The sequence below is a fragment of the Vogesella lacus genome, assembly GCF_979366295.1.
In genome coordinates this window covers 166817-218355 of the sequence record NZ_CEETQT010000010.1, presented here as the reverse complement: position 1 = coordinate 218355, position 51539 = coordinate 166817, and the positions used below count along the sequence as shown (strand labels likewise).

Annotated in this window: 49 protein-coding genes and 1 riboswitch (1 of these 50 cut by a window edge); of the genes, 16 read left to right on the top strand and 33 right to left on the bottom strand. The window is 59.0% G+C overall.

Going from position 1 to position 51539, the window contains the following annotated elements:
* Positions 1 to 305 precede the first annotated feature (305 nt).
* On the bottom strand, positions 306 to 1259 hold the full coding sequence (locus ACZ9W6_RS14395) for a GGDEF domain-containing protein (protein WP_465191859.1): 954 nt from the start codon (positions 1257 to 1259) through the stop codon (positions 306 to 308).
* 102 nt (positions 1260 to 1361) lie between these two features.
* Between ACZ9W6_RS14395 and ACZ9W6_RS14390 the strand changes: the two genes are divergently transcribed.
* A complete protein-coding gene (locus ACZ9W6_RS14390) occupies positions 1362 to 2609 on the top strand; it encodes an Hsp70 family protein (RefSeq protein ID WP_465191858.1) in 1248 nt (415 codons plus the stop codon).
* 35 nt (positions 2610 to 2644) lie between these two features.
* Here the strand turns inward: ACZ9W6_RS14390 and ACZ9W6_RS14385 are convergent, their stop codons facing one another.
* On the bottom strand, positions 2645 to 2791 hold the full coding sequence (locus ACZ9W6_RS14385) for a hypothetical protein (RefSeq protein ID WP_465191857.1): 147 nt from the start codon (positions 2789 to 2791) through the stop codon (positions 2645 to 2647).
* A gap of 11 nt (positions 2792 to 2802) precedes the next feature.
* Entirely contained in the window at positions 2803 to 3384 is a 582-nt protein-coding gene (locus ACZ9W6_RS14380; RefSeq protein WP_465191856.1) for a LexA family protein, read from the bottom strand.
* Positions 3385 to 3539: 155 nt separating this feature from the next.
* Here ACZ9W6_RS14380 and ACZ9W6_RS14375 point away from each other — a divergent pair, with 155 nt between their 5' ends.
* On the top strand, positions 3540 to 3893 hold the full coding sequence (locus ACZ9W6_RS14375) for a cupin domain-containing protein (RefSeq protein WP_465191855.1): 354 nt from the start codon (positions 3540 to 3542) through the stop codon (positions 3891 to 3893).
* 240 nt (positions 3894 to 4133) lie between these two features.
* Here the strand turns inward: ACZ9W6_RS14375 and ACZ9W6_RS14370 are convergent, their stop codons facing one another.
* The 3 genes from ACZ9W6_RS14370 to ACZ9W6_RS14360 all read right to left on the bottom strand — a co-directional run bounded on the left by ACZ9W6_RS14370 (position 4134) and on the right by ACZ9W6_RS14360 (position 7491).
* Positions 4134 to 5801, bottom strand: a complete 1668-nt coding sequence (locus ACZ9W6_RS14370; protein WP_465191854.1) for a methyl-accepting chemotaxis protein — start codon at positions 5799 to 5801, stop codon at positions 4134 to 4136.
* 161 nt (positions 5802 to 5962) lie between these two features.
* The gene (locus tag ACZ9W6_RS14365; RefSeq protein ID WP_465191853.1) at positions 5963 to 6571 is read right to left on the bottom strand and encodes a class I SAM-dependent methyltransferase; all 609 of its coding nucleotides are present in this window, start codon (positions 6569 to 6571) and stop codon (positions 5963 to 5965) included.
* Entirely contained in the window at positions 6568 to 7491 is a 924-nt protein-coding gene (locus ACZ9W6_RS14360; protein ID WP_465191852.1) for a LysR family transcriptional regulator, read from the bottom strand. Before ACZ9W6_RS14360 ends, ACZ9W6_RS14365 begins: the two co-directional genes overlap by 4 nt.
* A gap of 128 nt (positions 7492 to 7619) precedes the next feature.
* Here ACZ9W6_RS14360 and ACZ9W6_RS14355 point away from each other — a divergent pair, with 128 nt between their 5' ends.
* The 5 genes from ACZ9W6_RS14355 to ACZ9W6_RS14335 all read left to right on the top strand — a co-directional run bounded on the left by ACZ9W6_RS14355 (position 7620) and on the right by ACZ9W6_RS14335 (position 12308).
* Entirely contained in the window at positions 7620 to 8483 is an 864-nt protein-coding gene (locus ACZ9W6_RS14355) for an MBL fold metallo-hydrolase (protein WP_465191851.1), read from the top strand.
* Positions 8477 to 9172, top strand: a complete 696-nt coding sequence (locus tag ACZ9W6_RS14350) for a DsbA family protein (protein WP_465191850.1) — start codon at positions 8477 to 8479, stop codon at positions 9170 to 9172. The genes ACZ9W6_RS14355 and ACZ9W6_RS14350 overlap by 7 nt, the downstream gene beginning before the upstream one ends.
* A gap of 153 nt (positions 9173 to 9325) precedes the next feature.
* On the top strand, positions 9326 to 9904 hold the full coding sequence (locus tag ACZ9W6_RS14345; RefSeq protein ID WP_465191849.1) for a flavin reductase family protein: 579 nt from the start codon (positions 9326 to 9328) through the stop codon (positions 9902 to 9904).
* Between the two features lie 62 nt (positions 9905 to 9966).
* Positions 9967 to 11061, top strand: a complete 1095-nt coding sequence (locus ACZ9W6_RS14340) for an ABC transporter substrate-binding protein (RefSeq protein ID WP_465191848.1) — start codon at positions 9967 to 9969, stop codon at positions 11059 to 11061.
* On the top strand, positions 11058 to 12308 hold the full coding sequence (locus ACZ9W6_RS14335; RefSeq protein WP_465191847.1) for a GGDEF domain-containing protein: 1251 nt from the start codon (positions 11058 to 11060) through the stop codon (positions 12306 to 12308). Before ACZ9W6_RS14340 ends, ACZ9W6_RS14335 begins: the two co-directional genes overlap by 4 nt.
* A gap of 76 nt (positions 12309 to 12384) precedes the next feature.
* Here ACZ9W6_RS14335 and ACZ9W6_RS14330 read toward each other — a convergent pair whose 3' ends face one another.
* The 3 genes from ACZ9W6_RS14330 to ACZ9W6_RS14320 form a co-directional block, all read right to left on the bottom strand.
* Positions 12385 to 13335 carry a porin gene (locus ACZ9W6_RS14330; RefSeq protein ID WP_465191846.1) on the bottom strand — a complete coding sequence of 317 codons (951 nt, stop codon included), beginning with the start codon at positions 13333 to 13335 and terminating at the stop codon, positions 12385 to 12387.
* Between the two features lie 505 nt (positions 13336 to 13840).
* Positions 13841 to 14842, bottom strand: a complete 1002-nt coding sequence (locus tag ACZ9W6_RS14325; protein WP_465191845.1) for a BMP family lipoprotein — start codon at positions 14840 to 14842, stop codon at positions 13841 to 13843.
* A gap of 313 nt (positions 14843 to 15155) precedes the next feature.
* A complete protein-coding gene (locus ACZ9W6_RS14320; RefSeq protein WP_465191844.1) occupies positions 15156 to 15626 on the bottom strand; it encodes a DUF1203 domain-containing protein in 471 nt (156 codons plus the stop codon).
* A 298-nt stretch (positions 15627 to 15924) separates the two neighbouring features.
* Here ACZ9W6_RS14320 and ACZ9W6_RS14315 point away from each other — a divergent pair, with 298 nt between their 5' ends.
* The 3 genes from ACZ9W6_RS14315 (at position 15925) to ACZ9W6_RS14305 (ending at position 20588) form a co-directional block, all read left to right on the top strand.
* Complete coding sequence (locus tag ACZ9W6_RS14315; RefSeq protein WP_465191843.1) at positions 15925 to 18444, top strand: McrB family protein; 2520 nt, start codon at positions 15925 to 15927, stop codon at positions 18442 to 18444.
* Positions 18441 to 19745 carry an McrC family protein gene (locus tag ACZ9W6_RS14310; RefSeq protein WP_465191842.1) on the top strand — a complete coding sequence of 435 codons (1305 nt, stop codon included), beginning with the start codon at positions 18441 to 18443 and terminating at the stop codon, positions 19743 to 19745. The genes ACZ9W6_RS14315 and ACZ9W6_RS14310 overlap by 4 nt, the downstream gene beginning before the upstream one ends.
* An 81-nt stretch (positions 19746 to 19826) precedes the next feature.
* Complete coding sequence (locus ACZ9W6_RS14305) at positions 19827 to 20588, top strand: substrate-binding periplasmic protein (protein WP_465191841.1); 762 nt, start codon at positions 19827 to 19829, stop codon at positions 20586 to 20588.
* Positions 20589 to 20693: 105 nt separating this feature from the next.
* Here ACZ9W6_RS14305 and ACZ9W6_RS14300 read toward each other — a convergent pair whose 3' ends face one another.
* Entirely contained in the window at positions 20694 to 22064 is a 1371-nt protein-coding gene (locus tag ACZ9W6_RS14300; RefSeq protein ID WP_465191840.1) for a peptide MFS transporter, read from the bottom strand.
* 399 nt (positions 22065 to 22463) lie between these two features.
* Between ACZ9W6_RS14300 and ACZ9W6_RS14295 the strand changes: the two genes are divergently transcribed.
* Positions 22464 to 23069 carry a class I SAM-dependent methyltransferase gene (locus tag ACZ9W6_RS14295; protein WP_465191839.1) on the top strand — a complete coding sequence of 202 codons (606 nt, stop codon included), beginning with the start codon at positions 22464 to 22466 and terminating at the stop codon, positions 23067 to 23069.
* A 62-nt stretch (positions 23070 to 23131) separates the two neighbouring features.
* On the opposite strand, the gene ACZ9W6_RS14290 is transcribed toward ACZ9W6_RS14295, so the two are convergent.
* From ACZ9W6_RS14290 to ACZ9W6_RS14200, 19 genes are all read right to left on the bottom strand, one after another.
* Entirely contained in the window at positions 23132 to 23485 is a 354-nt protein-coding gene (locus tag ACZ9W6_RS14290; protein ID WP_465191838.1) for a DUF1304 domain-containing protein, read from the bottom strand.
* Between the two features lie 75 nt (positions 23486 to 23560).
* On the bottom strand, positions 23561 to 24004 hold the full coding sequence (locus ACZ9W6_RS14285) for an N-acetyltransferase family protein (protein ID WP_465191837.1): 444 nt from the start codon (positions 24002 to 24004) through the stop codon (positions 23561 to 23563).
* A gap of 192 nt (positions 24005 to 24196) precedes the next feature.
* Positions 24197 to 24649, bottom strand: a complete 453-nt coding sequence (locus ACZ9W6_RS14280) for an acyl-CoA thioesterase (protein WP_465191836.1) — start codon at positions 24647 to 24649, stop codon at positions 24197 to 24199.
* A 186-nt stretch (positions 24650 to 24835) separates the two neighbouring features.
* Positions 24836 to 25780, bottom strand: coding sequence for a phosphatidate cytidylyltransferase (locus ACZ9W6_RS14275; RefSeq protein WP_465191835.1), 945 nt, complete (start codon positions 25778 to 25780; stop codon positions 24836 to 24838).
* Positions 25777 to 26376, bottom strand: coding sequence for a lysophospholipid acyltransferase family protein (locus ACZ9W6_RS14270; protein WP_465191834.1), 600 nt, complete (start codon positions 26374 to 26376; stop codon positions 25777 to 25779). The genes ACZ9W6_RS14275 and ACZ9W6_RS14270 overlap by 4 nt, the downstream gene beginning before the upstream one ends.
* Positions 26373 to 27005, bottom strand: coding sequence for a CDP-alcohol phosphatidyltransferase family protein (locus ACZ9W6_RS14265; RefSeq protein ID WP_465191833.1), 633 nt, complete (start codon positions 27003 to 27005; stop codon positions 26373 to 26375). The genes ACZ9W6_RS14270 and ACZ9W6_RS14265 overlap by 4 nt, the downstream gene beginning before the upstream one ends.
* A gap of 189 nt (positions 27006 to 27194) precedes the next feature.
* On the bottom strand, positions 27195 to 28382 hold the full coding sequence (locus tag ACZ9W6_RS14260; RefSeq protein ID WP_465191832.1) for a lytic polysaccharide monooxygenase: 1188 nt from the start codon (positions 28380 to 28382) through the stop codon (positions 27195 to 27197).
* Between the two features lie 802 nt (positions 28383 to 29184).
* Positions 29185 to 30243, bottom strand: a complete 1059-nt coding sequence (locus ACZ9W6_RS14255; protein WP_465191831.1) for a hypothetical protein — start codon at positions 30241 to 30243, stop codon at positions 29185 to 29187.
* Positions 30240 to 31391, bottom strand: a complete 1152-nt coding sequence (locus tag ACZ9W6_RS14250; protein WP_465191830.1) for a hypothetical protein — start codon at positions 31389 to 31391, stop codon at positions 30240 to 30242. Before ACZ9W6_RS14250 ends, ACZ9W6_RS14255 begins: the two co-directional genes overlap by 4 nt.
* A 272-nt stretch (positions 31392 to 31663) precedes the next feature.
* Positions 31664 to 33106, bottom strand: a complete 1443-nt coding sequence (locus ACZ9W6_RS14245) for a cobyric acid synthase (protein WP_465191829.1) — start codon at positions 33104 to 33106, stop codon at positions 31664 to 31666.
* Complete coding sequence (locus tag ACZ9W6_RS14240; protein WP_465191828.1) at positions 33103 to 33930, bottom strand: ABC transporter substrate-binding protein; 828 nt, start codon at positions 33928 to 33930, stop codon at positions 33103 to 33105. Before ACZ9W6_RS14240 ends, ACZ9W6_RS14245 begins: the two co-directional genes overlap by 4 nt.
* A 3-nt stretch (positions 33931 to 33933) precedes the next feature.
* Positions 33934 to 34815, bottom strand: coding sequence for a cobalamin-binding protein (locus tag ACZ9W6_RS14235; RefSeq protein WP_465191827.1), 882 nt, complete (start codon positions 34813 to 34815; stop codon positions 33934 to 33936).
* Positions 34812 to 35822 carry a threonine-phosphate decarboxylase CobD gene (cobD, locus tag ACZ9W6_RS14230; RefSeq protein ID WP_465191826.1) on the bottom strand — a complete coding sequence of 337 codons (1011 nt, stop codon included), beginning with the start codon at positions 35820 to 35822 and terminating at the stop codon, positions 34812 to 34814. The genes ACZ9W6_RS14235 and cobD overlap by 4 nt, the downstream gene beginning before the upstream one ends.
* Positions 35819 to 36001, bottom strand: coding sequence for a hypothetical protein (locus ACZ9W6_RS14225; RefSeq protein WP_465191825.1), 183 nt, complete (start codon positions 35999 to 36001; stop codon positions 35819 to 35821). The genes cobD and ACZ9W6_RS14225 overlap by 4 nt, the downstream gene beginning before the upstream one ends.
* A gap of 46 nt (positions 36002 to 36047) precedes the next feature.
* Positions 36048 to 36947 (bottom strand): adenosylcobinamide-phosphate synthase CbiB, encoded by a 900-nt coding sequence (gene cbiB / locus ACZ9W6_RS14220; protein ID WP_465191824.1) that lies wholly within the window; start codon positions 36945 to 36947, stop codon positions 36048 to 36050.
* Positions 36941 to 38236, bottom strand: a complete 1296-nt coding sequence (locus ACZ9W6_RS14215) for a cobyrinate a,c-diamide synthase (protein WP_465191823.1) — start codon at positions 38234 to 38236, stop codon at positions 36941 to 36943. Before ACZ9W6_RS14215 ends, cbiB begins: the two co-directional genes overlap by 7 nt.
* Before the next feature lie 2 nt (positions 38237 to 38238).
* A complete protein-coding gene (gene cobO, locus ACZ9W6_RS14210) occupies positions 38239 to 38859 on the bottom strand; it encodes a cob(I)yrinic acid a,c-diamide adenosyltransferase (protein WP_465191822.1) in 621 nt (206 codons plus the stop codon).
* Positions 38856 to 39608, bottom strand: a complete 753-nt coding sequence (locus ACZ9W6_RS14205) for an ABC transporter ATP-binding protein (protein WP_465191821.1) — start codon at positions 39606 to 39608, stop codon at positions 38856 to 38858. Before ACZ9W6_RS14205 ends, cobO begins: the two co-directional genes overlap by 4 nt.
* Positions 39605 to 40621: a FecCD family ABC transporter permease gene (locus ACZ9W6_RS14200; protein WP_465191820.1), complete on the bottom strand. Its 1017-nt coding sequence runs from the start codon at positions 40619 to 40621 to the stop codon at positions 39605 to 39607. The genes ACZ9W6_RS14205 and ACZ9W6_RS14200 overlap by 4 nt, the downstream gene beginning before the upstream one ends.
* Positions 40622 to 40739: 118 nt before the next feature.
* Positions 40740 to 40949, bottom strand: a riboswitch (cobalamin riboswitch).
* A 123-nt stretch (positions 40950 to 41072) separates the two neighbouring features.
* On the opposite strand from ACZ9W6_RS14200, the gene ACZ9W6_RS14195 reads away from it, so the two are divergent.
* The 4 genes from ACZ9W6_RS14195 (at position 41073) to ACZ9W6_RS14180 (ending at position 46676) form a co-directional block, all read left to right on the top strand.
* Positions 41073 to 41645 carry an RBBP9/YdeN family alpha/beta hydrolase gene (locus ACZ9W6_RS14195; RefSeq protein WP_465191819.1) on the top strand — a complete coding sequence of 191 codons (573 nt, stop codon included), beginning with the start codon at positions 41073 to 41075 and terminating at the stop codon, positions 41643 to 41645.
* 63 nt (positions 41646 to 41708) lie between these two features.
* On the top strand, positions 41709 to 42821 hold the full coding sequence (locus ACZ9W6_RS14190) for a Card1-like endonuclease domain-containing protein (protein WP_465191818.1): 1113 nt from the start codon (positions 41709 to 41711) through the stop codon (positions 42819 to 42821).
* A gap of 79 nt (positions 42822 to 42900) precedes the next feature.
* Positions 42901 to 43869 carry an ABC transporter substrate-binding protein gene (locus ACZ9W6_RS14185; RefSeq protein ID WP_465191817.1) on the top strand — a complete coding sequence of 323 codons (969 nt, stop codon included), beginning with the start codon at positions 42901 to 42903 and terminating at the stop codon, positions 43867 to 43869.
* Positions 43866 to 46676 (top strand): bifunctional diguanylate cyclase/phosphodiesterase, encoded by a 2811-nt coding sequence (locus tag ACZ9W6_RS14180; protein WP_465191816.1) that lies wholly within the window; start codon positions 43866 to 43868, stop codon positions 46674 to 46676. Before ACZ9W6_RS14185 ends, ACZ9W6_RS14180 begins: the two co-directional genes overlap by 4 nt.
* Positions 46677 to 46743: 67 nt before the next feature.
* Here the strand turns inward: ACZ9W6_RS14180 and trpE are convergent, their stop codons facing one another.
* Both trpE and ACZ9W6_RS14170 read right to left on the bottom strand, forming a co-directional pair.
* On the bottom strand, positions 46744 to 48210 hold the full coding sequence (gene trpE / locus ACZ9W6_RS14175) for an anthranilate synthase component I (protein WP_465191815.1): 1467 nt from the start codon (positions 48208 to 48210) through the stop codon (positions 46744 to 46746).
* Positions 48211 to 48384: 174 nt separating this feature from the next.
* The gene (locus ACZ9W6_RS14170; protein ID WP_465191814.1) at positions 48385 to 49080 is read right to left on the bottom strand and encodes a phosphoglycolate phosphatase; all 696 of its coding nucleotides are present in this window, start codon (positions 49078 to 49080) and stop codon (positions 48385 to 48387) included.
* 149 nt (positions 49081 to 49229) lie between these two features.
* On the opposite strand from ACZ9W6_RS14170, the gene ACZ9W6_RS14165 reads away from it, so the two are divergent.
* Positions 49230 to 50291: a hypothetical protein gene (locus ACZ9W6_RS14165; RefSeq protein ID WP_465191813.1), complete on the top strand. Its 1062-nt coding sequence runs from the start codon at positions 49230 to 49232 to the stop codon at positions 50289 to 50291.
* An 89-nt stretch (positions 50292 to 50380) separates the two neighbouring features.
* On the opposite strand, the gene ACZ9W6_RS14160 is transcribed toward ACZ9W6_RS14165, so the two are convergent.
* Together ACZ9W6_RS14160 and rpe are read right to left on the bottom strand one after the other, a co-directional pair.
* Complete coding sequence (locus tag ACZ9W6_RS14160) at positions 50381 to 51118, bottom strand: SDR family NAD(P)-dependent oxidoreductase (protein WP_465191812.1); 738 nt, start codon at positions 51116 to 51118, stop codon at positions 50381 to 50383.
* On the bottom strand, positions 51115 to 51539 hold the 3' portion of the coding sequence (rpe, locus tag ACZ9W6_RS14155; protein WP_465191811.1) for a ribulose-phosphate 3-epimerase. It continues 262 nt past the right edge of the window; 425 of the gene's 687 nt are visible here — the last part of the coding sequence; the start codon falls outside the window, past its right edge — the gene reads right to left on this strand; the stop codon is at positions 51115 to 51117. Before rpe ends, ACZ9W6_RS14160 begins: the two co-directional genes overlap by 4 nt.

The following is a 51539-nucleotide window of genomic DNA, read 5'->3' as shown; positions in this document are numbered from 1 at the left end:
CCATTCCGAACAGGACCGTGAAACGCCTTAGCGCCGATGATAGTGCAGATTGCCTGTGTGAAAGTAGGACACCGCCAGACTCCCCCACGGAAGCCCGACTCTATGAGTCGGGCTTTGTGCTTTGTGCCGGGTGAAGCAAGGCAATCTCCCCGCCAAAACGATGCCGACCGGCATCTGTCCCACAAATCCACTCTACACTAGACCTGACACCGCGCCTTGCGGCCAACGTTGGCCGCAAGAGCAGATACAAGCCTTGATCTTATTCCTGAGTGAGATCCTGGTTTGCTGTACTGATGTGATTTCTTTTAGAACAGCTCAATGTCGCCGGATGGTAGTGTCATAATTCTTGTGTCCATGTTGGCGAGCATGCCGAAATCGGTGACTGTGTTCCTGCCCGAGTCTTTGGCATGATAGAGGGCTCGGTCAGCCTGCTCAATAATATTGATTGGCAGCATCTGATCAATAACCATGGTAAAGCCGATGCTGATGGTGACTTGTTTTGGTGGCGGAAAGCTTGCAACGGCAATCTGTTGGCGAAACTTGTCCAGTATTTCCAGGCAGTCTGGCTGGTTTGCTCGAAGAATAATGGCAAATTCTTCGCCGCCATAACGGTAACAGGTTCCAAGGCCTTGGAAGAACTGCTCCATTTGCTGCGATAGGCGAAGTAGAGTTTCATCACCGATGATGTGACCCCAGTGATCGTTGATATGCTTGAAGTGATCAATGTCGATTAGTGCGAGAGCAACCGGATGCTGTCGCTGCTCGATGACTGTAAAAAGCTTCTCGTCAAATGTGCGCCGATTGCGCAGGCCGGTGAGGGTATCTCGTTCTGCCTCGTCCAACAGGCGGATGAAATTTTCCTGGATTTTCAAAAGCCCCTCGATGAGTAACCACTCATGGGGCTCTGGTGCTGCGGCATCAAGGTAGACCATATTGATCAGCCGCTTGCGACGATAAATTGGCAGCCAGATGCCATCTTCCAGAGTGAGCGACTTATGATCTGCATGATTGCAAAAGAGTTCGAGCGGGGGGGGTAATGGAACCCATTCTGCTGAAGAGGTGGCGCCTTGCAGGTTGGCCGATTCTTTCATCAGCCAATGCGTACCATCATGTTTGATGCTGAAGAGCGAGGCGGCTGCTGTGTTCAGGAAGTTGTTGTATAGCGCCAGCATGGATAGTGCCAGCTCGTACTCGTCTCTTCGTGATGTCAGCGTCGCCATTTGCTGGGCGAGTGCCGCGATGTTGGTGCCTTCGCTCATCTATGCAGGCCTTGGGAGTGTTGTCATATTGCGGATAGAGTGATTATTGCATGCGTGCAATGATTGTTCTGCTAGAATTGCCGCTTTTTTTGGGAGGTGGCGATGGCTATCTGTGGCGTTGACTTTGGTACCTCCAATTCGACAATCGCAACAATCACAGGGGATAGCAGCAGGCTGCTTGCACTTGAGGGTGATAACTCAACCCTGCCTTCGGTTGTCTTTTTCAATGCAGAAGAAAACTCGGTTTGTTATGGCCGGGCCGCCGTGGCGGAGTACCTGGATGGCTATGAAGGCCGTCTGATGCGCTCCCTGAAGAGTTTGCTGGGTACCAGTTTGCTGGCAGGCCAGACCGAGGTGAATGGCCGAGCAATCAAGTATACGGACCTCTTGTCCAGCTTTATTGGCGAAATGCACAAGCGCGGCTCCGCACAATTGGGTTCGACGCTGGATCATGCCGTATTTGGCCGCCCGGTATTCTTTATCGATGAAAATGCCGAGGCTGATCGCCAGGCTGAATTGGCACTGGAGTCGATTGCCAAGCAAGCCGGTTTCAAGGAAATCCTGTTTCAGTACGAGCCTATTGCCGCGGCGATGGACTACGAGAGCACGATTACTGGTGAGCAGCTGGTGCTGGTAGTCGATATCGGCGGTGGTACCTCTGACTTCACCGTGATTCGCCTCTCGCCCGAGGCTCGTCAGCGTATCGATCGCAGGCAAGATATTCTGGCCAATGATGGTGTGCATATTGGCGGAACAGACTTCGACAAGCACTTGAGCCTGGCTACTGTGATGCCGGAATTCGGCTATCGCAGCCGCTTGAAGAATAATGCGGAAGTACCTTCGTCCAGTTTTTTTAATCTGGCGACTTGGCACACCATCAATCTGGCGTATACCCGCAAGAACCTGTCTGATTTGCAGGGCATCTATACTGATGCGCTGGACAAGCCAAAGCTGGATCGGCTGTTTAGCGTCATCAGTCAGCGACTGGGGCATTGGGTAGCGATGCAGGTTGAAGCCTGCAAAATCGAGCTGTCTACTGCACCGCTTGCCGAGCTACAGCTGGATGAAATCGAAAGCGCATTTGTGCTGCCGGTCGCGCGTGAGTTGTTTCAGGATTCGATCAGTGCGCTGGTTGGCAAGATCAGTAATACGGTTACCAAGGTGCTCGGCGATGCCGGTATCGAAGCGGCACAGATTGACACGGTGTTCTTCACTGGTGGTGCCAGTGCAGTGCCATTCTTGCGAGAAGAGGTTGGCCGCATCGTGCCGCTAGCCAGCAAAGTCCAGGGCGACTTGCATGGCAGTATCGGTAAGGGTTTGGCGTGGGATGCCATGCGACGTTTTGCCTGATGGTTGAAAAAAAAGCAGCGTGAGCTGCCTTTTTTTCAACCGACGAACTCGACCGGCACGAAATAGCTTTTGCCGGTTCGCGTCAGCAAAACCTGAGGTTGGCCGCTGATCACCGCGCGGAAGGCTCTGGGCAGTCGTTTCCAGTCATTGAACGGCATTTTGACATGATGGTTCTGCATCATATTGCTCCTCGTTAATCTACGGCGTGAATGACATTGGTGACGACTCCCCAGATAAAGAAGCTGGCTTCTTCGGGGACTTCGATTGGTTTGAAATCAGGGTTTTCCGGTAGCAGGCGAATCTTGCCGGCAGAGCGCTCCAGTCGTTTTACTGTGAGCTCATCGTTGATGACAGCCACGACAATCTTGCCGTTACGCGGCTCCAGCGAGCGATCGACGATCAGCATGTCGCCATCGTGAATGCCGGCATTAAGCATGGAGTCACCTTTGACCTTGACGAAAAATGTCGCGGTCGGCTTTCTGACCAGATGTTCATTCAGGTCGATATCCGCCTCTTTCAGATCATCGGCGGCCACCGGCGAGCCGGCAGGGACGCGGCTGGCAAAGAGCGGTAGCGAGAAGCTCTTGAGGCTGTCGCCCAGCATGGTGATGTCGGAAACTTCAGACTCACGGATATTGCGCAGGCTGCGGTACTCTTCGAGCCAGTTCTCCAGTACATCTTTCAGTGGTTCCGGTACGCGCATGGCGACCGTCTTGTCGCCACCATAGCGTGACTTTCTGCCGGCACCTTCTCTTTTGCCACCTTGTTGAGACATGATATGAACTCTCCTTTATTTGATTGTGTACGAATTCAAATGCAAAGGCAAGGATGGGCTGGGTTGGCGTCAGCGATGGTGTGGCTTGGTTGCGACGCTAACGTGAGTGTTTGAATCAAGCTATTGTTTTTAAAAAGATATCGACTGAGGTGTTGATGAAGATCATTCGTGTGGAAGAGGGCGAGATAAAGCCCGGTATCGATTTTCCGGCAGTAGAGCGACTATTGTCGGGCAATCCGCAGCGCTTGACTTGGCCGGTATACGAGAGCTCCGATGGTTTGGTCTCGGTCGGTTTGTGGTCGTGCGAAGTCGGCGTGTGGCGTATTGCATTTGCTGCAGGCAAGGAAGAGTACTTCTGCGTGATTCGCGGCAAGGTTTGTCTGCATGATGAGAATGGCGAGGCGCAGGTGTTTTCTGCCGGCGAGGCGGCAGTGATTCCGGCCGGTTTTCGCGGCGTCTTTGAGGTGCTGGAGCCGGTGCAGAAATACTATGTGATTGTCAGTCGCTGAGCGCGCCGTGACTGCATGATCTCATCAACAGACGCACCAGTTGTTGAATGTTGTGTTGCGGGTAGTGAGGGGGTGGACAGGTCGTCTTGTTGAGGGAAGTCGGACGGCGCCATGTTGCTGCGGCCAACATAGCGCAGTCCGTCCCTCAGATTCGGGTTGTTGCTGCACGATAGCGATCCGCATGGCCGTGCCGCATATGGCCCTGCTGTCAGCAAGTTGCAGCCTGAGATTTGTTATGACTCAGGCGACGCGGAATCTGGCTACCATCAGTTGCAACTGGCAGGCATTGTCAGCCAGCGTGGCTGCTGCAGTGGCAGTCTGCTGAATGGCGACATTGCTTTGCTCAGACATTTGCGCAATATGCTCGACATGCTTGGCAATGTCGGTGCTGGCCTGGCTTTGTTCTTTCAGTGCGGCCGATACATCTCGCATGGCATAGATCATCTTGCCGCTGCAGTGCTGCATCACTTGCAATGAGGCACCCACCGAGTTGGCGGTCTGGTTTTCGGCATCAACCTGCGCAACCTCCTGAGCCATCTGTTCGACAGCCTGCTGCGTAATGCTCTGGATGCTGCCGACAAGGCCGGTGATTTCTTGGGTGGCGTTGGATGAGTGCTCGGCCAGCTTGCGTACTTCGTCGGCGACGACGGCAAAGCCTCGTCCGGATTCGCCGGCTCTCGCCGCTTCGATGGCGGCATTCAGTGCCAGCAGATTGGTTTGTTCGGCAATGCGGGCAATGGTTGAGACAATGCCCTGAATCTCGCGAGAGCGGGAGTCGAGCTGGGAAATGGTCGTGGCAGAGGAGCGGACGGTGCTGGCAATGTGATCGATATTGGCGAGCAGGCTACCAATTTCGCTGCTGCCTTTTTGTGAGGCCTCATTGCTTTCATCGGCACGATTTTGCCCTTCGCGTGCGCTATCGGCAATCTGGCTGATGCTGACAGTCATTTCCTCTACGGCGGCCGACATGGAGGAGGCAGACTCGCTCTGCTGTTGCGAGCTGCGGGCGACTTCTTCCGCGGCTGCGGCCAACTGTTCGGAGGTGGCTGCCAGTGCTTCGGCGGTGATGCCGATGTGGCCGATAACCTGATTGAAATCTGTCATCAGCGCATTGAATGCCTGTCCGGTTTTGCCGACCTCGTCCTCGCGTTCGATAGCAACGCGCAGGGTCAGATCCTTGTGTTGGGCGGCTTGCTGCATGGTGTGTTGCAGGGCAGAGAGTGGCAGGGCGATGGCGCGGCCGATGCGCCAGGCCAGCAGTGCGCCAAACAGGGTGCCGATAATGAAGGCTCCCAGCAGCAAGCGTATGCCTTGCTGTTCGGATTGTTCCGCCTCCTGGCTGGAGGTCTCTGTAAACTTCTCAATGGACTGGTGTGCACTGGCTAGCGACTGCTCAATGGCTTTGGCTTGTTTTTCAATTTGTGGTGCCTGCTTTTCGGCCTCCTCATGCTTGCCGCTATTGATGAGGCTGATCAGACCATCCAACTGGCTACGGTAGCTTTTCAGATTCGCGGAGACGGCTTGCAGCTGCGACAGCATCAGGCTGGCTTCTTGCGTGCTGCTGGCATCATGACCGCTGTCCTGCATGCTGGTCGCAATGCTCTGGGCTTTGGCCAGCAAGGCTTCGGTCTGCTGGTTGCTTTGCGCCAGACTGTTTTCAAGCGCATGCAGATTCTCTTCGGCATTGCTGATCTTGGCTGTGCGCAGCATCCGCTCCAATATCAGCTCTTGCTGAGACTGGCCGTTTTCCAGATCTGCCAGGATATTGCTTAGTGGAATGTCATTGCTGGCGATGTCATGCAGTTGGCCGCCGATCTGACGCATCGACCATGCGCCGGTCAGGGCGACAAGGGCAAGCAGGGCAATGAGCGTGGCTGATAGCAGCTTGATCCGGTTGCTGATCGACATGGGAATCCTCGGTTAGGCGGTTGGAAAGCCATATCAGTATAGAAATTGAAACGGGAATCTCCCAGCTTAAAGCGCTACTATCAAATATTCGGGTGATGCCGGGCGGCGACACTGCTCATCGCACCGCCGCTGGCCGGTATCTGATCAGGACAGGCGATGTGCTAGTTCTTGCGGCCAACTACCTGCAACACGCTGGCTTGTCCGGTGTGATAGCTGCCTTCACTGACATCACGGACTTTTTCTTCGAAATGCAGCAGCGACAGGCCATCCAGCTCCTCGCGGATGATGACCGGCTCCAGCAGCATATCGGTGTCTTTCGGCCCGCCGGTGCCATAGGCCAGCTGGCGCGGCGTGTAGCCTTCCATCAATAGCAGGCCGCCGGGCTTGAGTGCGGCGATTGTCTTGCGCATCACTTCGCGGCGCAGCGGCGAGGGCAGGTGGCAGAAGATGGATACCACCGCATCAAACTGGTTTTCCGCCGGCTGATAGCGTGTGAGGTCGGCCAGTACGGCGGTGATGTCGACGTTGGCCGCAGCAGCGCGGGCGAGCAGCTTGGCCAGGCCGGCATGCGAGGCATCGACGGCGGTCAGCTGATGGCCTTGTCTGGCCAGAAACAGCGCATTGCGGCCTTCGCCTTCACCGAGGCTCAGCACGCGGCTGGCTGGCGGCAGTCTGCCAGCCTGTTCGCGCAGGAAGTCATTTTCCTTGTCGCCATAGATGAATTCGCTGACGGCGAAGCGGCTATTCCAGAAATCGGCGGTATCACTCATGAGTTTTCCTTGTGTATCGAAAGTGGATATTGCCAGGCCGGCTCGGCAAAACGTGCCAGCAGAAAATCCAGCAAGGCACGCACCGCGGCAGATTGATGGCGGCGCGAGGTGTAAAGCGCATAAATCGTCATTTGCGGCACTTGCCAGTCTGGCAGCACCGTCAGCAACTGGCCACTCGCCAGATACGGTGCCGCCAGATAGCTGGGCTGCAGGGCGATGCCGCCATTGGCCAGCGCAGCATGCAGTAACACGGTGGCCTCGTTGGCGGTAAAGCGGGTGGCGACATTGACTGTCAGCTGTTGGTCGTGGCGGCTGAAGTGCCAGCTGCTGCGGCCAAAGTTGGCATAGCCGAGACAGTCGTGTGTGCGCAGCTCGTCGGGATGTTGCGGCCAACCTTTGCGTTGCAGATAGCCGGGACTGGCCACCAGTACCGAATCACACGCCGCCAGTGGCCGCGCAATCAAGCTCGGGTCGGGCTCGTTGCTGATGCGGATGGCCAGATCGATACGTGCCTCGACCAGATTCAGCGCGGCATCGCCGGCATTCAGATCAATCTTCAGTTGCGGATGCAAGGCAAGGAAGTCGCTGATGGCGGCGGCGAGATGGGCGTGGCCGAACGACATGCTGCAGGTCAGCCGCAGTTGGCCGCGCAGAATGCCGTCAGGCGGGGCGATTTCGTTTTCGGTGTCCTCCATCAGCTGCAGCATTTGCTGGCAGCGGCGCAGCGCCTGCTCGCCGGCATCGGTCAGTGTCACGCTGCGGGTGGTGCGCTGCAACAACCGCGCGCCCAGCCATTGCTCCAGCTCGGCAATATGCCGCGTCACCATGGCGCGAGACATGTCCAGCCGCTCGGCGCTGGCGGTAAAGCTGCCGCTGGCGGCGATATCGACAAACACGCGCATGGCAGTCAGTCTGTCCATGATTTGCTCGAATAAAGAAACTAATATGCGCATATTAGGTGATTTATCTGCGCGATAAGAGAAATTATAGTCTGGTCCATCCCTGATTCGCCGCCACGTTGGCCGCGACAGCACCAAGGACATTCATCATGTTGCGCCACACCCTGCTTGCCACCTCTCTTGCCCTGACTGCCGGTTTTGCCACTGCCGCCGGCCCGCTGACCCTGAACGTTTATAATGCTGATGCCAACAGTTTTCACGCCAATGCGGTGGTGATTAGCGGCAGCAGCGAAGCGATGGTCATCGATAGCGGTTTTACCCGTGCCGATGCCTATCGCATTGCGGCCAAGGTGCTGGATAGCGGCAAAACCCTCAAGACGATTCTGATCAGCAATGCCGACCCGGATTACTACTTTGGCGCCGAAGTGCTGAAGGGGATCTTCCCGCAGGCCGAGGTGGTTGCCACCCCTGTTGTCGCCGAGAAGATTCGCACCAAGCTGCCGGGTAAGCTGGCGTTCTGGTCACCCAAGATGGGCTTGAACGCACCGCAAAGCCCGGTGTTGCCACAGGCACTCAAGACCGAGGTGTTGATGGTCGACGGCGAAAAAGTCGAGATTCGTGGCAATGGCGGCGTGCTTGCGCATCGTCCCTATGTCTGGGTGCCATCCATCCGCGCGATCGCCGGTAATGTGGCGGTGTTTGGCAAGCTGCATGTCTGGACGGCGGATACCCAGCAGGCTGCCGAGCGCAAAGCCTGGCTGAAGCAGCTGGATGAGATGCAGGCGCTGCAGCCAGCGATGGTGGTGCCGGGGCATATGCAAGCCGGTACGGCGCTGGATGCCGGCAATATCGAATACACACGTAACTATTTGCTGCGCTTTGATCGTGAAGCTGCCAGCGCCAAGAATGGTGCCGAGCTGATTGCCGCGATGCAGCGTGCTTATCCGGAAGCTGGCCTGGGCATCGCGCTCGATATCGGTGCCAAAGTGAATAAAGGTGAAATGAAATGGTAAACACGACGCTGCATTACTACTTTGATCCGCTGTGTGGCTGGTGTTACGCCGCCGCGCCCTTGTTGGCCGCAGCCGCCGCTCTGCCGGGTTTGCAGCTGCAACTGCACGGCGGCGGCATGATGAGCGGGGCGGCCAGCCAGCCGGTAACACCGGCGCTGCGCAATTATGTGATGCCGCATGATGCGCGGATTCATGCCCTGACCGGCCAGCCATTTGGCGATGCCTATTTCAATGGTCTGCTGTGTGACGAGCAGGCGGTATTCGACAGTACGCCGCCGACGCTGGCGATTCTGGCGGCCGAGGAGATGGGCCTGGGTGGTTTGACCATGCTGCATGCGATCCAGCATGCGCATTACGCTGAGGGTCGCAAGATTGCCGAGTTGGTTACCTTGCAGTCACTGGCGGTCGGTTTGGGCGCGGATGCTGCCGGGTTTGCCGCGGCGATGCAGGCGCAGGCGGCCGGTTTTGAAGACTACCTGGCGGATACCCGTCGCCAGATGGCGCAGTTTGGTTTGCGCGGCTTTCCGTCCTTGCTGTTGCAGACCGGGGGCGAGTATCACCGTCTGGATCTGTCGCCCTGGTTGGGCAAGCCGCAAGCCTTTGCCGAGTGGCTGCAGCAATCCCTACCGGCAGTGGACGCTGATGCGCAGCCGGCCGCCACTTTCTGCACGCCAGAGGGTTGTTCTTAAGTCTTGAAGCCAGACTCTCGGGCTCAAGGGCCTGAAAATTCGATAAGCCGCCACGCCAGCTTGACCTCGCGTGGCGGCTTTTTGTCTTGTGGCTTCATTTGCCAAGCGGCGATTACTGCGGCATCCTTTACTGTTGTCTGACAGTGGGTTGCTATGTCAATCGAATTCATTCAGCCGGTTCCGCTTGAAAAATCCTATCGTCTGCTCAATCACGGCCCGACTGTCCTGGTGTCGGCCTGTCATGAGGGCATGGCTAATGTCATGGCGGCAGCGTGGGTGTGTGCGCTGGATTTTTCACCGCCCAAACTGACGCTGGTGCTCGACAAACAGACGCGTACCCGCGTGCTGGTCGAGCAGAGCGGCATGCTGGCGGTGCAGATACCGACAGTGCAGCAGGCCGGGATGGTGCATTACCTTGGCAATCATGGTCGTGACGAGCATCCGGACAAACTGCAAGCGGCAGGCACCGAGTTGTTTACCTTGCCGGGGGCTGCGGTGCCGCTGGTAGCCGGTTGTTCGGCATGGTTGCAATGCCGGCTAATGCCGGAGCCGCACAATCAGCAGCAGTACGATCTGTTCATTGCCGAAATCGTGGCGGCCTGGGCCGACAGTCGGGCGTTTCGTGATGGCCATTGGCAGTTCGAGCAGGGTGGCGAGGCGTGGCGCAGCCTGCACTATGTGGCTGGCGGGCAGTTTTATGCGACGGGTGAGCCAGTGCAGGTGACCGGCTAAAGACTCGAGGCTCGATATAATGAAGGCAATGGCGGCTGGCCAGGCCATGCGCGGAGGGTGATATGAAAAAACTGCTTTACGGCCTGTGCTTGTGCCTGTTGATGGTGCCGGCCTGGGCGATGTCTGTGGCTTTCATCAACCCCGGCAAGAAGGATGAAGTTTACTGGCTGACCTCGGCCAATGCCATGCAGGCAGCGGCGGATGATCTGGGTATCAAACTGGAAATGCTGTATGCCGAGCGTAACCATCTGAATGCACTCGATATTGCCCGCAAGATTACCCAGCGCCCGGCCGGGCAGCGGCCTGATTATGTGATTTTCAGCAATGACTATGGCACGGCACCCGAAATGCTCAAGCTGCTGAATGGTGCCGGTATCAAGACTTTCATGGCCTTCAGCGGTCGCAGCAGTGATGGCAAGGGCGAGCTGATCGGGCCGCCGCGTGGCAATTATCCTTTGTGGCTGGGCTCGCTGGAGCCGATGGCGGAGGAGGCTGGCTACCAGACGGCCAAGGCACTGATTGCCGAGGCGCGTCGCAAGGGCACGCCGCATGTAGGCGGCAAGATGCAGCTGATCGCGATCGGCGGTGACCGTTCGACGCCCTCATCGGTGGCGCGCAGTGACGGCATGCGCCGGGCCGTGGCCGAGGCCCGCGATGTGCAGTTGACGCAGGAAATCTTTGCCAACTGGAGTCGCGAGCGGGCGGCGACCCAGTCCGAATGGCTGGTGCAGCGCTATCCCAAAGCTGCCATGGTCTGGGCTGGCAACGATCTGATGGCGTTTGGAGCGATGGATACCTGGCAGAAGGTTGGCCGCATGCCGGGCAGGGATGTGTTCTTCAGTGGCATCAACACCTCGGATGAGGCGATGAAAGCGCTGCAAGACGGCCGGCTGGCAGCCCTGTCTGGTGGGCATTTCATCTGCGGCGCCTGGGCGCTGGTGATGCTTTACGACTATCAACACGGCGTCGATTTTGCGACCGAAGGGCTGGAGTTGCAGCGCCCGATGTTTGCCCTGTTTGACAAGCAAAGCGCTGCCGTTTTCATGACACGTTTCGGCAAGCTGGATTTTTCGGCGGTGGACTTCCGCAAATACAGCAAGGTTGAAAATCGCAAACTGCGGCAGTACCGCTTCGGATTCCGTCAATTATTGCAATGAGTAATGCCCGACAGCGGATGCAATACCAGCCGCTAGCCCATACCCTTATCCGGCGAATTGCCTGGCTGGCAAGCGCCTGTGTCCTGTTGTTCTGTATGGCGCAAGGTGCGCTGACCTATGTGCAGGAAAAAAACCTGGTCAAACAGTCGCTGACCGAGCTGGTGGATATCTCCGGTCCGATGCTGGCACTGGCTGTCTGGGATATCGAACCGGAAGCCGTGCAAAAACAGCTGGATACACTGGCAGCCAACCAGCTGGTCGCCTATGTGCGGCTGGATGTGGTGACGGGTCATCATTTTCAGTCTGGTGACATTGAAGAGCTGGAGGCTAGCGAAATTCAGCGCTATACCCTGCAGTCACCGCGCGGCAACGAGACGATTGCCCACCTGCAGCTGGTGCCGGACCGGCGTTATCTGCTGCGTCAGGTTGCGCAGTCGGTAGCAGTGCTGCTGCTGGGTGCCAGCTTGCTGACCTTGCTGGTGTGTCTGCTGGTGGCGTATGTGCTGCGCAATAATCTTGAATTGCCGATGCGCAAGCTGGCCGGCTTTGCGGCCAACCTCAAGCGTGACAGTCTGCTCAGTGATTTGCCACGGCGTGAACACCGACTTTCCGCGCGGGATGAAATTGATCTGCTTGCCGAGGGCTTTGCCACCTTGCAGCAGGGCTTGGCCATGCATATCGATACGCTGGACGAACAGGTCGAGCAAAGAACCCGCGAGCTGGCCACCGCGCTTGAGGATATTCGCCGGCTGCTTGAGCGTGATGTGCTGACGGGCTGTTACAGCAAAGCCTATCTGGGCAAGCACTTGCCACTGTTAATGCAGCAATCCGAAGCGAGTGGGCAGCCACTCTGCCTGCTGTTTTGTGACCTTGACCATTTCAAGCCGGTGAATGACGAGCTGGGTCATATTGCCGGTGACGAGGTTTTGCGTGTCGCCGGTGCCCGCATCATGAGTCAGCTTGATGGCGAGCCGGGCTGGGCCGTGCGTTTTGGCGGTGAGGAATTTGTGGTGGTGTTGCCAGAGGCAGGGCTGGATGCTGCCTGCGAGATGGCCGAGCGCATGCGCCAGGCACTCGAAACCACCATCCAGCTCGATTCGGCGCAGCAGTTGCGTATCAGCGGCAGCTTTGGTGTTGCGCAGGCCAGATCGGGCGAGAGTCTTGCCAGCCTGATCAAGCGTGCCGACCAGTGCATGTATGAAGCCAAGGCGCAGGGGCGCAATCGGGTGGTGTGCGAACGGGGTTAACGACCGTTTTGCTCTGGCGAGATGGGTCAATAAAAAAGGCTGCCGAGGCAGCCTTTTTTCGAGCAGTCAGTTCTGATTAGAACTTGTGACCCAGGTAGAACGCGAATACACGGGTACCGTTGTCGGTAGCGCCCATGTCGCTGGTGCGCTGGAACTCAAAACCGGTCCAGGTGCGCTTGGACAGGTCGTAGTTCACGCCAACGGTGAATACGGAGAAGTCATCATTCTGCTTGGTGCCGGTAGCATCCCTGCTGTCAGCTTCTTTCCAGTAACCAACCTTAGGCGTTACTTTGCCCATGGCGTAAGTTGCGCTCAGGCCGTAACCGTGGGTCTTGGCAGCGCCTTTCTTGGTGGATGCGTAGCCGAAGTTCACGCCCAGCGCGTCAAACTTGGAAGCTACGGAGAACTGCTGCTGGTTCTGGCTCACACCTACGTTCTTGTCGGTGGAGTTCGCGTATTCGAACTTGGCGATGCCGGCATCGTACTTGATACCGAAGGAATTATTGTAAGCCGCGGACGTCGCGCTTTCCTTCAGCTGGTGCGACAGGGCAACAGTCACGCCGTTGAATACCGGGGCATCGTAGCGGATGGAGTGTTTCAGGCGCTTCTCGCCAGCCAGCTGCGAACCGGCAGCAGCAGCGTTGCCGTCCAGATCAACAACCGAGAAGATTTCGGCAGCGGAGCCGAAGCCGGAGTTGGTCGGGTTGGAAACGTTACCGAACTTGACGGTACCGAAGGCGCCAGCCAGACCGATGAAGGTGTCACGGCCGTTCCAGTTGTTGGCAGTTTCATCGCCAGTCGGGTCGATGCGGTTGGCAACTTGCCAGATAGCCTTCAGGCCATTGCCCAGATCTTCGTTGCCGGAGAATACGATCTCGCCAGCATTGCGGAACATGTCGTTCTTGGAAGCCTTGCTGTCAGCCTTCAGGTTGGTCACAGCAACGTCGATCTTGCCGGAAACGGTCACGTCTGCCATGGCAACGGCTGGCAGGGCGGCCAGAGTGGCCAGTACGATCAGCTTTTTCATGTTTATTCCTTGAGTCAGAGAGTGTGCGCACGCCAGTTGTGCCGGCGTGTCGCTTATTGGCCAGAGCGTCGCCCTGGCTGTTGCGGCGCAATATAAGCGGCTTGTTGCAAAAAAACAAATACATGAAAATATGTTTCATTTTTACTACATTTAATAAACTTGGCAGATCGGCGCAAGTCATTGAATCAAAAGATATTTAATAAAAACTAAATGATGCAAAAAAACAACAATTACTGTATGTGTCGGTTTTTTAAGGAATAAATTTATCTGGTGATTGCTGCAGCAGTAGGGTGGCGGGCAGCTGGTATGCCCCTGTTGTTGACGCGAAAGGAGACTGATGCCGAGCATCAAGAAGGAGTATTCGGGAGGGAAGGGTTGTGGTTTGACTGATTTCAGCTCGGGGTGGTCAATTGTTATTGACATATTATGTTTTTGTTAAAAACGGGGTTGGCCGCATGCGGCCAACCCCGTTTGACTTCATGCAGGCACGAATGCCTGCTGCAGTTTACGACTTCACCGGGCAGCTCATGGCCGCGCGGTAGTCCACTACTTTTACCTTGCCGCTGATGATGTCTTTCTTGGCCTGCGTCACACGGCCTTCCATGTCCTTGCTGATCAGCTTGCGGTTGTTGGCATCAATTGCCCAGTCCAGACCGCCTTCTTTCAGGCCCATGGACACCACGCCCGGTTGCCACTTGTTGGTGCGGGCATCGTCCATCAGCTTGTAAACAGCGTTGTCCACGCGCTTGATCATCGAGGTCAGCACAAAGCCCGGGAACAGGTGGTTCTGGTTGGAGTCCACGCCGATGCCCAGCTTGTTCTTGTCCTTGGCAGCCTGCAGTACGCCCATGCCGGTACCGCCGGCAGCGTGGAAGACCACGTCAACGCCACGGTCAAACTGGCTGCGGGCCAGCTCGCCACCACGTGCCGGGTCGTTGAAAGCCTGCGGGGTGGTGCCGGTCATATTGGCAATGATTTCGGTTTTGCCGTCAGCTGCCTTGGCACCCTGGGCGTAGCCGCACTGGAAGGCGCGGATCAGCGGTACATCCATGCCGCCGATGAAGCCGACTTTCTTGCTCTTGCTGGCCAGCGAGGCAGCCATGCCGACGAGGTAAGCGCCTTCCTGTTCGCGGAACACCACGGACTGGATATTTGCGCCTTTGGCAACGTCATCGACGATGGCGAATTTCACCTTCGGGAACTCGGTCGCCACGGTCTGGATGGCCTGGGTGAAGGAGAAGCCGATGGCAATCACCAGATCCACATTGCGGCGGGCCAGGTTGCGCAGTACCTGCTCTTTCTGGGCATCGTTGGCCACCTGTGCTTCGCGATAGGCAATGCCGGTATTTTTCTTGAAACGTTCCGCGCCGGTATAGGCAGCCTCGTTAAAGCTCTTGTCAAACTTGCCGGACGGGTCATAAACCACGGCAGGGGTGAAGGCATGGCTGTAAGCGGCACCAAGCAGCAGGGAAACAGCCAGGGCTGCGCGTTTCATAGGGCTAAACATGGGTAATTCCTGAAGTTGCATCGTTATTTTCCGGCGACGCCGGACTCGACCCCCGACCCGTTTGCCAGCCCACGATATCGGCATGAATGCCGGGAGTGGGCAAGGCAAGGGCGAGGAAGGGGCGGGATTATACGCACAGCGCTAAGTGATTGAAAGTAGAAAGATAAAAGATGCCATTGGGTAGTTTTATCGAACTGACATGCCCTTGCCGTCGCGTAGGCTTGCAAGCCGTTCGGCGTATTGGCATGGGCATATGTCAATGTCAGCAAATGCCGGTTTGCGGGTACTGCCGAGTCACTTACTTTGCCGGGGATCAGGCGCGGCGAGCTTCGCCGGCAAAACAGCCCGGACGGGCATTGTGCAGCTGCACATAGTCGATGTCCGGGTCGGCAAACAGGCTAGCCAGCAAGGCCGCCAGCTCGTTACCCATGCAGACCTCGGCCTTGCGCATCATGTGCTGGCTATCGTAAGCCCGCGCCGAGATCATCCGCGCTTGCAGTACCGGCGGAATCTCGCCGGCTTCCAGCTTGGCAGGCCTTGCCCCGGCGCGAATGAAGATCGAGCCGGATGCCCGATAAGGCGAGGGTGTGGACAAATGACGATAAGGCCGCAGATAAACCGTCTCGCTGATGGCAGCATCCTGCAAGCTGACGCGGCAGGGATAACCGGGTTGGCTATCGGCCGTCATGCGGCGGATATGGCGGCTGGCGAGAGCGTCGGCATCCAGCTGCTCCAGCCCGGCAATGAGGTCGGCTGGCAGGCCGTGAATCACAAAGTTGCTCATGATGATGTCCCTGTCAAAAAGGCCATCATCAGTGTTTTGTGGTATGTCGACTCGCCGCAATCGGACATGGAGTTCTGTCGCCAGCAAGGCCTTGCGGCCAACATCGGCAGGGCCGTACTGATAATGAGCTCCTCGGGTCGCGGATGGCCTGTTGATGCTTGTTTTTTACAATTTCGCGCTCTGAGCAAGCTGTGGCACAGTGCACGCCATTTGCCGCGCAGCGATTGATGAAGTGCTGCCGGATAATCCCTTTCCGTTGTCGCCGTGGTGCTCACGGCAAATTACTGAAGTCCGCCAGATGCAGATAAGTGTAGAAAACAAAGCAGAATCGAAAAAGGCACCCCGTTACTGGCTGCTGTCGTGGAACCCGAAGCATGCAAACGAGGGAGGGGACGCCGGTATCGAAGCGGGGGTGGAAACCCATTGGTCTTGCCATTCGCGGCAGCCACAGGCTGGCGATTTTTTTTATCTGATCCGTCTGGGTGAAGGTGCGCGCGGCATGGTGGCTCGTGGCACGGTCACGCAAGCTTCGTTTCAGGGGGCGCACTGGCGTGATGCCGACAAAATGCGTGCTTACATCGGCATTACGGCGGAAGAGGTCAGACCGGATTGTGCCTCGGGCATCTTGCCCATGCTGTTACTGCAAAAGCTTGCTGCCGAGCGCCCATTCAAGTGGAGCGGGCAAAGTTCGGGTGTCGAGATACCTGCAGGGCTGGCGGAGCAGCTGGATCAGCAATGGCATATCGGCCGCGGCCAGCATAGCCTGCAGCAATATCTTGACTGGAGCATGCAAGACTCAGCGGAGAGTCGGCCTGAGTGGCTGCCCAATTACCGACAACGTCTGGCTGAGGCTGAAGCAATCCGACAGGGCCGTGCCGAGCTGGATGAGACGGCACTGATCTGGCTGTGGCGTGATGGGGCGAATGGTGTTTGCAAAGTCAGCCCGGGCTTTTTGCCGCGTGAAGTTTTCGAGCGCAACAAGCCATTCTTGCATGAGCTGACAGTGCAGATCATGCAAGAGCCTACGGCCGACTGCTATCAGCGGGTGTTGCAGCAATGGGCGCAAGCCAAGGCCGCCGGGCAGTTCAGCCGTATTTATAGCGCGGTGATTCATCGTGTTTTTGCTGCCTTTGCGCCGACCCGCTTCACCACCATCGTCAATAAGCAGGATTGCGAAAAATTGCTGCGCTGCCTTGCCCGCGATTTTGAACTGCCCGTGAATCCGGCTGGTGATTGGCCCGCATTGAATGCCGAGCTGCGGCAGTGTGTAGACAAGTTTGGCTCTTATATCGCTATGGAGGCCGAAAGCAATATTGCCTTGTGGCAGCTGTTCAAGGCCAAAGAGCGGCGAAATACGGTGCAGGACGATGAAGCAATATCCACTGCCGATGATGACTTCCAGGATGACCGACTAATGACAAATGCCGTGGCATTGAATCAGATTCTCTATGGCCCGCCGGGCACCGGCAAAACCTACGAAACGATTTACGCGGCCTTGCAGATTCTCGACCCGGCTGCTGCGGATGCTTATCAGCAGGTAGATTGTGACGACGAGTCAACTGTGGGCGAAAGGCTGGCCGCACGTGCTGAGTTGAAGGCTCGTTTTGACGAATTGAGCGCGGAACAGCGCGTGCGCTTTGTCACCTTCCACCAGAGCTTCAGCTACGAGGATTTTGTCGAGGGGCTGCGAGCGGAGACGGTAAACGGACAGGTGCAATACCGTGTGGCGGACGGTGTGTTCAAGCAGGTTTGTACCGATGCCATGCATGCTGATCTGGATCAGCAAGATGTCTTCGGTCAGTCGATTCAAATTTTGCAGTCGCATTTCGAGCAGCAGGATGTGTTGACGCTGCAAACGCCCAGAGGCAAACCATTTACGGTGCTAAGTCTCAGCGATACCTCGTTTACTGCCCAGCCGGCCAGCAGTGTGGACAAGGGCTATACCTACCCGACACCGTTCGAGAGTGTGCGCAAGATTTATCATGGCCGTAAAGATCAGGTGAACTCTCACCACTCTTACGCGGAGGGCATGCTCAATTATCTCAAGGCAAAGTGCGGCTTGCCTGATGCACCGCCTCCCGTATCCGCTTCGCAGCACAGGCCGCGTTTTGTCCTCATCATCGACGAAATCAACCGTGGCAATATCTCGCGAATTTTCGGCGAGCTGATCACGCTGATCGAGCCGTCCAAACGCGCTGGTGCCGAGGAGGCGCTGTCGGTGACGCTGCCGTATTCCAAGGACAGCTTCAGCGTGCCGGACAATGTCTACATCATCGGCACCATGAACACCGCCGACCGTTCTCTGGCGGGGCTGGATCTGGCACTGCGCCGCCGCTTCAGCTTTACCGAAATGCCGCCGCGCCCCGATTTGCTGGATGGTGTGATGGTGGAGGGCGTGAATATTGGCCAGATGTTGCGGGTGATGAATGAGCGCATCACCGTGCTGCTGGACCGCGACCACACCATCGGCCACGCCTATTTCATGCCTTTGCAGACTGCGCCGACGCTGGCCGGGCTGGCCGACATCTTCCGCCAGAAAATCCTGCCCCTGCTGCAGGAGTATTTCTTTGAAGACTGGGAGCGCATCCGCTGGGTGCTGAACGATCAGACCAAGCCGCAGGATTCTGCCTTCATCATCGAAGACAAGTCGCTGGATGTGTCTAGCTTGTTCTCAGGCGTGGCGGACAAGCTGCGCCAGTCGCCGCAATGGCGCTTGAACGATGGTGCGTTTACTAAGCCTGACGCCTATCTTGGCATTGCGGCCAACCTTGGGCAGCGTGTGCCAGATCAGCCAGTCACTGACGGGGCGAATACTTGAAGTTTCAGCGTATCGTGGTGCGCGAATACGCGCGGCTAACCACCAGCCACGTGGCGCAGCCCTCGCTGGATGAGGCGCAAATCAGCCAGGTGGCGTTCGACTGGCTGTGCCAGTTGGCCGCCGGCTTTCGCCGTAGCGGCGCACAGCTATTGCAGCTGGATGGCCGGCAGTGGCTGCGGCTGGATAGCCATGTGGGTGTGCTGGAAAGCCCGTGCGGGCAGGTGATCGAAATCCTGCCCAAGCATCACGACGAGGGCGATTGCGAGGTATCGGCTCGCGCCTTGTTGTGCAAGCTGATTAGCAGCCAGCTGGATATTGCTAGCCGGGAAACGACCGAGGCCGGGCTGCAGCTGTATCGCGCGCCTTTGGCGGAATGGGTAATGCGGCAGTTCTTGCAGGCGCTGGAACATCTGCTCAAGCGCGGCCTGCGTTTTGATTACCAGCGCATCGAGGAGGAGCAGCGTTTCTTGCGCGGCCAACTCGATGTGGTGAAGCAGATGCGCCAGCCGCCGGGGCGGCAGCACTTTTTCCAGATCCGCCATGATGTGTTTTTGCCGGATCGACCGGAAAACCGCCTGCTGCAAAGCGCATTGATGCTGGTATGCAAAGCGGCGCAAGACGCCGATAACTGGCGCCTCGCACACGAGCTTGCCGGCATGCTGCAAGACTTGCCCGCTAGCCGTGATATCGACGCCGATTTTCGCGCCTGGCGCAACGATAGGCTGATGGCGCATTACCAGCCTGTGAAGCCGTGGTGCGAGCTGATCCTGCACCAGCAGATGCCCAAGGCGGTGGCCGGCGAGTATCGCGGTATCAGTTTGCTGTTCCCGATGGAGCGCCTGTTCGAAAACCATGTGGCGCGCTGGCTGCGGGGCAGCTTGTTAACGGGTGCCAGCCTGACGACGCAGGCCAGCCGCCATGCCTTGTGCCGCCATGACGGGCAAAACATGTTCCAGCTCAAGCCGGATTTGCTGATCACGCAAGGAACACGGCAGTGGGTGCTGGATACCAAGTGGAAACGGCTGGACGAAAGCGACCGCCAGAACAAATACGGTCTGAGCCAGGCAGATTTTTACCAGCTGTTTGCCTATGGCCAGCGTTATCTGGGCGGCGAAGGTGACATGGCGCTGATTTACCCGGCCTGGCGCGGTTTTACCAAGCCATTGCCGGTGTTCGAATTTGATGAGTGCTTGAGGCTGCACGTGCTGCCGTTTGATCTGGAAGACGATGAATTGTTGTTGCCGGAGGCGGGTGTCTTGCCCTTGGTGGAGCCGCCGGCATGCCGGCCATCTGCCGCGTGACAAATGCGTGAAAACGCGCCGCATCTGCATGTTTTCTGACCAATAATGGACAGGTGATGGTGATGCGTTTGGAGCTGGCCGGTGAAGACCTTGCAGATGGCTTTGTGTGTGGCATGTGCCCATGTGTTTGCTGCTACGCCGCTGGTGGTAGGGCTGGGTGATCAGGCGACGCCGCCTTACAAACGTGGTGACGAGAGTCTGCCCGACAGCCGGCCGGGGTTGGTGGTCGAACTATTGCAGCTGGCTGCGGCCAACTGTGATGTCAGGCTGCAGTTCAAGCTCTTGCCTGGTGTGCGCATGCTGAAAGAGGTGGAAAGCAGCGAGCTGGATAGTGCGGCGCTGCTGTCGTATACCGCCGAGCGCGCGGCCTATGCGCTGTATCCGATGCAGAATGGCAAACCGGCCGAGGCGCAGCGCGTCGCCATGCTTAGTTATGTGTTTTATGTGCGGCCGGATCATCATCTGCAATGGGATGGCCACACCCTGCAAGGGCTGATGCGCAAGGTGGGGACGAATCTGGGCTGGTCTATCAATAATGATCTCGACAAGCTGGGCATCCCGGCAGAGCCTGCCAAGACTGTCGAGCAAAACTTCATGAAGCTGCAGGCGGGCCGTATCGATGCCTATGCGACCCACGAATTGCTGGGGGACAGTTACCTGTCGATTCATAACGATATGAACCTGACCAAGCTGCAACCGCCGGTCGTGTCGAAAGCCTACTATCTGATTTTCTCGCGCCAGTTTGCCGGCCGTTATCCGGCAGTCAGCCAGTGCATGTGGCAGAAGATCGGCAATCTGCGTGAACGGCTGTATCAGCAGCGCATGGCTGATTATCTGGATTGAGCCGTGCCGAGCAACAAGGTTGGCCGCGTTTGCGGCCAACCTTGCTGGTATGAAAAACGCCGCAGACCTTGAGGCTTGCGGCGTTTTTTGAGTGCAGGCGGCAGATCAGCCCAGACCGTGCATCATCTTTTTCAGTTTGCCCGACAGCAGGAACAGCACCAGTGCGGCGCCACCGGCCATCATCACAAACAGCATGAAGAAGTCGTGCAGATTGGTCACGGTATAGCCGAGGAAGACCGGCAGCGGCTTGCCGGCTTCCGGATACAACCCGGACAGCACGCCGGCAAACTTGTTGGCCAGCGAGTTGGACAGGAACCACACCCCCATCATCATCGACACCAGACGGGCCGGCGACAGTTTTACCACCAGCGACAGGCCGATAGGCGACAGGCACAGCTCGCCGAAGGTGTGGATGCTGTACAGACTGATCAGCCACAGCATGCTGACTTTCACGCCAGGCTCCAGGCCATTGACGCCCAGCGCAATCACCAGATAACCGATAGCCAGCAGTAGCAGGCCGATGGCCATTTTCATCGGTGAGTTCGGCTCAAGGCCCTTGCTGCCCAGCTTCAGCCACAGCCAGGCAAACATCGGCGCGCAAACGACGATCACCACAGGGTTGATCGACTGGAAAAACGAGGCCGGGATGGTCCAGCCCAGCAGCTCGCGATTGGTCTGTTCTTCGGCAAAGAAAGTCAGCGAGGCACCGGCCTGCTCGAATGCCGACCAGAAGAAAATCACGAAGGCCGACAGCAGCATGATCACAGCCAGACGGTCTTTCTCTTCCCGAGTCAGCGGCGCGTGCTTGATGCGCTCGCCAGACTCGTGATGGCGCTGGGGTGGCAGTCCGATTGCCGCGCCTTCCGGCGTCACCAGATAACGGCTGCGGAAGGCCAGGAACAGTGCTAGCGAAACCAGCATGCCGATACCGGCAGCCAGAAAGCCCCATTTGAAATCGGCCGGATTGCCGGTGTCACCCAGTGCGCCGCAAACCAGTGGTGCCAGCAGCGCGCCGGCATTGATGCCCATGTAAAACAGGGTGAAGGCGGAGTCCACGCGCTTGTCACCCACCGGGTACAACTGGCCAACCATGGACGAAATATTCGGCTTGAACAGACCGTTGCCGGCAATCAGCAAAGCCAGGCCGCCGAACATCAGCGGGGTGGCGGTAGCCGGCTGCTGGTATAGCGCGGCCGCAAAAAACATGGCGAACTGACCGGCGGCCATCAGCAGGGCTCCGGCAATGATGGCACGACGATTACCCCAATAGCGATCGGCGATATAGCCGCCCAGCAGCGGGGCGAAATACACGAGGCCGGTGTAGCTGCCGTAGATTTCGGATGCATAAGCCTTGTCGAACATCAGGGCTTTCACCATAAACAGCACAAAAATGGCGCGCATGCCGTAGTAGCTGAAGCGCTCCCACATTTCGGTCACGAACAGCAAGTACAAGCCGCGTGGGTGTTGTTGATACATCGGTGGGTCTTTCTCTCGTGCGTGCAAGGCACGCTGGTTGAAGTGGTGAGTTGAATTACGAGTCCTTTTTTATCTGGCTGGACTTTCTTTTCGGGCGGCGATTGTGCTGACACTTTCACTTTTTCGCAACAATAAAATGTGTGAATTCGAAAATTTAAGGCGCAAAAGTGTAATAAATGTTCAGAATTTATCTTTTTTGGATGATTTTATATGGATTGATTTTCGTAAATATTCGTTATGGTTTGTTATCGAACTTTGCGGGAATTAATGGGGTAATCTGGCAGGTAGGAAAGACTGGCAAGCAGCTGCAATGACAAGGCTATCTTGGGGCGGGTGAACTGGCATAACATCAGGCATTGCCGCAAAAGCATTGGGCTGCGGTTAACCGGACGGATGTTTATGCCTATTTTTTTGCACGCGGGCTGTGGCCGCAATTTCAAGAGTCAGACGACAAAAGGTTTCAATACCGCCGACTGGCAGGAAGTTCGCCTCGATATCGACCCGGCGGTACAGCCTGATCACCTTGGCAGCATGACCAATATGCAGTCATTGCCATCAGCATCGGTTGATGCGGTTTATTCGAGTCACAATATCGAACACCTTTTTGCACATGAGGTGCCGCTGGCATTGCAGGAGTTCAGTCGTGTGCTCAAGGATGACGGTTTTGCAGTCATCACCTGTCCCGACCTGCAATCTGTCTGCCAGCTGGTAGCCGAGGATCGCCTGCTTGATCCGGCATATCAGTCCCCAGCCGGCCCGATCAGCCCGCTTGATATCCTGTATGGACATAGGGCATCGCTGGCGAATGGCAATCTGTTCATGGCGCATCGCAGTGGTTTTACCCGGACTGTGCTTGACGGCACTTTGCGGGCTTTCGGCTTTGCCACCGTTGCGACCATGAGGCGGGGGGCAGCCCCGTTCTACGATTTGTGGGCGGTGGCCAGCAAATCACAGCGTAGTGATGAAGAAATGATGGTGCTGGTACGGGATCACTTTCCCCAATAATCCAGACATTGCTATGAGGAAAGGGCACCCGGATGGTGCCCTTTTAGCTGTAACGGAAAGACTCAGCCTAGCCAGCTGAGCGCCAATGCGACTGCCGCCGGCAGTGCCTGGATGAACAGGATCTTGCGGCTGGCCGTCGCCGCGCCGTAAACGCCGGCTACGATGACGCAGCCAAGAAAATAGCTGCGTATGCCTTCGGGCGCATGAGGCAACACGCTCCACAATAGTCCGGCGGCGAGAAAACCGTTATATAGCCCCTGGTTGGCCGCCAGCACACGGCTGGCTTCGGCAAACTCGGCGCTCAGGCCGAATGCGCGCCGGCCGGCCGGGCGTGTCCACAAGAACATCTCCAGCACCAGGATATAAACGTGGATCAGGGCGACGATGGTAGTCAGCAAGCTGGCAAGCAGTGACATGGCAACTCCGGCAAGGGGCGGTTAAAGGGGGGTAGGGCAGTGATGACCGCGCATTATGTGGTGAGGCTTGGCGGTTTACAGCGTCTTGCTCCACAAGATCTGCAAACCATGCGGCTGCTGTTTGGTGCCGACAATGCTGAAGCCGTTCTTGCTGTTGACCCGCGCCATCACCGGGTTTTCGCTGCGGCTGGAGGTCTCCACCACGCTAAAGCCCTGGCTGCGCAACCAGTCGTGCTGTCGGCAAGTCAGCTCGTGCGCGACTCCGGCATTGCGAAACGCCGGATGCACGCCGCCCAGCCAGCTGTAATAGCGGCTCTCGCCAATCGCATAGCCGGCCTTGAAGGCAATCAATTTCCCGCCTTGCTGCGCCAGAAACACGCTGACATCAGGCATGCGGCCCAGCCGCCAGGCGTGATCCAGTTTGGCACCGTCAAACAGGATGTCTGACAGCGCGGCAATTTCTTCCAGCAAATCGGCGGCTGGTGTACCCAATACGGTGTGATAGCTGACAGCAGTCATGGTCAAGTCCTGTAGTAAGCCCCGGACCTTGCCTTGAGCCGACGCTACTGCCTGCGTCGGCGTGTCCTGGCTCGGAGACTGTGCCGGGGTCTGAATGGCCTGCGGCCAGTCTGGCGGGATGCGGCCAACGATCTTCGAGCTTGGCCGCAAGCATCCGGATATCAGCTCAGGCTCGCGGCTGAGCGTGCCGGCTCATTTATGCTGCGGCTGTGGCAGCTCTTCAAAATCCGCGCAGCGCGGCAGCTCGGCCAGAATCGCCGCCAGCGCCGGTGGTGGCGGAATCAGCTTGCGTGCGCGCAAATCCATCCATGCGCCCGCAACTTCGTAAATGGCGGCTACTTGACCGTCGGGCTTGGTCATCAGCTGGCGAATCTTCCAGCGGCTATTGTCCGGGCTGGCGGCAGCTATCTGCACATCAATCGTCAGGCGTTCGCCCAGATGTACTTCGCGGCGGTATTCGGTGCTTTCGCGAAACAGCACCGGCCCGAAGCCGTGGGTATGAAACGCATCCATGCCAAAACCGGCGGCGGCCAGCCATTCCATGCGCGTGTGCGTGCACAGATCGGCGTAGGCGTTGTGGCGCATATGCTGGTTGGCATCAATATCAGACCAGCGAATCTCGACAACTTTGCTGAAGGCTTGCAAGACAACTCTCCCGTTTAAAACCGAACGATCGTGCTATTTTGCACGGCCATCGCAGAATGGCAAGCCAATTCTGTGGTCAGCAGGGGCGTTAAAGGCGGGGGAGGTGGATGGCTATGGCTGCCGTGCGACAGCCGTGCGGCCAGCCGGCCAGGATATGGCCAGCTGGCAGGGCGATGCTGTTGTGACTCAAGGGGTGAAGAAATAGCGCGTCAGGTGAAAGAACACCGGCGCGGCAAAGCTGATCGAATCCATCCTGTCCATCATGCCGCCGTGGCCGCTGATCATCGCGCCCCAGTCTTTGGCGTTCAGGCTGCGCTTCACCGCCGACAGCACCAGCCCGCCCAGGAAGCCCATCAACACCGCCACCGCAGCGAGCGCCCCCGCCTGCAGCGGGCTGAATGGCGTGATCCACCACATTGCCGCACCGATGGCCGTGGCGCCCAGCGTGCCGCCGACAAAGCCTTCGACGGTTTTGGACGGGCTGACAATCGGCGCGATCTTGTGCTTGCCAAACAGCTTGCCGAATACGTACTGCAGCACATCGCTGATCTGCACCACCAGCAAGAAATAGAAAATCAGTAGCACGTTCTGGCCGCTATAGCCCGGAATCTCCAGCAACAGCAGCGCCGGCACGTGGCTGATGCAGTAGATGGTGATCATCACCCCCCACTGGATCTTGGCGCTGCGATCAAGAAAATTCTCCACATCCTCACCCAGCACCGACAGCGTGGGCAGCAGCAAAAAGCCGTATACCGGGATGAAGATCGAAAACAGCGTGTACCAGTCGTAGCCGATCAGCAGATATTGCGCCGGAATCAGCCCGAAAAACGCCACCGACATGGCGCGGTGGTCGCCGGCCCGGGTCGGGGTCAGCGTCAGGAATTCGCGCAGCGCGTAAAACGAAATCAGCGCAAACAGGATAATCGTGGCCGCCTTGCCCAGCAAAAAGGCAAAAGTCACCACTGCAATCATCACCCACCAGGCATTGATGCGCGCATTCAGGTTTTGCACCGTGGCGCGGCCGCTGTCGCTGCTGACACGGCGCGACAGCCAGAAACTGATACTCGACGACAGCATCAGGATGGCGACTACACCACCGCAGACCCACCAGAATTTGTCCAGCGCACTCATAGCAACTCCAGAATGGCGGCGCGGGATCGCGCCAGAAAATCGGCCTTGGCCTCGCCCGCTATACGCGGCAAGGGCGCACCAAAACGCACGGTGCAGATCAGCGGCACCGGAAACAGGCTGCCCTTGGGCAGGCAGCGATGCAGGTTTTCCAGATACACCGGCACCAGCTCGACCTCGGGAAAACGCTGCGCCAGATGAAACAGCCCCGACTTGAATTCGCCCGGCACCGCCTGCGGCCGGCGCGTGCCCTCGGGGAAAATGATCAGCGAATCACCCGCTGCCAATGCCGTCATCAACGGTTGCAGCGGGTCGCCATCGCCGCCGTGGCGGTTGATGAACACCGCGTTCAGCCCCTGTGTGGCAATGCGGCGGCGCAGCGCATCTTTTTGCCAGTAATCGGCAGCCGCGACCGCGCGGGTGTGCCGCCGCGCCTCGGCCGGCAGGGCAGTCCATAAGGCCAGTGTGTCGATATGGCTGCTGTGATTGGCAAAGTAGATGCGCTGGCGGCCTGCAGGTGGTGGGCCGATCCAGCGTGCCGGCGCGCCCACCAGCAGACGCACCAGCCCGATCAGCAAACGGGGCAGCAGCCAGCTCATGCTTGCGGCCCTTGCAGTTGCCGCGCGATGGCGCGGGTGCGGGTGAGGCAGGTCAGCAGCCCGCCTGCGGCAATCACCGCTACCCCTACGCTCAGGCTGTGCAGCGAGCCTAGCCACGCCAGCTCGGCGATGGCGGCCAGGCAGGCCAGCGTCATCACCGCCATGCGGTGCTGCTTGGCCATTGGCCCGCGAAAATCCTGCGCCAGGCCCAGCGCGCCGCCAAACACCCGCACATAGGCAGTCAACGCGGCGGCCAGTGCCGCCAGCCAGCCCAGCGCCGGCAGGTTGGCCGCATAGCCCAGCGCCAGCAGAAACAGCGTATCGGCCACGCGGTCCGGCATTTCGTTGTACAGCGCGCCCAACGCCGACTGCTTGCCGTGCTCGACAGCTACCATGCCATCCAGCAAGTTGCAGATCAGCCGCGCCTGAATGCACAAGGCACACAGCAACAGCCCGCCCGCGCCCGGCTGCCAGTACAGCGCCGCCGCGCCGTTGGCGGCAAACAGGATGCTGAACACCGAAATCTGGTTCGGGCTGATGTCGTGCTGCGCCAACCAGCGGGCCGCAGTTTGCGCCCACAGGCTGGCGCGGGTCTTGATCGGGCGGCGGTTGTCGGGGGTGGTACTCATGTCAGGCATCCGTATCAGGCGTAGGCAGCGGGCTGCCGTACAACGTGGAAAAACGCCCGACATGATAACAGCTTGATGTGTGTCGATGACATGCGGCTTGGGGCAGCCGGTGTCGAGCTGACAAGGTTGGCCGCAAGCTGACAAGGCATGCGGCCAACCTTTTTCAAGCCGGCAAGGTATTGCCGGTGTTTACTTCTGCAAGGACCACAAAGCCGGCTGGCTGTTTGGCGTCCAGCCCGCGCCTTTCCACGCGGTGTGCGACTGCAGGCAGCGGTAGCGCTTGCCCTGATGCAGCACGACCTGGTCGCGCTTGAAGCTCTGGCCCTCGCTCCAGCTCACCACCTCGCCAGTTGGCGGTGTTACCGGAGGCGTCACCGGCGGGGCGACTGGCGGCGGGGTAGTGCCGGCTTTTTCGATATCCACGGCAAAGCTGTGGCCGGCAAACTGTTCGTGGAAGAACACGCGGTTGCCGATAGCCTGACGCAGCGGGGTGATGCTGATATTGCGCTGCTGGCTGGCAATCACACCCACGCGCACGATCTGCGAGCTGGTGTTGACCTTGCCGGCCAGCTCGAACGGCCAGTTGGCCATCTGGCCGCTGCTGGCAGTCACCACAATGCGATGACGCTCGACATCCTGCCCCTTGGCATCAAACACCCGCAGCGTCACCGTGCTGTTGGCCGGCAGGTTTTCGCGCGCGCTCAAATCACCCGCTTCGCGCCACGGGTTGGCTACCGGTGGCGGCTCCGGCACGGTATTGCCGCTGGCGAAATTCACGTCCGAGCAAGAATAGAACGCCTCTTCGCTGTCAGAACGCTTCCACACATTAAAGATGATATGGCGGCCGTTCTTGTTGGCCGGCAGCTTCAGATTCATGCGATAGCGGCGCTGCGCATCCAGCGGCGGGTTGCCGTTGTACGTGCCAAATAGCTCAAGGTCAGACCACTTCAGCGGCTGGTTCGGGTTCCAGCCGTTTTTGGTCACGTAAAACAGGAAATACTTGGTGGCATGCGGCGCGGTGGCCTTGTACAGAAACTCGAACTGGCCACGTGCATCCGGCACGATATTGCTGGCCTGCCAGTCGCTGCGCGGCAGATTAAAGCCCTTGAACAGCTCTTGCCCGCCGGCGCACAGCTTGCCATCCGGCACCACCGACTGGTGATTGTCACCCGGCGGATTCTGGTTGATCCCGTTCCGGTCATACAGAGCCTGGCTGCCGCCAACACGGCGCGCCTCCTGGCAAGCCGCCGACTTCGGCGACTCCGGGCCTTCCTTGAAGCAGGCATAAGTGCGGTTGATCGGCACTTCCATCGTGCCATGGGCATAAGCCGAGCCGCCGATAGCGGCCAGCAACAGCGCGAGAATGCGAGGTTTCATGTGCTTACCTTTGCAAGGGTGGGTGAATGCCACGAGCCAGGTAAACAGCATGCCCGCAGCGCAATTCAAAACATATGATATCAAGTAGACGGGTTTATTTTAAATCGAAAAATGTAGAATGAATTCGGGCTTGCAAGGTGATTGGTTGTGCCCGGTTTGGGATGCAGATGAGATGCAGCCTTGGCATGGCTGCTGTGCTGGCAGGCCGCATAGGCAAGAGAAGGCAAGCATGGGGTGGGGCAGCGCGGGTGTCGCAGCATTCGCCAAAAAGGCTGGCCGCAAACCTGTGAGGTCTTGCGGCCAAGCTTTTTGAGAGGATCGCGGTAAGCGTGGGGCTTGGGAGGCTCAGCCCAAGCTACCGTATTGGTAATATCAATAAATCCGAATTGTTTAAATGAATTTTGATCGAAAACGATCAACCCATTTCGAAACAATGAGTGTTACCGCCATAATTATCCAGTTGTTGCCGGAGTAATCAATCAATTTTCTTTCCGATAACACAGTCATCATTAGCAATATTAGTGTTGCGAGAATTATCGTAATTGCAGTTGGAAACTTGATAAAAAAACTTTTCATTTATTTAAAAGTGGTAGCGGTAGGGCGGGTTGGCCGCAAGGCCATACCCGCGGGATGAGACCAGCGAGGGTATTACCCCGAAGGGGTGACGGATCGAGGTCGGGTACCGCACCGAGTGAATTGGCGATAGACCCGCCTTACGGACTTGACGGAAAAGCGGGTATTTTAGAAATCAGCGGTGTCACTCACCGAGAGCCTTGGGGCGATAGTGTCTCACAAGCGGATCTTAAATTATTTCTTTATGCTTTTTGTATAGTTCAAATGAAACTTCCAAAAATGAGCTAATTAATAAATTCCATTGGGTTGGCGAAAGGTTTGGTTTGGTAAAAATCGCTCGAAAATGAACTAATGAATTTCTTAGTTTGTATATGTATTTGTGGGGTGTAATATTCTCTGTGTTAATGCTAGCTATGATGCTAGCTAGAGTTCTATAAGAGGCTGTTTTTGTTATAGAAGTCATTAGATCTTCTATGGCTTTCTCCTCGGAGGGTCTCCAGCTTAGGTGCTCTTCTATTTTTGCTGATAATAAAGATATGCTTATATTGTTATTTTCAATTGCTTTGTGAAATTCATATAATTTTGGTATGGGGAATAGATTCTCAATAGTTCGGTATATTTCTAAGTAAGCATGCTTGTGGTGTGATGATGTAAGCACAGTCACAAGCGATTCATAAGGATACTTTAGATCGTAGTAGTCTTGGCAGGCTGTATTAATTGTTAATAGTGTGCTTTCATTTAAAATAGGGTGTGATTTTCCGGTTGATGATATTGCAATGATAAGCATTTGTGCTGCAGAGTAATTTTTAATCTCATCCTTTTTCCCATAGATGTTGAATATTGTTGGGAAATGAATCTTTATTTCATTGAAATCTATTTCAATGGGATTCGTGCTTTTGCTTTTATCTAGCAATCTGATCTTATTGGCAAGGCTGTTTAAATCTCCGGTGGGAGTGATTTCGGATGTCCCAATGATGTAAGTGATCATCTCTGGCGGGGTTTCGCCGATGAAAAAATTACTTCCTAGATTAATTGATAATTTATCATGCATTGGAAATCCGATCATGACGTATGATACATGATCTCTGTATGTAAATTTAATGCAATAAAGCCCCCCTTCGTTGTGACGCTCAACTTCAGTAAGGTGCTTTATTAGTGCTGATTTGTATGTTTTATTCGTTTTTATGTATAGGTCGTTATCTGACAGTATTTCTATCCCATAGTTTTTTATCTCATTTTTGCATTTTGAAAATATATTTTTGTTTAGAGCTATGAAATTGGTGTTCATGCATTTGCCCAGCAAACAAGCATACTTGGAATTTCGAAATTCTCATCAAATAGAGCCTTAAAGGCATCTTTAAAAAATGATCTCTCTTCGTCGCCAATCTTACCTTTTGGTATCTTTGCTATTTTTTCATTTAATTCCGGAAGCATTAAAAATTCAAATAGTTCATCATTGTTCATTGCTATTAGTTTATTGTTTAGTGAGTTGTATCCGAGCTTAAATTTTTTTCTGCGAGATTCTTGTATTTCCATGGGTAGATCCATACCAGGTCTCCCCATTAAATGCTGTGCGGCAGCAGCCGTGAATCCTGAAATAAATGTTCTACTTCCAAATAAAGATTTTCCTGAAGAAAATCTACCGTTTAATTCATTGGATACACGTGAAAACTGAGTGTCTAGCTTAATTGTTGCATCTAGTACGTCAATAAATCCGGGGGTAATTTCCTCCCGAGATGTGTTTTCAATTAAATCTAGTCTAATGAATTCATCTGCCAGCCTTTCTTTCGTTTCTATTTTTTCTGTTTTGGTGCCATAAATTAGGTATTGTTCTATTATTACATCCGCTTGAAATTCGCCAGCTTTTTTTCTTCGTTCTGTGTCATTTATTTCTAATATGCAGATGTCTGGCAAGGCAGCTGAGATTTCTTTTTTTAATGACCCAAAAACAACTTCAACTTGTCGCCTTGTGTTCCATGGTACTTGTCCAGTATTAAGGACTAGCATTCGATATAAGAGTGGATTTGTACTTGCTGCAATCCAAAATTCCACGCGCATAACATGGTTTTCTACATGTGGCGACTCTTTGCAAGCATCTTTTAGAGCGGTTGTTCTTTGCATTCCATCTATAATGGATAGGTTGTCGTTGCTATTTAAAAAATCAGTCAAGTTAAGATTTATATTTTTGTTACCATCAGTGACCACTCCAATTACAGGTGGTGGAATTATTGCGCCACTTTGTATGTCGCTGACTAAGTGGTCGCGAATTCTTCTAGCTGAGCTTGTATTTAATGTTTCTCTTTGACCGTCAATTCCGCCCCCGCTGGCAAATGGTTTCTTTATTAATTCTAGGTATGATTTGACGGGCATTTCTACGAGTAAAGAAGTGCATTCTGATTTTTTATCTTCTAAAGAGCTTATAATATGAAATTCCATTGCTTTTCCTAATTGATTTTGATTTGCCTGCGTGGATTGTGCTTAACTGTTGATTAAATGTTAAGGGGCGTTAACAAAGCCTCGCATAGTACCTGACCCAAGGCGCGCCGACGTAGGCCCTACATTAGGGCCGTAGGTTGGGCTGAGCCTGCGAAGCCCAACATTCACAGCACGAGCAAGTCAACAGCAAGTCAACAGCAAGTCAGTAACCGCAAACCACGCGGTCAGCGTTGGGTTTCACTGCGGTCAGCGCCAACCTACCCAAAACCGGTTTAATCGCCCGCCAACCTCCGCACCAATTCCTCACTCGCCTTCGCCAGCCTTGCAATGCTGGTTTCGCGCAGCGCGGCCAAGTCTACCCCCTCGGCATTATCCATGCCAGCCCATTTCAATAGCGTTTGACATGCGTCAGGGTGGTCGAACAGGCCATGCAGATAGCTGCCCATCACCATGCCGTCGGGGCTGACGGCGCCGTCTACACTGCCGTCGTCCAGCATGAATACCGGCCGCTCGCAATCCGGCCCGTGGCTGATGCCCATGTGGATTTCGTAGCCGGTGACCTTGGCCGCCGCGTTCACAAAGCGGCCCTGGCGCTGGGTGAGGGTTTTGTCGGCGGCAAGCGTGGTGTCGATGGCCAGATAGCCGAGCCCTGCGCTGCTGCCTGCTTTGCCTTCCACGCCTAGCGGGTCGTGGATGTGCTGGCCCAGCATCTGGTAGCCGCCGCAGATGCCGAGCAGCTTGCCGCCGTAGCGCAGGTGGCGTTGCAGGTATTGCGGCCAACCTTGCGCCTGCAAAAATGCCAGGTCGGCGCGGGTGTTTTTGCTGCCGGGCAGGATGACAAGGTCAGCCGGCGGCTTGGGTGCGTCGGGGCCGACGAAATGCAGGTTCACGCCGGGGTGGGCGCGCAGGGCGTCGAAGTCGGTGTGGTTGCTGATGCGCGGCAGTACCGGCACCACGATGTTGAAGTCGCCGCGTTCTTGCTGGCTTTGCACCGCGTCTTCGGCGTCCAGCATCAGGCCGTGCAGCATGGGCAGCACCGCCAGCACCGGCTTGCCGGTTTGCGCCTCGATCCAGTCCAGCCCGCCTTGCAACAGGCTGATGTCGCCACGGAATTTGTTGATGACAAAGCCGATCACCCGATTACGCTCGGATTCGCTGAGGCAAGCCAGTGTGCCGACGAGGTGGGCAAACACGCCGCCCTTGTCGATGTCGGCCACCAGAATCACCGGACAATCCACTGCCTCGGCAAAGCCCATATTGGCGATGTCGCGCTCGCGCAGATTGATCTCGGCCGGGCTGCCTGCGCCTTCCACCATCACCACGTCGTACTTGGCCTGCAGCCGCGCGTAGGATTCGAGCACCGCGCTCATGGCCGTGGTTTTGTACTGGTGGTAGTCGCGCGCGTTCATGTCGGCGCGCACCTTGCCGTGGATGATGACTTGCGCGCCGGTGTCGGAGCTGGGCTTGAGCAGCACCGGATTCATGTCGGTGTGCGGCGGCACGCGGGCGGCGATGGCTTGCAGCGCCTGAGCGCGGCCGATTTCGCCACCGTCTTCGGTGACGGCGCTGTTGAGCGCCATATTCTGCGGCTTGAACGGGGCGACGCGGTAGCCAGCGTCAGAGAGCAGGCGGCACAGCGCGGCGACGACGGTGCTTTTGCCGGCGTCCGAGGTGCAGCCTTGCACCATCAGCGTAGGGTAGGGCCAGGGCTTCATCGTGTTGCCTCGCGGTCTTCATGCCACTGGCGGATCAGCGCCTGCAGCTGTGGCAGGCCACGGCTGATCAGCGTCGGGCCGGGGGCGAGGATGTCGCAGGACTTGATCTCGATGATGTGGCCACGATCGTAGTTTTGCACCGCCGGCACGTCTTGCCAGCCCTCGCGCACCACCACGGTGTCGGGCTGGAAGCGCTTGCCGCACCAGCTGCCGACGATCAGATCCGGCTTGCGGGCGGCAACCTCACGATGGTCGGCGAGGATGCGTTCTTTGGCGCGTTTGTGGATGGCGAGTTCGGCAAAGGCGTCACGGCCACCGGCAAGTGCTATCAGCTCGCCCACCCAGCCGATGCCGGTGATGATAGGGTCTGGCCACTCTTCGAAGTAAACCAGCGGGCGCGGCTTGCCAGCGGCATCGTTGGCCGCGGCTTCGGCGCGGGCGGCATCGATGCTGGCTTGCAGGCTTGCGGCCAACGTTTCAGCCGCTTCATCTTTGCCGGTCAGGCTGCCCAGCACGCGCACCATGCGCAGCACGCCGGCGAGATCATGATGGTTGAAATGCTGGATATCGACCCCAGCGGCGGCGACTTCTTTCAGGATGTCGCTTTGCAGGCTGGAGAAGGCAACGACGAGGTCTGGCTGTACGGCGAGGATTTTTTCCAGCTTGCCGGTGGAAAAACCGCTGATCTTGGGCTTGTCCTTGCGCGCCTCGGGCGGGTAGACGGTAAAGCCGGAGATGCCGGCGACGAGGTCTTGCGCGCCCAAGAGGTAGAGGGTTTCAACCGCCTCGGTACACAGGCAGGCAATGCGTTGGTAGTGGCTCATGGCTTATTTCTTCTGGTAGACGGCGCGGGCTTTGTCGAGGCTGTCGCACACGGCACGGGTGCCTTGCAGGAAACGTGGCGTCGGGCGGTTAAGGATGTCGCCGTCGATCTGGTACAGCTGGTTTTGCGCCACGGCGCTGATGGCGCGAATCTGGCCCCAGCGGCCTAACAGATCATCCTGCTTTTTCATGCCGGCCGAGATCATCACCTGAGGGTTGGCCGCAATTACCGCCTCGTCGCTGACCACCGGCGCGGTGACAGGCAGGTCGGCAAAGATGTTCTGCCCGCCGCACAGCTCGATGGCGTCGTTGACGATGTGTTGCTTACTCAGCGTGTACAGCGGCTTGTGCCACACCTGGTAAAACACGCGCAGTTTGGCCTTGCTGGCATTGGCGCTACGCAGTGCGGCGAGTTCCGCCTCGTATTTTTTCGCTGCCGCTTCGGCCATGGCGCTGCTGCCCATCAGCACACCGAGGCGGCGCAGGCTGCTGGCGATATCGCTCATGCGCTTGGGCTCGCTGTAAAACAGCGGGATGCCAAGTTTTTTCAGCGGCTCCAGCTGGCGCGCTGCTGGGCCGTGCAGCCAGACAATCAGCAAATCCGGCTTGGCGGCGATGATGCGTTCCAGATCAATGCCGCGAAAGCTGCCGACTTTGGCGATGCCCTTGGCGGCGGCAGGGAAGTCGCTGTTTTCATCGACGCCGATCAGCTGTTTGCCGCCGCCGGCCGCGAACACCAGTTCGGTGACATGCGGTGCGAGGCTGATCACGCGTTTGGCCGGTGCGGCGAGGGTGACTTTCTGGCCGTCGTCGTCGGTGACGGTAAGCGGTGCGGCGGCAACGTTGGCCGCAAAGAGGGCGCTGGCCAGCAGCAGGATGGATTTCATAGCGGGTCTTTCGGGTGAAAGCTGGCCAGCGCGGCGGCCAAGCTTTGCCAATGATGTTCGGTAGCCGGCAGCCCGAGGCGGAAACGTGCTGCCGGTTCGGTAAACAGCCGGCACCAGATGTGCTGGCCGGCGAGGTGGTTTTGCAGCGCGGCGGCGTGCGGGAATACACCGCCGGCAAACAGATGGCAGCCGTCATGCGGCAGGCCGTGTTCTTTTAACAGTGCGCACAGCCGCGTGTGGCGGGCGGCAAGGTCGGCACGCGCTTGTGCTTGCCAGTGTTTGTCAGCCAGCGCGGCGGTGGCAAGCGACATCACGGCGGCGGGTATCGTCCATGGGCCGAGCTCTTCATCCAGCGCCTGCAGGATGGCAGGCTGGGCGGCGACAAAGCCCAGGCGCAAACCGGCAAGGCCAAAGAATTTGCCGACGCTGCGCAGCACGATCAGGCCATCAAGGTTGGCCGCATGGCCGGTGACAGACACTTCGGGGCAGACATCGGCAAACGCCTCGTCCACCACCAGCCAGCCGCCGCGTGCGGCTTGCTTTGTCGCCATGTCCAGCACCTGATCTTGCGGCCAACCTTGGCCGCTCGGGTTGTCGGGGTTGCACAGAATCAGCACATCGACCTGGCCAGCTTGCGCGGCGAGTTCTGCGTGCGGATAGCGCGTGACAGCGTGGCCGCTGCGTGCCCAGCGCCAGCCGTGTTCGGCATAACTCGGGTGGGCAACGGCGACCGTGCCGCGCTCGCGTAATCGCGGCAGCGCCTGAATCGCCGCCTGGCTGCCGGCAACGGGCAGAAGCTTGGCCGCGCCGTAGTAGTCGCAAGCGGCGGCGATAAAGGCGGCATCAGCCTGCGGCAGCGTGTGCCACAGCTGCGCGGCGATGTCGGGCAGCGGGTAGGGCGCGGGATTTAGCGCGGCGGAGAGGTCCAGCCAGTCGGCCGCCTCGCCGCCAAAACGGGCGATGGCGGCATTCAGATTGCCGCCGTGTACGGGTTTCAGTTCGGTCATGTCTTGCGTTTGGTGACGGCCCAGCCCAGCAGGATGACAAACGGCACCAGCGCGAACAGTGCACCCGCGCCAATCAGCCAGTAGGCCGCGGCGGCGCTGCCGGCCAGTAGCAGCAACAGGGTGGGCAGCATGCTCAGCAGCAGCTGGGCGAACTGGTCTTGACGATCGGGTCTACTCATCGCGATTTCCTTTGTCGGTCCGGCATTTGTTGGTCGGGAAGCTTGCTCAGAATGGCAGGGCGCACAGCAGCCAGATCACGATGGCGCGGTCCAGCAGCCGGCCGGCGCGGCGAATGTCGCCGGCACGCGGGTGATGGCCACAGCCAAGGTCAGGCCGTGCTTCCAGTTGGCCGTGATAGGTGGCGGCACCGCCGAGGCGGATTTCCAGCGCACCGGCCCCGGCAGCCATCACCGGCCCGGCGTTGGGGCTGTCCCACTTGGGGGCTTGTTCGCGCCAGCAGGCCAGCGCCTCGCGCGTGCTGCCGGCCAGCGCATAAGCCAGCGCCGTCAGGCGCGAGGGGAGGTAGCCCAGCACATCATCGGCGCGGGCGGCGACCTTGCCGAACTGCTCGAAGCGTTCGTTACGGTAGCCCCACATCGCGTCCAGCGTGTTGGCAAAGCGATAGGCGAGCGCCGCCGGTGCGCCGCCGATGGCAAACCAGAACAGCGCGCCGAATACCGCATCGTGGCCGTTTTCCAGCAGTGATTCGCAGGCGGCGCGGGTGACGGCGGTGTCGTCGGCGTCGTTCAGATCGCGGCTGACAATGCGCATGGTCAGTGCACGTGCCTCGGCCAACTTGCCTTGCAACAGCGCATCACAGATCGGCCGCGTGTGCTCGATCAGGCTTTGCCGCCCCAGGGTGAAGTACAGCACCAGCACGCTCAAGACTGCGGCCAACATGGCAGGCAGCTGCGCCAGCAGCCAGCACAGCAGCAAGGGCAAAGGCAAGACCAGCAGCGCCCAGCCCAGCAGGCCGCGCAGGATTTTGCCGTGCCCTGCATTGAGCGTGCGCTCGACCAGGTTGGCCGCACGGCCAAAGCCGACCAGCGGATGCCAGCGGCGCGGCTCGCCAAGGATGCGGTCGAGCAGCAGGCCGGCAGCCAGCTGCAGGCTGAGACTCAGCATGCGGCCTCCGGCAAGAATAGCGCGGCGGCGGCAGCCGGCTGGCTGGCGAAATAGGCGTGGAAGTAGCTCGCCTGCACGCTGCCGACGCGATACACCGCCTCGCCACCGTCGCGACCATCCTTGCGCTGGCACTGGCTGATGGGTGTCAGCGGCGTGGCAAAGCTTGAATAGTGGAAGGTGTGGCCGCGCAATTCGCCGGCTGCATGCGGCCAAGCCTGGCTGCCCAGTGCGGCGAGTTTCTTGCCCATGCTGACCGTGCCCGGCAACACGCCGGCCATGGCGTAATCCTGGCCGTCCGTGTCGATCAGGCGCTCGGTCAAGGCCATCATGCCGCCACATTCGGCCCACACCGGTTTGCCGGCGGCGGCAAAGGCCTGCACGCTGGCGCGCCATTGCTGGTTGCCGGCGAGCGTTGTGCCGTGCAGCTCGGGGTAGCCGCCGGGCAGCCACAGCGCGTCCGCCTCGGCCGGAATCGCTTCGTCAGCCAGCGGCGAGAAGAAGGCAAGCTGCGCGCCCATGCCGGCCAGCGTGCGCAGGTTGGCCGCATAGATGAAGGCAAATGCTGCATCACGCGCAATGGCAATGGTCTTGCCGGCCAATAGCGGCGGCAGCGCGGGCAGCTTGATAGCAGCTGGCGCGAATACCGGCAGATTTGCCAGCACCGCATCATCCAGCACCAGCGCGTCGGCGAGTTGATCCAGCCGCGCCGCCAGATCCGGCAGGTCGGACGGCAGGTGCAGGCCGAGGTGACGCTCAGGCAGCGATTCGGCCTGCCGTGGCAGGCAGCCGACGACCGGCAAGTCCGCAGTGCCGCAGGCGCGGATCATGTCGGCATGGCCTGCGCTTGCCACGCGATTGGCGAGCATGCCTGCCCACGGCAAGTTGCCGTGATCGCGCAGGCCACGGGCAATCGCCAGCGCGGTGCCGACCATGGCGCTGCAATCGAGCACCGCCAGCACCGGCACACCGAAGTGTTTTGCCAGATCGGCACTCGATGGCTTGCCGTCGTACAGGCCCATCACGCCTTCAATCAGCAGGTAATCGCACTCGCGCGCGGCCTCGGCCAGCAGCGCCTGACACTGCGCTTCGGTGCACATCCACAAGTCCAGCACATCGACACCGCTGCCGCAGGCTGCGGCCAACAGCATCGGGTCGATAAAGTCGGGGCCGGTCTTGAAGACGCGCACACGTTGGCCGCTGCGGGCCAGCTTGCGCGCCAGTGCCGCGGTGATGGTGGTTTTGCCCTGGCCGGAGGCAATGGCGGAAAGGAGCAGGGCTTTGCAGCTCATGCTTACCACTCGATGCCGGGCTGGGCGGCAACGCCAGCGTGGAAGGCGTGCTTGATCAGCGTCATTTCGGTGACGGTGTCGGCGGCGTCGATGATGGCTTGCGGCGCGCCACGGCCAGTCACGATGACGTGCTGGTCGATCGGGCGGGCGGCGATGTCGGCCAGTACTTCGTTGATGTCGAGGTATTTGAATTTCAGCGCGATGTTCAGTTCGTCCAGCAGCACGAGGCCGATGCTTTCGTCTTGCAGCATCTCGCGCGCCTTGGCCCAGGCTTCGGCAGCTTTTTGCATGTCGCGCTCGCGGTCTTGCGTGTCCCAGGTGTAGCCCTCGCCCATGGCGTAGAACTGCACTTCGTCAGGGAAGCGGCGCAGGAATTTTTCTTCGCCGGTAGACATCGCGCCCTTGATGAACTGGATCACGCCGACTTTCATCTCGTGACCGAGGCCGCGCATCACCATGCCAAAGCCGCTGGAGCTTTTGCCCTTGCCGTTGCCGCCGTTGACGATGAAAACGCCACGGTTCTGGTTAGCCGCGGCAATGCGTTCGTCCATCAGCGCTTTTTTGCGGGCCATGCGGGCATTGTGGCGTTCGTTACGGCCCTGATCGTCGTGTTGGGTGCTCATGATTGTTTTCCTGGCAGGAAGCAGGTCTGGCCTGCGTGGGTGAGTCGGGTCAGCGGATAGCCAAGCACGGCGGCAAGGCTGTCGGCTGGCAAATCGGCCAGCGGGTACTGGCTGTGGCCGCCCATGCCATCCAGCAGCAGGGCGTGGCTGGCAATGGCCGGGGCAAATACCAGATCGTGGCTGACCACGATGATGGCCTTGCCGGCGGCTTGCCAGCGGCGGATTTGTTGTTGCAGCGCGGCCTGATGCGCGAGATCCAGCGAGTTGGTCGGCTCGTCGAGCAAAATCAGCGCGCTGTCCTGCATCATCACCCCGGCCATGGCCACGCGCTGGCGCTCGCCACCGGACAGCGCCTGCAAGGGGCGGCGTGCGAGGTGGGCGAGGTCGAAGGCGTCCAGCGCGGCATCCAGCCGGGCGAGGTTGTCGCCGGCGTCCGGCCACGGGTAGCGGGCGGCCAAGAGCAGGTCGCAGACGCGGTAGTCAAAAGCATCGTGGCTGTGCTGCGGCAGCAGCGCCAGTTGCTGTGCGCGTTGCAGCGGCGACAGCCGGCTGAGCGCTTCGCCATGCAGGCGGATGTCGCCATGCCGGGCGGGGCGTCTGGCGGCCAAGGTGGCCAGCAGCGTGCTCTTGCCGCAGCCGTTGCGGCCGGCCAGCCACCACACTTCGCCGGCGGCGACTTGCCAGTCCAGATCCAGCAATAACTGGCGCTCGCCCTGGCGGATGGCGAGTTGGTGTACTTGCAGCATCATGCCAGCCTCCGTCTTGCGCGATTCAATTGCCAGAACAGCACCGGCACGCCGATCAGCGCGGTAATCACGCCGACCGGCAACTGCATGGGCGCAACGACGGTGCGCGCCATGGTATCGGCCAGTACCAGCAGGGTAGAGCCGGCCAACAGGCTGGCGGGCAACAGGTAGCGCAGGTCCGGCCCCAGCAGCAGGCGGCAGCCGTGCGGCACCATCAGGCCGACAAAGCCGATGCTGCCGCCCTGGCTGACGGCGCTGGCGGTCAGGCAGGCCGACAGTAATAGCAGCAGGCGGCGCAGCGGGCCGCTGTTGACGCCGAGGGTGGCGGCGTGGTCGCCATGCATGGCCAGCAGATTGATGGCGCGCGCCTGCCACAGTGCCAGCAGCAAGGCGACGCCGAGTACCAGCCACGGCCACAGCTGCAGCGGGCTGCCGGACAGATCGCCAATCAGCCAGAACACCATGCCGCGCAGCTTGCCTTCGGGCGCGATGGTCAGCAGCAGCGAAATCAGCGCGCCGCAGGCGGTAGACAGCAAGACGCCGGTCAGCAGCAACAGCAGCGTGGCGCTATTGCTGCCAAAGTCGCGGCGCGACAGCAAAAACAGCAAGGCGGAAACGGCCAGCGCACCGCTGCCGGCGGCGGCATCCACCTGCCAGGCGGCCAGACCCAGCCACAGCGCGGTCAGCGCACCGACGGCGGCGCCGCCGGAGACGCCCAGCACGTAAGGGTCGGCCAGCGGGTTGCGCAGCAACGACTGCATCAGCAGGCCGGCGAGTGCCAGTGATGCGCCACAACACCAGGTTACGAGTGCGCGTTCAAGGCGCAGTTGCAGCAGGGTATCGCTGAGAGTGTTGCCATGGCCGCTGAGGCTGGCCCAGATATCGGCGAGGCCCAGTGGCACCGAGCCGGTGGCAGCGGCCAGCAGCAAGGAGCCGGCGCTGGCCAGCAGCAGTATCAGCAAGACCAGTTGTGGCGGAAGGTTGGCCGCAGGGCGGGGCGGCGAAGAAATAAGCATGTGCGTGTGTGACCAGGATGGCGCACGGCAAACGGGCAGGGGGCTGACCGTCTGTCGCCCGCCGCAACAGTTGTCCGGGCGGCCGCCGGGGCCGCATCCATGCAGGCACGCTTGTCGTGTTGCGTGTCTGTCTCTGGCCGGTCTCCGGGCTGATTGCACACCGTGCGCCTTCCCGCCTGAGGGCAGTGGCAATGCACGGGTCGAATGCTCGCTTGCGGCCAACCTTGAAAGTGGCCGCAGGGCAATACACCGTTGCGGGGGCAGCGCAGGCTTGTCCTGCTTCCCGTTTAACCGGCCAAAGGCCGGCACCAGAAGGCGGCAATTTTACCAGAAGCCCGCGCTGGCCGGCTGGCATTTATATTTCTTGCAATTATATAAAAACAAAAAAGCATTATTTTTAGAAATATGCATTGTGCCTTATTGTGCAGAAAAACCTTCAGTGAGGCGCATCATGCACAGCCATTGGCAAGACTTTCATTTCATCATCCAGCCCGGCTGGCGCGATTCGCCGGCCGGCCACTGGCAAAGCCATTGGCAGAGCCTGCTGGGTGCTCGCCGTCCGGCCAATCACGATTGGGAAACCCCGCAGCTGGACGACTGGCTGACGACGCTGGATGCCGAAATCAATGCGGCCGACAAGCCGGTGATCGTGATTGCCCACAGCCTCGGCTGCGCCACAGTGGCGCATCATGCCGCGCGCTACGGCAACAAGATTGCCGGTGCCTTGCTGGTGGCACCGGCCGATGTCGAGCGTGCCAGTGCTCCGGCAGCACTGCGCCCGTTTGCCCCGCTGCCGTCACTGAGCCTGCCTTTCCCGGCGCGGGTGGTAGCCAGTGATGATGACCCGTTCAGCCTGCCCTTGCGTTCGGTACGCATGGCCAGTCTGTGGCAGGTGCCGCTGCACTGGTTGCTGGAGGCCGGCCACATCAATATCGCCTCCGGCCATCATCAGTGGCTGGAAGGCTTGTCGCAGCTGGCGCTTTTGCTCGACGAGGTCAGGGCGCGCCAGCGCAGCGCTGCCTGATGACAGAAGGTTGGCCGCAAAGGCAGAGGCTGGCAGAATCCGGATTAACCTTCGGGAGTTGCCATGCATCTGCTTGCCTTTGTCAGCCATGTCGCCAGCGACATCATCACCCCGGCGCTTGATAGCCGCTTCGGCATCCAGCGCGTGTCCTTGCTGTGCCAGCGTGATGATCTGGCGCTGGCCTACGATATCGCGGCGGTGTGCCGCAATCTGCATCTGACTGCCTCGGTCATCATCCTGCCACCCGACAGCCAGCCTTTAGCCTTGCGCCAACGCCTGACCGAGCTGATCCAGGGCGCGGTGACCTTCAATATCAGTGCCGCCACACCGGTTCAGGCGGCATTTGCCTACGAGCTTGCACGCCAGCGCCATTTGCCGGTGATGAGTGTCGAGCCGCGCCATGACCGGCTGATCTGGCTCAGCGGCGGCGAGCACAGTCCGTTGCATAACGGCAGCGAGATTGCCGATGGCTTGTCGCTCGAAGGCTACTTTGGTCTGTACGGCAGCAGCGTGCTGGCGATGCACTATCGCCTGCAGCGGCGCAATCCGCATTACGAAACCTTGGCCGCCGCGCTGGCCAGCCGTGCCGCTAGCCATCCGCGCGATCTGTCACTGCTTAACCGCCTGTGCAACGAGATAGACGCGGCGCAGTACAGCGAGAAAAGCTTGCCGCCGGGCGAGGGCAGCTTGCGCGAGTGGCTGGAGCAATGCGGCCTCGTCAATGTCAATGAAGGCGGCCATGTGCGGTGCAATGATGCGCGCGCCAGATTCTTTCTGGCCGGTGGCTGGCTGGAGGTGTGGATGCTGGCGCAGGTGGCCAGTCTTGCCGCCATTCTGCCGATCAGCGATGCGGCTGTCGGGGTGAAGATCAGTCACAACGGCGTGGAAAACGAGTATGACGTGGCCATCCTCTGTAATAACCACCTCTATCTGGTGGAGTGCAAGACGGTCGCACCAACCAGCCATCATCAGCGTGGCGTCGGGCTGGACAATCTGTTCAAACTCGACAGTGCGGCCAATCTTGGCGGCCTGCACGCGCGCGCCATGCTGGCCAGCCTCTACCCGCCAACCGAGAGCGAGGCCGGTCGCGCCCAAGTACAGGGCATCGCCATGCTCTACGGCGCGCAGTTGCCGCAGGCGGCCGCCTATTTGCAGGAATGGCTGTGCTGCCCGTAATCAAGTTTGTTTTGACGCAGTTTTAAGTCGGGCCGATGATTCTATACTTTATGTATGTAATGACTGCCCGGGCCACAGCATGAGCCTCATCAACCCGATATTAAGCCGCCGCCAGATCATCAGCCTGATGCTGGCCAGCCCCTTGCTGGCCACTACCGCCTGCAGCAGCCCCGAACCCTTGCTGCGGGTCGGCAGCAATGGCTGGCCGGGTTATCTGTTTATCGAATGGGCGGCCGAGCGCGGCATGATGCCACCCGAGTCCGTGCGTATCGTGCGCATGCCTTCCTCTTCAGCCAGCATGAATGCGCTGGCAGCCGGCTCGCTGGAGGCAGCTTGCCTGACGCTGGATGAGGTGATTACCCTGCTGGCCGAAGGCGTGCGCCTGCGTGTGGTGGCGGTGCTGGACGAGTCATTTGGCGCCGACGTGCTGTTGACCAAGCCGGAAATCAGCAGCTTGTCGGGCTTGCGCGGCAAGCGTATCGGGGTCGAGCAGACGGCAGTTGGTGCGGTGATGCTGCATGCGATGCTGAAAAAGGCGGGCCTGAAACCGGGCGAGATACAAACGGTACCGGTGATGCTGGATAGGCAGGAGCTGGCCTTTCGCCAGGGTAATGTCGATGCAATGATTACCATGGAGCCGGTGGCGAGCCGGCTTTTGGAGGCCGGCGCCGAGCTGCGCTTCAGTAGTGCCGACATCCCCGGGCAGATCATTGATGTGCTGGCAGTGCGCGAGGAGGCATTGACGCTGCAAAGCCGCGCCATTGCCATGCTGGTCAAGGCGCATTTTGACGCGCTGGCCATACGCAATCGGCCCGAAGTGCAAAACTATCTGGCTGGCAGCATGAACTTGTCTGCCATGCAGACCGACAAGGTATTTGCAGCAATGACCCTGCCTGACCTTGCGGCCAACCGCGCCTGGCTGGAAGGCAAGAACAGCAAGCTGGAGCAACTGGCCGGCAACCTTGCAGCGCTGATGGAAAACGGTGGCCTGATCAATCATCATCCCGAGATTGCCGGCCTTGCACGCGCAGACTGGGTGAAAGCATGACCTTGTTGCCGGAAAAACTGCCGCTGCGCTGGTTGCTGCCCATGCTGGTGGCGCTGGCGCTGTCCTTGACGCTGGTGGGCGTGTACGGATTGGCAATCCATTTGCGACTGAAGGCCGAGCATGACGATATGCAGCAGGATGCGATGCGCGAGGCCAGCCGCCTAGTTTTGCATCTGGCCGAAAGCAGCTTGCATGGCGGTAGCGTGCAGCTGGAAATGGCACTGATGCAGCTTGACCCGCGTTTGACGGCAGTGTGGGTGCTGGATGGTGAGGACAAGATACTGTTCAGCCGCAATGCAGCCGGCAAGCCTGCGCTGCGGCCGGACATCCCGGCTGCCCTGGTGCGCGAGACCCGCAGCGGCCGGCTGGCGCAGTGGCACGAATCAGTCGAGAGCCAGCAGAGCTGGGTGATGATGGCCTACGAGCCGGTACTCGAGTTGCCGGTAGGCAGTTTGCGCGGGCAAGACAAACATTTGCTGATTGTCGAATATGATCTGCGCCAGCAAAACGAGCTGATCAGACAGCAAATCCGCAGTGTGCTGCAATGGCCGGCCATTTTGCTGATTGTGCTGGTGTTGCTGATGTACTGGGTATTGCAGCGCGAGGCACTGCGGCCACTGGCCAGGCTGGAGCAGGCGGTAAAGAAGTTTGGCGAGCCGGGGCAGCTGGCCGATTTTCTGGTGGGTGGCAGTAGCGAAATCCGCGAGCTGGGCCGGGTGTTGCATGATATGGCCGGTAAATTGCAGCAGGCGCTCGGTCAGCTGGCCGAGCGCGAAAAGCTGGCGTCCGACTTGCTGATCCAGCGCAACAGTATGTTGCAGGCCGTGCCGGATTTGCTGTTCGAGATGGATGGCGATGGCCGCTATATCGAGGTCTGGGCGGGCGTGGCCGGCGATGGCCTGATTGCCACCCGCGAGCAATTGCTGGGCAGAAATGTCAAAGAGCTGATGCCGGCCGCAGCCGCCGAAACCGTCATTCGCACCTTGCGGCAAGCACTGCGTGAAGGACGTTCGGCCGGCGAGCTGATCTGCCTGCCGTTTGGCAATAGCGAGCGCTGGTTTGAGTTGTCGGTAGCGAAAATCGATGATGATCACAGCGGGCACTGTCTGGTGCTGTCGCGTGATGTGAGTAGTCGCCAGCGTGACACCCAGGCCTTGCTGTTGTGGCGCAAGGTTTTTCAGGCCACGCATAACGGCATTCTGCTGACCAATGCCGAGCGCATCATCATCGATGTGAATCCGGCCTTTAGCCGGGTGACCGGTTTTAGCCGAGAAGAGGTACTCGGCAGAAAACCGTCGGTACTGGCCTCGGGCCGCCACGATGCACGCTTTTACAGTGAAATGTGGGTGCAGATTGCCAAGTTGGGTGTCTGGCAGGGCGAGATCTGGAACCGGCGCAAGGATGGCACCATTTTCCCCGAGTGGCAGTCGATCACCGAAATTCGTGACGAGCAGGGTGATGTGACGCATTACATCAGCGTTTTCAGCGATATCAGCGGGCAAAAGGAAGCCGAAAGCTTCATCCAGCGGCTGGCCTATTACGATGTACTGACCGGTCTGCCCAATCGCGCCATGCTGGCCGATCATGCGGCCAAGGCCTTGTCCTTGTGCAAGCATGAAGGGACGACGCTGGCCTTGGCGATTATCGATCTTGACCAGTTCAAGCATATCAATGACAGCCTCAGTCACGCTGTGGGTGACCAGCTGCTGCAACTGGTGGCACAGCGGCTGGAGGACTTGCTGGGTGGCAAGGACACGGTGGCGCGGGCCGGTGGCGACGAGTTCATCGTGCTGATGCCGGATGTCAGCGAGGGCGAGGCGGCCGACTGGGCCGGAAAGGCCTTGCAGTCGCTGTCCGAGCCTTATCAGCTGGGCGGCTATGCGCTGGTGGTGACCGCCTCTATTGGCGTGGCAATGGCACCGGGTGACGGCGATATCTTGCAGGAATTGCTGCGTGCTGCCGATGTCGCGCTGTTCCGTGCCAAGGAAGAAGGTCGCCATACTTTCCGCTTTTTCCGTCCGCAAATGCAGCAACGCACCGTGGCGCGCCTGCAGCTGGATTCCGACTTGCGTCAGGCGATCAGCAATGACGAGCTGGTGCTGTACTACCAGCCGCAGTGTTATCCGGATGGCAGCCTGGCTGGTGTCGAGGCGCTGGTGCGCTGGCGGCATCCGCAGCGAGGCCTCGTGCCGCCGGGCGAGTTCATTCCTTTTGCCGAAGAGAGCGGGCTGATCATTCCGCTGGGTGCTTGGGTGCTGGATCATGCCCTGCAGCAGATGGTGCAGTGGCAGCAGCAAGGCGTGCCGGTGCCGCTGGTGGCGGTCAACCTGTCGGCCATGCAGTTCCGTCAGGCAGATCTGCTCGAGCAGATCGCCACCGCATTGCTGAAATACCAGCTAAGCCCCGGCGTGCTGGAGCTGGAACTCACCGAGAGTCTGGTGCTGGACAAGCCGACCGAGGCGCTGGCGGTGATGCATGGCCTGCACAAGCTCGGCGTGCATCTGTCGATTGACGATTTCGGTACCGGTTATTCCTCGCTCAACTATCTGCGGCATTTTCCGGTAGACCGGCTGAAGATAGACCAGAGTTTTGTGCGCGATCTGGCTACCGGCCAGCGTGGCGTAGCGATAGTCGAGGCTATCGTGCGGCTGGCGCAGTCGCTGGAGTTTGCGACCATCGCCGAAGGGGTGGAAGACGAAGCGCAGCAGGCCTTGCTGCAGCAGCTGGGCTGCAACCAGATGCAGGGCTATCTGTTTGCGCGGCCGATGCCGGCTGTCGATCTGGAGGCATGGTTGGCCGCAAGATAAGTATTGTGCGCTGCAATGAACAAGGCCGCCCGCGGGCGGCCTTGTTCGTGAGCCTGGCAACGATCAATCAGGCATCCAGACCCTGTTGCACCAGCTGGGCGGCACGTACCACGGCCCGCGCCTTGTTCTGGGTTTCTTCCCATTCGGACTGCGGTACCGAGTCGGCCACCACGCCGGCGCCGGACTGCACATACAGCACTTCGTTCTTGATCACGGCAGTACGGATGGCGATGGCCAGATCCATATCGCCGCTAAAGCCCAGATAGCCGACTGCGCCACCGTAGATGCCGCGCTTGGTCGGCTCGTATTCGTCGATGATTTCCATCGCGCGCACTTTCGGCGCACCGGACAGGGTGCCGGCCGGGAAGGTGGCCTTGAGGATGTCGATATTCGACACCTCGGGCTTCACGATGCCTTCGACGCTGGACACGATGTGCATCACATGCGAATAGCGTTCGATCACCATATTGTCGGTAATCTTCACGCTGCCGGTGTCAGCCACTCGGCCGATGTCGTTGCGGCCAAGATCCATCAGCATCACGTGCTCGGCGATCTCTTTCGGGTCGGCCAGCAGGTCATCGGCCAGCGCCAGATCCTCTTCGCGGGTCTTGCCGCGTGGACGGGTGCCGGCAATCGGGCGCACGGTGACGGTTTCGTTCTCGCGGCGCACCAGGATTTCCGGCGAGGCACCAACCACGTGGAAGTCGTCGAAGTGATAGAAGAACATATACGGCGACGGATTCAGGCTGCGCAGCGCGCGATACAGTGCCAGCGGCGACTCGGCAAACGGCATGCTCATGCGCTGAGCCAGTACCACCTGCATGATGTCGCCATCCAGAATGTATTGCTTGGCCTCGCCAACTGCCTGCTTGAAGGCTTCTTCGCCGAATTCGGATACGGCCTGGGTCTGCTCTTGTGCCGGCAGTGACAGCGGAATCGCTACCGGATCACGCAGGCGCTGGCGCAGCTGGGCGAGGCGAGCTTCGGCCTTGGGCAGGGCATTCGGCACGGCCGGGTCGGCATAAACTACGAGGTAGAGCTTGCCTGACAGATTGTCGACCACCGCCAGCTCTTCCGACAGCATCAGCAGCATGTCGGGGGTGCCGACCGGATCCGGCTTTTCGGTGGCGGCCAACCTTTTCTCGATATGGCGCACGGTGTCGTAGCCGAAGTAGCCGACGAGGCCACCGGTGAAACGCGGCAAGCCGGCAATCGGCGGCGTGCGGAAACGCTGGCTGAACTGCTCGATGAACTCCAGCGGCTTGCCGTCAAAGCGTTCAATTACCTTGTCACCGTATTCCACCTGCACGCTATTGGCTTGTACGCGCAGACGGGTGGTAGCCGGCAGGCCGATGAAGGAGTAACGGCCGGAGCGCTCGCCGCCGACGACCGATTCCAGCAGGTAGGAATAGGGCGCGTTGGCCAGCTTCAGATACACCGACAGCGGGGTGTCGAGGTCGGCAAACAGTTCGAGGGTGACCGGGATGCGGTTGTAGCCGGCGGCAGCCAGCGTGGCGAAGTTATCGGGTGTCATGTCTTGTCCAATGGTGTCAGGCGGTTTCCGGATGTCGGGCGAGGGGCGGTGCTAGCGTTGCCATCGCCAGCTGGCACGATTGGGCAGGAATCTCATGATGGATAAGGTCGGGTTGTTGACAGGGGTATTCTTGCGTAAAACAGCCAGCCCGTACAGGGCTGGCCGCGGGCAGACTCAGACGCGATGTGCCTGTGGCAGCGCGCTGGCGGTTCTGATGGCGGTGTACAGCTCGACCAGGCTATCGATAATCAGGTCGGCACCCAGGGTGTCGGCAGCACGGTAGCCATAGCCGACGGCAATCGCGCCGCTGCCGGCGGCACGGGCGCTGGCGATATCGTTTTCGGAATCACCAACCATCACCATTTCGGAAGTCTGGATGCCCAGTACGTTGGCCGCATGCTCCAGCGGCAGCGCCGACGGTTTTTTCTCCGGCAGGGTGTCACCGCCGAGAATCAGGCTGAAGGCGCTGTCGATGCCCAGCTCGGCCAGCAGCGGCACGGCCAGACGTTCGGATTTGTTGGTGATGACTACCAGCGGAATGCCGTGGTTATGCAGCAGGCTCAGGCCCTCGGCCACGCCCGGATACATGCGGGTATGCGTGGTCAGGTTCTGGCGGTAGTGCTGGATGAAGTGCACAAAACCGCGCTCCCAGGTGGCCGGCTCGGCCTGGCCGTCACGCTCGTCAGTCAGCGCGCGATGCACGAGGCTGGCCACACCGTCACCGACGTGGGACATGATGCGCTCGGCGGCCAGTGGCGGCAGGCCCATGGCTTCGCGCATGGCATTGGCGCTGGCGGCCAGATCGGTAATCGAATCGACGAGGGTGCCATCGAGGTCGAAGGCGACGGCTTTGCATTGGCTGAAATTCATGGGCTTCACAACGTTGGCCGCAAGGGCCGCTAGAAAGAATGTCGGGCAGTATACCAATGGACGGCAAGCGCTGTCGCCTTGTTGCCAAAGGCATAGTTTGTTACCCTGCCGCTTTTTTGCATCCGGCATTTTCCGGACAGGAGACCGATTTGAAGTTGCGTACACCGCTGTGCCTTGCTGCTGCCGCCCTGTTGCTGACGGCTTGCGCCACCCCGCTGGCGGGCAAGCCACCGAAGGAAGCCGCCATGCTGGCAACCCAGAGCAATATCCAGCAGGCCAGCTACAATTTTGCCGGCGAAGTGGGTATCCGCGAGCTGGTGATTCGCGGCAAGGAAGGCGATCTGGTGGGGCGCTTTGCCAAGGACGAGATGGTGAACGAGATTGCCCGCTCGCTGCGTATCGAGTTCAAGGGTGCGCTGGATCTGCCGACGGCTCGTGTCGAATTTGTGCCGACACTGCAGTTCACCCGTCCGCATGCCGGTGTCTGGGTACGCGTACCGATGCTGGCCAAGCTCGACAGCATGCAGCTGTGGCTGGATGGCAATCTGCTGGATCTGATGGTGCCGCAGTTGCGCAACAAGCTGGTGCTGGTAGAGGCACCGGTCGAAATGGTGAAAACCGTGCCGGTGAAAGCCTTGCTGCAAGAGCTGCAGACAATAGCCGGCAAGCTGCAGAACGCGATCGATCAGAAGGCCTATACCTTCCAGCCGTTGGGCCAGGAAGCGAAGGCGCTGGGTGCCAGTTATCAGATTCGCGTGCAACTGGGTGATGCCGAGATGGCCAGCATCAACCGCGAGCTGTTGCTGGAAATGAACCGTCTGGCCGAGAAATACGTGCCGGATGGCGACGAGCGTGAAGACGCCAAACGCGTGTTGCGCAAGATCGGCAAGTTGCTGAGCAATCATCAGGACAATATGCAGCAGACCCACCAGACCGATCTGCTGGTCAGCCGTGGCGGCCAACTGTTGGCGATTGTCGAAGAGCATAGCCAGCAAGACAAGGAAGGCACCATGATCCGTTACGGCGGCGTGACCCGCCTGAGCGCGCATGGCAAGCCGGTGTTTACCATCGTGCCGGGAGCGGACAATGTGGTGCGCTTTGCCGATGTGCCATGGCCGTGGAAACGGGGCGCTGTTGATGAGAGCGAAGACGGCGATGAGCCGGATAGCGAGCAGGCAGATGCCTCGGCTACGGTAGCCGCCAAGCCGTAAGGGTTTGAGCCGAACAAAGATTTTAGGGCACAAAAAAACGGACGCGAAGGCGTCCGTTTTTTCATGGCTGCGCCAACAGGGCAGTCAGGTCAGCGCTGGCGATGATTGCGGATATCGTCGACGCTCTGGCTGCCAAACTCGGCCTTGGCCAGATAGGCGAGGATGTCACCTGCGGTGGCGCTTGCCGTCGACAGCGCGCCATCCTGCTTCATCGCGGTAAAGCGCGGCAGATTGGGGAAGTGCGCGGGGTCGGCGCTGCGGATTTCGCTTTGCATGCCGGTGTCGATCACGCCCGGATACAGCGATACCGCCAGCACGGGCTTGGCTGCAGCCTGTTGTTCCAGTACCAGCGCGCGGGTGAAATGATCCAGCCCGGCCTTGCCGGCGCAGTAGACGCTCCAGCCTGGCAGTGCATTGGCGGCGGCACCCGACGAAATATTGAGAATGCGGCGCACGCCGGCAAAACCTTGCGTCAGCGCGATAAAGGCATTGCACAGCAGCACCGGGGCGATCAGGTTCAGGCGCAGTGCCGTTTCGGCGCTGCCATCCGGATAGCTGCCGACACTGGCAATCGGCTGCACACTGCCGGCGTTGTTGATCAGCGTCAGGCTGTCGCAGCCGGCGAGGGCGGCCAGTGCACGCTCGGCAATCAGCGGCAGCAGGCTGCTGTCGGCAAGATCCGCCTCCAGTGTGACAAGCTGCGGATGTTCGGGCAGGGTGCTGCAGTCACGCGCAATCGCGACCACGCGGCTGCCGGCAGCCAGCGCCTGCTCCACCAGCTCGGCACCCAGGCCGCGCGATGCACCGGTAATCAGATAACCGTTCATTGGCGGCCAACCTTGGCCAGTTCGGCGCGCATCGCGTCGATCACGGCCTTGTAATCCGGCTGGCCGTAGATGGCGCTGCCGGCGACAAAGGTGTCGGCACCGGCGGCAGCGACTTCGGCGATATTGTCGACCTTGATGCCGCCGTCGACTTCCAGCCAGATTTCGCCGCCGTGCTTGGCGGTGTAGGCATCAATGCGCTCGCGCACGGCACGCACTTTTTCCAGTGTGTGCGGGATGAATTTCTGGCCGCCAAACCCCGGGTTCACCGACATCAGCAAGACCATGTCCAGCTTGTCCATCACGTGATCGAGATAGCTCAGCGAGGTGGCCGGATTCAGCACCAGGCCCGCCTTGCAGCCGGCATCCTTGATCAGGCCCAGGGTGCGGTCGATGTGCTCGGATGCTTCCGGGTGGAAGGTGA

Coding starts and splice junctions, on each gene's coding strand:
- ACZ9W6_RS14205 (WP_465191821.1), bottom strand. CDS start 39,608: ATGATGCTGCAAGTACACCAACTCGCCATCCGCCAGGGCGAGCGCCAG.
- ACZ9W6_RS14335 (WP_465191847.1), top strand. CDS start 11,058: ATGAGTAATGCCCGACAGCGGATGCAATACCAGCCGCTAGCCCATACC.
- ACZ9W6_RS14285 (WP_465191837.1), bottom strand. CDS start 24,004: ATGACTGCTGTCAGCTATCACACCGTATTGGGTACACCAGCCGCCGAT.
- ACZ9W6_RS14325 (WP_465191845.1), bottom strand. CDS start 14,842: ATGTTTAGCCCTATGAAACGCGCAGCCCTGGCTGTTTCCCTGCTGCTT.
- ACZ9W6_RS14300 (WP_465191840.1), bottom strand. CDS start 22,064: ATGTATCAACAACACCCACGCGGCTTGTACTTGCTGTTCGTGACCGAA.
- ACZ9W6_RS14345 (WP_465191849.1), top strand. CDS start 9,326: ATGTCAATCGAATTCATTCAGCCGGTTCCGCTTGAAAAATCCTATCGT.
- ACZ9W6_RS14355 (WP_465191851.1), top strand. CDS start 7,620: ATGTTGCGCCACACCCTGCTTGCCACCTCTCTTGCCCTGACTGCCGGT.
- ACZ9W6_RS14180 (WP_465191816.1), top strand. CDS start 43,866: ATGACCTTGTTGCCGGAAAAACTGCCGCTGCGCTGGTTGCTGCCCATG.
- ACZ9W6_RS14255 (WP_465191831.1), bottom strand. CDS start 30,243: ATGAACACCAATTTCATAGCTCTAAACAAAAATATATTTTCAAAATGC.
- ACZ9W6_RS14365 (WP_465191853.1), bottom strand. CDS start 6,571: ATGAGTGATACCGCCGATTTCTGGAATAGCCGCTTCGCCGTCAGCGAA.
- ACZ9W6_RS14340 (WP_465191848.1), top strand. CDS start 9,967: ATGAAAAAACTGCTTTACGGCCTGTGCTTGTGCCTGTTGATGGTGCCG.
- ACZ9W6_RS14190 (WP_465191818.1), top strand. CDS start 41,709: ATGCATCTGCTTGCCTTTGTCAGCCATGTCGCCAGCGACATCATCACC.
- trpE (WP_465191815.1), bottom strand. CDS start 48,210: ATGACACCCGATAACTTCGCCACGCTGGCTGCCGCCGGCTACAACCGC.
- ACZ9W6_RS14295 (WP_465191839.1), top strand. CDS start 22,464: ATGCCTATTTTTTTGCACGCGGGCTGTGGCCGCAATTTCAAGAGTCAG.
- ACZ9W6_RS14275 (WP_465191835.1), bottom strand. CDS start 25,780: ATGAGTGCGCTGGACAAATTCTGGTGGGTCTGCGGTGGTGTAGTCGCC.
- ACZ9W6_RS14200 (WP_465191820.1), bottom strand. CDS start 40,621: ATGCTTATTTCTTCGCCGCCCCGCCCTGCGGCCAACCTTCCGCCACAA.
- cobD (WP_465191826.1), bottom strand. CDS start 35,822: ATGACCGAACTGAAACCCGTACACGGCGGCAATCTGAATGCCGCCATC.
- ACZ9W6_RS14370 (WP_465191854.1), bottom strand. CDS start 5,801: ATGTCGATCAGCAACCGGATCAAGCTGCTATCAGCCACGCTCATTGCC.
- cobO (WP_465191822.1), bottom strand. CDS start 38,859: ATGAGCACCCAACACGACGATCAGGGCCGTAACGAACGCCACAATGCC.
- ACZ9W6_RS14235 (WP_465191827.1), bottom strand. CDS start 34,815: ATGAAATCCATCCTGCTGCTGGCCAGCGCCCTCTTTGCGGCCAACGTT.
- ACZ9W6_RS14265 (WP_465191833.1), bottom strand. CDS start 27,005: ATGAGTACCACCCCCGACAACCGCCGCCCGATCAAGACCCGCGCCAGC.
- ACZ9W6_RS14320 (WP_465191844.1), bottom strand. CDS start 15,626: ATGAGCAACTTTGTGATTCACGGCCTGCCAGCCGACCTCATTGCCGGG.
- ACZ9W6_RS14250 (WP_465191830.1), bottom strand. CDS start 31,391: ATGGAATTTCATATTATAAGCTCTTTAGAAGATAAAAAATCAGAATGC.
- ACZ9W6_RS14390 (WP_465191858.1), top strand. CDS start 1,362: ATGGCTATCTGTGGCGTTGACTTTGGTACCTCCAATTCGACAATCGCA.
- ACZ9W6_RS14360 (WP_465191852.1), bottom strand. CDS start 7,491: ATGGACAGACTGACTGCCATGCGCGTGTTTGTCGATATCGCCGCCAGC.
- ACZ9W6_RS14385 (WP_465191857.1), bottom strand. CDS start 2,791: ATGATGCAGAACCATCATGTCAAAATGCCGTTCAATGACTGGAAACGA.
- ACZ9W6_RS14290 (WP_465191838.1), bottom strand. CDS start 23,485: ATGTCACTGCTTGCCAGCTTGCTGACTACCATCGTCGCCCTGATCCAC.
- ACZ9W6_RS14225 (WP_465191825.1), bottom strand. CDS start 36,001: ATGAGTAGACCCGATCGTCAAGACCAGTTCGCCCAGCTGCTGCTGAGC.
- ACZ9W6_RS14160 (WP_465191812.1), bottom strand. CDS start 51,118: ATGAACGGTTATCTGATTACCGGTGCATCGCGCGGCCTGGGTGCCGAG.
- ACZ9W6_RS14170 (WP_465191814.1), bottom strand. CDS start 49,080: ATGAATTTCAGCCAATGCAAAGCCGTCGCCTTCGACCTCGATGGCACC.
- cbiB (WP_465191824.1), bottom strand. CDS start 36,947: ATGCTGAGTCTCAGCCTGCAGCTGGCTGCCGGCCTGCTGCTCGACCGC.
- ACZ9W6_RS14375 (WP_465191855.1), top strand. CDS start 3,540: ATGAAGATCATTCGTGTGGAAGAGGGCGAGATAAAGCCCGGTATCGAT.
- ACZ9W6_RS14245 (WP_465191829.1), bottom strand. CDS start 33,106: ATGAAGCCCTGGCCCTACCCTACGCTGATGGTGCAAGGCTGCACCTCG.
- ACZ9W6_RS14380 (WP_465191856.1), bottom strand. CDS start 3,384: ATGTCTCAACAAGGTGGCAAAAGAGAAGGTGCCGGCAGAAAGTCACGC.
- ACZ9W6_RS14260 (WP_465191832.1), bottom strand. CDS start 28,382: ATGAAACCTCGCATTCTCGCGCTGTTGCTGGCCGCTATCGGCGGCTCG.
- ACZ9W6_RS14330 (WP_465191846.1), bottom strand. CDS start 13,335: ATGAAAAAGCTGATCGTACTGGCCACTCTGGCCGCCCTGCCAGCCGTT.
- ACZ9W6_RS14215 (WP_465191823.1), bottom strand. CDS start 38,236: ATGAGCTGCAAAGCCCTGCTCCTTTCCGCCATTGCCTCCGGCCAGGGC.
- ACZ9W6_RS14350 (WP_465191850.1), top strand. CDS start 8,477: ATGGTAAACACGACGCTGCATTACTACTTTGATCCGCTGTGTGGCTGG.
- ACZ9W6_RS14395 (WP_465191859.1), bottom strand. CDS start 1,259: ATGAGCGAAGGCACCAACATCGCGGCACTCGCCCAGCAAATGGCGACG.
- ACZ9W6_RS14185 (WP_465191817.1), top strand. CDS start 42,901: ATGAGCCTCATCAACCCGATATTAAGCCGCCGCCAGATCATCAGCCTG.
- ACZ9W6_RS14195 (WP_465191819.1), top strand. CDS start 41,073: ATGCACAGCCATTGGCAAGACTTTCATTTCATCATCCAGCCCGGCTGG.
- ACZ9W6_RS14315 (WP_465191843.1), top strand. CDS start 15,925: ATGCAGATAAGTGTAGAAAACAAAGCAGAATCGAAAAAGGCACCCCGT.
- ACZ9W6_RS14270 (WP_465191834.1), bottom strand. CDS start 26,376: ATGAGCTGGCTGCTGCCCCGTTTGCTGATCGGGCTGGTGCGTCTGCTG.
- ACZ9W6_RS14240 (WP_465191828.1), bottom strand. CDS start 33,930: ATGAGCCACTACCAACGCATTGCCTGCCTGTGTACCGAGGCGGTTGAA.